Here is a 56,101-nt window from a genome sequence, read left to right on the forward strand (position 1 = left end):
GCCAGTTGCCGCACCGGCGCCGCCGCCCGCCGCCCCTGTGCCCGCAGCCGCGGCCGCCCCGGCGGCATCGGGCGCCCCGATCAGTTCCGCCCGCGCCGCCATCAATGCGGCGCTGGAAGCGGCCCGCGCCGCCTCGAAAGGCCGTCCGGGCAGCGCGCCGTCGGCGCCATCGTCGGCACCCAAGCCGGCCGCTCTGGCACCGGCCGCTGCCGCTGCCGTAGTGGCGCCCGCCCCGGTAGCGCCCGTCCAGGCTGCACCGCCACCGCCTGCCGCCGCGCAAGCGCCGGCGCCGTGGGACGATGCGCCGCCCGTGGCCGTGATGGAAGCGCCCGTGCAGCAGGCGCGTCCTGCCGCCCCGCCGCCGCAAGCGCAGCAGCAAGACGACGACTTGCCGCCGTGGGTTACCGAATTTTCCGACGATAGCGCGTCCGCCGCCGTGTCGGCGCCCGCCGCGCCAAGCAGCGAGCAGCCCGCCGTCGTCATGCCCCAGCGTGCCGCCAAGCAAGCCGCGCCCAGCGGGCCGTATGTGATTACGCCCGTGCCGGGCCTGGACTGGGACGGCAACTGGCCAGCCGTCGCCGCCGTGCTGCCCTTGCGCGGCGTGGCCCAGCAGCTGGCCGTGCAGGCCGAGCTGATCGAATGCCTGCACGACGGCCACAGCACCACGTTCCGCCTGCGCGTGCCGATCGACACGTGGCGCAGCCCGGCCAACGTGGAAAAACTGGCGGCCGCGCTGAGCGAGCGCTTCGGTCGCAAGGTTTCGGTCGATACGGAACTGGGCGCCGTCTGGTACACGGCCAGCGCGGAAGCGCAGGCCCACCGCGAGGCGTGCCAGCTTGCCGCGGAAGCCACCATCGCCAGCGATCCCTTTGTGCTCGACATGAAGCGGGCATTCGACGCTTTTGTCGTGCCGGGAACGATTACCCCTGCACCGGCCGGCTCCGCCGCGCCGACCCTGCATTGATGATTAACACACTCACAAACTGAATTAACGGAGCATTCTTATGATGAAAAATCAACTGGCTGGCCTGATGAAGCAGGCGCAAGCAATGCAAGACAACATGAAAAAGGCCCAGGAACAACTGGCGCTGGTGGAAGTGGAAGGCCAGTCCGGCGCCGGCCTGGTGAAAATCGTCATGACGTGCAAGAACGACGTCAAGCGCGTCTCCATCGACCCGTCCTTGCTGGCCGACGACAAGGACATGCTGGAAGACCTGGTGGCTGCCGCCTTCAACGACGCCGTGCGCAAGGCGGAAGCGACGTCCGCGGAAAAAATGGCAGGCTTGACTGGCGGCATGAACTTGCCAGCCGGCTTCAAAATGCCATTCTGATGCAACGCCGCATGCGCTCGATCCATGGCACGGGACAGGCTTGATCCATGTCCAAGTCGCTTGAATTCCTGACCGAGGCGCTGCGGCGCCTGCCCGGCGTCGGCCCCAAGTCGGCGCAGCGGATGGCGTTTCATTTGTTGCAGCACGATAGGGAAGGCGCGGCCATGCTGTCGCGCGCCCTGTTCCAGGCCGTCGATGCCGTGCATCACTGCGGCCTGTGCAATACCTTTACCGAACACGAAGTGTGCGAGACCTGTCTCGACGAAGAGCGCGACAAGCGCTTGCTGTGCGTGGTGGAAACGCCCGCCGACCAGCTGATGATCGAGCAGACGCTCACCTACAAGGGCTTGTATTTCGTGCTCATGGGGCGCTTGTCGCCGCTCGACGGCATCGGCCCGAAAGATATCCACCTGGAAAAATTGTTGAACCGCGCCAACGATGGCGTGGTCGGTGAAGTGGTGCTGGCCACCAACTTCACGAATGAAGGCGAAGCGACGGCCCATTACATCAGCGAAATGCTGAAGGCGCGGGGCTTGCGCGTGAGCCGCCTGGCCCGCGGCGTGCCCGTGGGCGGCGAACTGGAATACGTCGACGCGGGCACGATTGCCCGCGCGATGCTCGACCGCAGGGCAACCTAAATCATGCAAGAGAAAACGTCGGCAGGGCCTTTGGCGGGCATCAAAGTCCTGGAACTGGGCACCCTGATCGCGGGGCCGTTCTGCGCCCGCATGCTGGCCGAATTCGGCGCCGACGTGATCAAGATCGAGTCGCCCGATGGCGGCGACCCCATCCGTACCTGGCGCGTGCTGAAGGATGGCACCTCGCTGTGGTGGTCGGTGCAGGCGCGCAACAAGAAAAGTATCACGCTGAACCTGAAGGCGCCGGAAGGCCGGGCGATCGCCCGCCAGCTGGCCCTGGAAGCGGACATCATCATCGAGAACTACCGTCCCGGCGTGCTGGAAAAGTGGGACCTCGGCTACGAGCAGCTGAAAAAGGAAAAACCATCCCTCATCATGGTGCGCCTGTCCGGCTTTGGCCAGACGGGCCCGATGAAGGACTTGCCCGGCTTCGGCGCCATCGGCGAAGCGATGGGCGGCCTGCGCTATGTGTCCGGCTTTGCCGACCGCCCGCCCGTGCGCGTGGGCGTGTCCATCGGTGACTCCGTGGCGGCCCTGCACGGCGTGATCGGCGCCATGATGGCCCTGCGCCACCGCGACGTGACGGGCGGCGCGGCTGCCGGCGAAGGGCAGATGGTCGACGTGGCCCTGTATGAATCCGTGTTCAACCTGATGGAGTCGCTGGTGCCCGAATACGACCAGGCGGGCGTGGTGCGCGAGCGCACGGGCGGCTCGCTGCCCGGCATCGTGCCCTCGAATACCTACACGACGGGCGACGGCGAAAACATCGTCATCGCGGGCAATGGCGACGCCATCTTCAAGCGCTTGATGCTGGCCATGGGCCGCATCGACATGGCGGGCGACCCGCAACTGGCGCGCAACGACGGCAGGGTGGCGCGCACGCAGGAAATCGACGACGCCATCGGCGCCTGGTGCGCCACGCACACCATCGACAGCGCGCTGGCCGTCTTGACGGCGGCGGACGTCCCCGCCGGGAAGATTTATTCCGTGCGCGACATGATGAGCGACCCGCAGTTTCTCGCCCGCGACATGTTTGAGCAGCACCAGTTTGCCGACGGCACGCCCGTGAAATTACCCGCCATCAGCCCGAAACTGTCCGCCACGCCGGGCAAGACCCAGTGGCTGGGCCCCACGCTGGGCCAGCACAACGACGAGGTGCTGGCGTCGCTGGGATTTGACGCGGCCGCCATCGCGCGGCTCAAGACCGATGGGGTAGTGTAATCCGACGCTACCGGCCGGGCCAACAATGTTGTCGGATTACGCTACGCTAATCCGACCTACGCAACTCACTGATACCTGTCATGCATCGATTTTTCCGTACCGCGCTTGCCCTGGCGTCCGCCGCCATCCTTGTCTCCGCCTGCAATATCCCGCCCGCCTCGCATTACGCCGATGCGCCTGGCGTGGGCGGCCTGCGCCTGATCGGCGAACAGCGCATCGCCTTGAAACAGCCGTTCGAGGGCACCACGGTGGGCGGCCTGTCCGGCATCGATTACGATGCGGCCAGCGGCACCTGGGTGATGGAAAGCGATGACCGCTCGGAAATCAATCCGGCCCGCTTCTACCGCGCCGCGCTCGATTACAACAGTGAGAAATTCTCCGGCGTGACCTTAAAAAGCGTGCATTTCTTCACGCAGCCCGACGGCACCCGCTACCCGAACCTGGCGCATGCCAAACTGGAGCGGGGCGACCAGGTGCCCGACATCGAAACCATCCGCGTCGATCCGCAGGACGGCAGCCTGTGGTACGGCAGCGAAGGCAACCGCAAGGTGGGCTTGCACCCGTTCGTGCGCCAAGCGGACCGCGATGGGCGTTATCTGGCTACCTTGCCCACGCCCGCCATGTTCAATGTATCGAAGAAAGAGGTCGGCTCGCGCAACAACATGAGCTTCGAGGCACTGTCTTTCTCGTCGGATGGCAAGAGCTTGTGGCTGGGCATGGAAGCGGCCCTGTACCAGGATGGCCCGCTGGCCACGCCCGATAACGGCTCCGTGGTGCGCATCACGCGCCTGGACCGCGCCGGCAAGGTGCTGGGCCAGTATGCGTATCCGATCGAGCCGGTGGCGTCGCGGCCCGCGCCGGGGCGCGAGGCGGACAATGGCGTGTCGGAAATCCTCGCCGTCAACGACCACCAGGTGCTGGTGGTGGAGCGGGCCGGCGTGGCGAACGCGGACGGCCTTTACACGAATCACGTGCGCATCTACGAAATGGAGACGGATGGCGCCACCGATATCCAGGCTATCCCCGCCCTGGCGGGTGCGACTTATGTGCCGGCGCGCAAGCGATTGCTGCTGGACCTGGAAAAGACGGGTTTGTCCCGCGTCGACAATATCGAAGGCATCAGCTGGGGGCCGCGCCTGGAAAACGGCCGCCGCAGCCTGGTGATGATTTCCGACGATAATTTTAATCCGCAGCAAGTCACGCAAATCCTTGCCTTCGAAGTGCTCTAGTTTCCAGGCTGGCCAGCTGGCCCGCCTGCCTGGCCAGCATGGCGGTGATCGTGTCGTGCGGCGACGGGTGGCCTAGAAAGTATCCCTGCGCCATGTCGCAGCCGTATTCTTCCAGCATCAGCAGCTGCTCGTCCGTTTCCACGCCCTCGGCCACCACCACCATTTTCAAGCCGTGCGCCATGGCGATGATGGCGCGCGTGATGGCCGCGTTTTCCGTATCCTGCGGCAAGCCGGCGATAAAACTCTTGTCGATCTTCAGGGCCCGCACGTCGAAGCGTTTCAGGTAATTCATTGAAGAATAGCCCGTGCCGAAGTCGTCGATGGACAGGTACACGCCGATGCCGCGCAATTGCTCCAGGGTCACCATGGTGGCGCGCGCATCGTCCATCAAGGTGCCTTCCGTCAATTCCAGTTCCAGCAGGCGCGCATCGAGGCCCGTATCGGCCAGGGCCGAGAGCACGATCTGCATCAGGTTTTCATCCTTGAACTGCTTGGCCGACAGGTTCACGGCCATGCGGATGGCGCGCCCGCCATCGTTTTGCCAGGCCTTAGCCTGGTTGCACGCGGTGCGCAGCACCCATTCGCCGATGGGCACGATCAGTCCCGTCTCTTCGGCCAGCGGGATGAATTCCGTGGGCGAGATGATGCCCCGCTCGGGATGGCGCCACCGGACCAGCGCTTCCACGCCCACGATCTGCGTGCTGGGCACGTCGATCTGCGGCTGGTACAGCAGGTACAGCTCGTTGTTCTGCAAGGCTTTGCGCAAGCCCACTTCCATCTTGACTTGGCTCATGATTTCCATCGTCAGCGAGGAACTATAGAGCTTGGCGTTGTTCTTGCCGCAGTTCTTCGCGTGATACATGGCCGTGTCCGCATATTTGAGCAGCGAGTTGCAATCCTCGCCATCTTCCGGATACAGCGAGATGCCGATGCTGGCCGTGACGAAAATCTCGTGTCCCTCGATCATGAAGGGCCGGCGCATGGCTTCCTTGACCCGGTGCGCCACGTTCAGCGCGTCTTCCACCCGTTCCAGGTCGGGTATCAAAATCGTGAATTCGTCGCCGCCCAGGCGCGCCAGGTTGCTGCCGCCGGAGACGCCATCGAGCTCGTATTCGGCGCGCAGCACCAGGTCGCTGGGGCGGATCGTTTCGCGCAGGCGCTCGGACACCACCTTGAGCAAATGGTCGCCCACGTCGTGGCCCAGGGTGTCGTTGATGCGCTTGAAGGCATCGAGGTCCATGAACAGCACGGCGAATTTCTTGTCGTGCTCTTTCGAACGCACCAGTTCCCGCTCCAGCGTTTCCAGGAAGGCCTGGCGGTTGGGGATGCCCGTCAGGCTGTCGCAGTAGGCGAGGCGGCGGATCTGTTCTTCGGTACGCTTGCGTTCGCTGATGTCGCGCACCAGGCCCAGCACCTCGTCGGCCCCCGTCGCCACCAGGCGCGCCTCGAAATGGCGCGTGCTGTCCTCGTGCGTGAGCGTGTAGTCGACCGAGCCGATGTGCTGCGTGGTCAGCACGGCGTGCGCCTTGTCGAGCAGGCGCGCGGCGATTTCGGGCGGCAGCACGTCGCGGATATGGCTGCCCACGCAGTCGCTGAGGGAAAAGCCCGCGCTGGCGTCGTGGCCCTGTTCGTAGTCGAGATAAAAGCCTTCGCGATTCAGGCGAAAGAAGGTGTCGGGGATGGCGGCCAGCACGGCGCGGTTGTGCGCGTCGGCGATGCGCAGGCGGGCGATGGCGTCGCTGGCGCGCAGCACGTACAGCACGCGGTGTCCGAGGATGGGCCAGTTGATGGGCTTGGAAATGAAATCGGTGGCTCCCACCTCGTAGGCGTGCGTGACGGCTTCCAGTTCGTCGCCGCCCGTGACCATGATGATGGGCACCGTGCCGCCCACTTCCTGGTGGCGGATTTCGCGGCACACGGCAAAGCCGTCCATGGCCGGCATGTCGACGTCGAGCATGACGAGATCCGGCCCGCTGTGCTTGTAGCTGGCCAGCGCCTGCACGCCATCTTCGGCCTCGATCACGTCCAGGCCCACCTGCGTGAGCATTTGCCGCATCAGCAAGCGCATCACGGGATCGTCGTCGGCCACCAGCACCAGGCCGCGGGGAGGGGAGAGGGGCGCTGTCATGTCAGTGTTCCTTCACGAGGATGGCCTTCAGCGATTCGCGTACGGCCAGGAAGGCTTGCTGCATCTGCTGCAGCAGGGCAGCCGCGCCCTCGGTGCTGCCGGCGCGGCCCAGTTTTTCCATCTCCTTGCACAGCTGCGCCAGGCCGTCGGCGCCCACGTTGGCGCTGCCCGATTTGAGGCTGTGCGCCACCTTGCGCAGCGCTTCCGCATCCGCGCCGGCGATCGCTTCGCGCATGGCGATCAACTGGCGCGGCGTCTCGCCGACAAAGGCCTCGATGACCCGTTCGAGCAGCGCATCGCCGTCGGCGCGCGACAGGGCGCGGATGTTTTCCAGCGCCTGGCGGTTCAGCGGCTGGCCCGACATCGTGGCGGCGGATGGCGGCGTTGCCTCGGGCGGCGGTTCGGGCGGCACCTCCGGCAGCGCTTGCGGTTCTTCGCTGTGGTGCACGGTGGCCGCGCGCGGCAGGGTGATCCAGCGCGCAATCGTGTGGCCCAGATCCTGCTGCGTGAACGGTTTGCTCAGGTAATCGTCCATGCCGGCCGCCAGGCAGGCTTCGCGGTCGCCCTGCAGCGCATTGGCCGTGATGGCGACGATGGGCAGCACGCGCGCGTGGCCGCACTGCTGTTCATGGCGGCGGATCTCCGCCGTGGCGGCAAAGCCGTCCATCACGGGCATCTGGCAATCCATCAGGATCAGATCGAAATCCTCGGCCTGCGCCGCCTGCAGGGCTTCTTCGCCGTTGCGCGCGCAGACCACGTCCAGGCCCAGGCTGTCGAGCATGGCCAGCGCCACTTCCACGTTGACGGGATTGTCCTCGGCCAGCAGCACGCGGCGGCGCTGGCGCCGGCCGGGGTGGCGTAGGGCATGGCGCCCCGTGTGCGGCGGAACGATGCGCAGGCTGTCGCTGGCGCGCGGCGGCGTGACGATGCAGTCGAACAGGTCGCATTCGCGGGCCGGCTTGATCAGCTGGAAGGCCACGCCCGCCTCGCGCCGCTGCACGGGGTCGGCCGCCGCCTGTTCCGTGCTCAGCAGCAGTAATTTGAGGTCGGCCAGCAGCGGGTCGCTCTTGATGGTGGCGGCCAGGGCCAGGCCGCTGGTGCGCGGCAATTCCATGTCGAGCAGGGCCACGCCGTACGGCGTGCCCGCCTGCGCGGCCGCGCGCAGCTTGGCCAGGCAGTCGCTGGCTGTGCCGGCGCTGTCGCTGACGATGTGCCAGCTGGCCAGTTGCCGCTCCAGCACGGCGCGCGTGGCGGGTGTGTGGTCGACGATCAAGGCGCGTAACCCTCGCGTGGTTTTCAGGTTGAAGGACGGGTCGTCGCTGTCGACTCTCCGCTTATCGAAATTTACTTCGAACCAGAAGATCGATCCTTGCGTTAAAGCATTATTAACGCCGATAGTGCCGCCCATCAGCTCCACCAGCTGTTTCGAGATCGTCAATCCCAGGCCCGTGCCGCCGTGCTTGCGCGTGGTCGAGCCGTCCGCCTGCGAGAACGATTCGAAGATGCGCGTCTGCGCCTCGTTCGATACGCCGATGCCCGTGTCGTGCACCTCGAAGCGCAAGCCCACGCTGGGCGCGTCTTCGCTGCACACGGTCACTTTCACGGTGACCTTGCCCGTTTCCGTAAACTTGATGGCGTTGCCCAGCAGGTTGACGATGATCTGGCGCAAACGGTTCGGGTCGCCGCAGATGGCGATGGGAATGTCAAACGCGATGTCGAATTCCAGGCTGATGTTTTTCGCTTCCGCCTGCGGCGCGAACACGTGTTCTATGTCGTCGAGCAATTCGCGGAAATTGAAGCGGATGTATTCCACGCTCAGCTTGCCCGCCTCGATCTTGGAAAAGTCGAGGATGTCGTTGATGATCACCAGCAGATTCTGCCCCGAGCGCTGCACCATGCTCGTGTAGTGGCGCTGCTGCGGGCTCAAAGGGCTGGCCAGCAGCAATTCCGTCATGCCCAGCACGCCGTTCATCGGCGTGCGGATCTCATGGCTCATGGTGGCGAGAAACGCGCTCTTCGCCTGGCTGGCCGCCTCGGCCGCATCCTTGGCCTTTTCCAGCTGCGCCGTGCGCACTCCCACCTGGCGCTCGAGCTGGTCGCGGTAATTGGCCAGGGTGCTGTCGCGGCTGTCGATCTGCGCCAGCATGTCGTTGAAACTGTCGATCAGCACGCCCAGCTCGTCGCTGCGCTGGTGCGCGATGCGGTGGCTGTAGGTCTGGCTGCTCGATACTTTTTGCGCCGTATCGATCAGCTTGGTGATCGGCTCGGCGATCACGCTCTTGAAGCGCCGCGCGAGGAACACGGCGATCAGGAAGGACAGCACGGTGGCGCCGCCGATGGCCCCCACGTGGCGGCCGATGTCGCGCCACATGTGGTTCAGGTCCGCCTCGATCAGCACGGCGCCGATGATCTGTTGCGGCTCGCCGGGCCGGTAGACGGGATGGTACAAGCGCATGGCGGGCGCCAGGGTCGTGCCCGAACCTTGCGTGACGGGCTGCACGGCCATGTCGGCCAGCAGGGCCGGGTCCATGTCTTCCGGCGCCGCCAGGCCCGCGAACTCCGTTTCGTGCTGCGGCGCGCGGTACAGGGCGAACAGGCGGCCCCCCTTGTCGAACAGGGCCGCCTGGGCGATTTCATCGCGCGCGGCCAGCGCGGCCAGCACCTGTTCCGCCTGCGGCTGTGCCGATTTCCCCGCCAGCAACGGCGCCGCGCTGGCCGCGCCGATCACGCCCGCCAGCGACAGCAATTGCTTGCCTTCATCGTTCTTGTGGCTGAGCACGGACGTCAGCGCGAACGCCACGAACACCAGCAGCAGCGCGCAGCCCGACGACAGTACCGAGATCATGGTCAGCTTCTGGCTGATGCTGGAGCGTTGGAAATTGAACATGCGTCGCTGCTTCCCCGGTCGCCCGTTGACTGTTATTTAATTCCTATTGGAAAAATATAGACGCGAAGACACACCCTGATATTGATGTGGGTCTAAGGGACGAGAGGGGAGGGGAACTTATACGAGAGGAAATGAATGGGGCGGTCTCACAAGACCGCCCTCAAATTATTGCTGAGCAACAACACCTGACTCAGCCGTAGCGAGCGGAAGGGAGAGGTGGCCGAGAAGCGCAACCGTACTTTGTACGGGGCCGCCGAGGCGGTGAGCATCGCAAGCCGCCTATACCGACGCGCAGTAGGCTGGGTCAGGTGTCCGCTAACAGCAACCGCCACGCTTGCCCGCGCCGCCGTAACGGGCTTCCTGCCGTTCGCGGAAGAACTCTTCATACGTCATCATCGGCTCGCCGGGATGGGTGACTTCCCGGTGCGCCACGTAGGTGTCGTACTCGGGCAAGCCGCACATGAGCCGCATGCTTTGCCCCAGATAGCGACCCGCCTTGATGATTTCATCGATCATCATTGCACCGTGGGCATGGCCTGGAACGGCGTTTCCTTGGTGCTTGGACGGCTGTCGGCGCGCGCCTTCATGATGGTGCGGATGCCGAAGAACAGCACGCTGACGACGACCACCACGAAGAAGGCGGCCAGGCCGGCATCGAGGTAGTCGTTGAAGATGATCTGCTGCATCTGCGCCACGGACTTGGCCGGCGCCAGCAGGGTGCCTTCATCCAATGCCGCCGAGTATTTCTTCGCATGCGCGAGGAAGCCGACGCGCGGGTTGGCGTCGAAAATCTTTTGCCAGCCCGCCGTCAGGGTGCACAGCAGCAGCCAGATGGTCGGCGTGATGGTCACCCACGCATACTGGCCACGTTTCATCTTGAACAGCACGCAGGTGCCGAGGATCAGCGCGATGGCCGCCAGCATCTGGTTGGCGATGCCGAACAGCGGCCACAGGGTATTGATGCCGCCCAATGGATCGACCACGCCCTGGTACAGGAAGTAGCCCCAGGCCGCCACGCACAGGCCCGTGGCCAGCAGGTTGGCGATGACGTTTTCCGTCTGTTTCAAGGCGGGCACGAAGCTGCCCAGCAAATCCTGCAGCATGAAGCGGCCGGCACGCGTGCCCGCATCGACGGCCGTCAGGATGAACAGCGCCTCGAACAGGATGGCGAAGTGGTACCAGAAAGCCATCATGGCCTTGCCGCCGATGGCGCCGGAAAGAATCTGCGCCATGCCGACGGCCAGGGTCGGTGCGCCGCCGGCGCGCGAGATGATGCTGTGCTCGCCAACATCCTTGGCCGTCTGCGTCAGCATTTCCGGCGTCACATAGAAGCCCCACTGCGAGATGGCCTGTGCGGCCGATTCAGCCGTGGTGCCGATCAGGGCGGCCGGGCTGTTCATGGCGAAATAGATGCCGGGCTCGATGGTCGAGGCGGCCACCAGGGCCATGATGGCCACGAACGATTCCATCAGCATGGCGCCATAGCCGATGAAGCGGGCGTGGCTTTCGTTTTCTATCATCTTCGGCGTGGTGCCCGAGGAAATCAGCGCGTGGAAGCCGGAAACGGCGCCGCAGGCGATCGTGATGAACAGGAAGGGGAACAGATTGCCCGACCAGACGGGGCCGGAGCCGTCGATGAACTTGGTCATGGCCGGCATTTTCAGGTAAGGCGCAACGACGATGATGCCGATGGCCAGGCCCAGAATCGTGCCGATTTTAAGAAAAGTAGACAGGTAGTCGCGCGGCGCCAGCAGCAGCCACACGGGCAGGACCGAGGCGATGAAGCCGTAGCCGATCAGCATCCACGTCAGTTCCGTGCCCGTGAACGTAAACATCGGGCCCAGCACCGCGTGTTCCTGCACGTACTGGCCGCCGATGATGGCCAGCATCAGCAGCACAAAACCGATGATGGAAATCTCGCCGATGCGGCCCACGCGGATGAAGCGCGAATATACGCCCATGAACAGGGCGATGGGAATCGTCGCCATCACGGTGAAGCTGCCCCAAGGCGAGCCCGTCAGCGCCTTGACGACGATCAGTGCCAGCACGGCCAGGATGATGACCATGATCATGAAGCAGCCCAGGAGCGCAATCATGCCGGGGATTTCGCCCAGTTCAGCCTTGATCAGGTCGCCCAGCGAGCGGCCGTCGCGGCGCATGGAAATGAACAGCACGATGAAATCCTGCACGGCGCCGGCGAACACGACGCCCGCCAAAATCCACAGCATGCCGGGCAGATAGCCCATCTGCGCGGCCAGCACGGGGCCGACCAGGGGGCCGGCGCCGGCGATCGCCGCGAAATGGTGGCCGAACAGCACATATTTGTTGGTCGGCACATGGTCGAGGCCATCGTTGTGCTTGAACGCCGGCGTCATGCGGCGCGCATCGAGGCCCAGCACCTTGTCGGCGATGAACAGGCTGTAGAAGCGGTAGGCGATCAGGTAGACGCAGACGGCGGCGATGACGATCCAGATCGCGCTGATCGGTTCGCCACGTTGCAGGGCGACGACGCCCAGGGACCCGGCGCCTGCCAGCGCAAGCGCTGCCCAGCCGAGCTGTTTGAAAATGCGGTTCATGCTTCCTCCAGAGATTGACGGGCGCTGTGCCGTGCGATGATGTGTGCTGCAGAGCCTGGTCGTCGCCAGTTTGGATGTTACTTTTGGTGTATCTGCAGCTTATGCCGAGTATTCAGGAATCGTATAATTGCCGCAAGCGCAGCACTACGCAGTAACGCTCAGTATTACTACGCAGGCCGATCGCCGCGCCGCGACGTAAAATCACCCATTCCCACCAGCATCGACGCCGCCGGAGCGCGCCAGGCCATGAAACTCAGACAGAAAGTCATCTTCCTGGCCCTCACGCCGCTCATCCTCGCCCTGTGCGCCATTGCGTTTGCCGTGCGGCACCAGGCGATTACCCTGGCAGAGCAGCAGCGCGCCACCATCCAGCAAGCGTATCTGGCCAGCAAGGAAGCCGAGCTCAAGCATTACGTGACCCTGGCCAGCCATTCCATCGCTTCCCTGTACCAGTCCGGGCGCAAGGATGCCGCCACGCAAGAGGAAGCCAAGCGCATCCTGTCCGCCCTCAGCTATGGCGACGATGGCTATTTCTTTATCTACGATTCGCAGGGCAAGTCGCTGATGCATCCGCGCCAGCCCGAGCTGGTGGGGCAGAATCTGTGGGAGCTGCGCGACGCCGAGGGCAATCTGACCATCCAGCGCCTGATGCAGCGGGCGAAGAGCGGCGGCGGTTTCGAGCGCTACAACTGGATCAAGCCGTCGACCAACAAGTCCGCGCCCAAGCTCGGCTATGTGATCCTGATGCCGGAATGGGGCTGGATGATGGGGACCGGTATTTATATGGACGACGTGGACCAGGCGCTGGCCAAGGTCGACGCCCAGCAGTCGCGCAATATCCGCTCGACCATGGAGTTGATCGCCGCCATCGCCATCCTCGGCTCACTGCTGGTGGCTGCCTGCGGCCTCGTGCTGAACCTGCGCGAACTGCGCGTGGCCGATGCCAAGCTGAAAGTGCTGGCGCAGCGGGTGGTCGAATCGCAGGAGGAGGAGCGGGCGCGGCTGTCGCGCGACTTGCATGATGGCATCAGCCAGTGGCTGGTGTCGATCAAGCTGCAGATCGAGGCGGGCATCGCGCGTCTGGCCGGCAATGCCGAACAGAAAGAAAAGGCGCCGGCCACCTTCGAGCGGGCCGCCGAGCAGCTGAACAAGGTGCTGGGCGAGGTGCGGCGCATTTCGCACAACCTGCGCCCGGCCATCCTCGACGACCTGGGCCTGGCCGCCGCGCTCGACCATCTCGTGCATGAATTTAACGACAGCAGCAGCGCGCAAGCCAGTTTCACGGCCAGTCCGGCGGCGGCGGGCGAGGGCTTGCCCGACATGGTCAATACCGTGCTGTTCCGCATCGCCCAGGAAGCGCTGACCAATTGCGAGCGCCATGCCCACGCCTGCGGCGTGGAAGTGAGCCTGCGCGAGGCGGGCAAGGCCGTGGAACTCCGCATCCAGGATAACGGCGGCGGCTTCGACTTTGACGGCATCGCCCTGCATCCGCAGCGTGGCATCGGCCTGCGCAACATGACGGAACGCATGGAAGCCATCGGCGGCAGCCTGCACATCACCTCGTCCCCGGCCGGCACCGTGGTGCTGGCGCGGCTCGCCCTTTCATCCCCACACTAAATAATAGATACTCAACCATGACCGAGAAGATCAACATCCTGCTGGTGGACGACCACCCCCTCGTGCGCGACGGCTTGCGCGCGCGCCTGGAGGCGGTGGCGCATTTCGACGTGGTGGCCGAGGCGGGCGGCGCCGACGAAGCGCTGGCCCAGGCGCGCGCGCACCAGGTGGATTTGGTGTTGATGGATATCAATATGCGCGGCACGAACGGCATCGAGGCGACGGCGCTGTTCAAGCAGGCGTTCCCGCGGATTGCCGTGCTGATCCTGTCCATGCACGACAAGCTCGAATACGTGTCGCAAGCGATCGCCGCCGGCGCGCGCGGCTATGTGCTCAAGGATGCTCCAGGGAAAGATATCGTGTTTGCCATCGAGACGGTGATGTCCGGCGGCATTTATTACAGTGCAGCGCTGGCGCGGCAGCTGTCGCGCCCGCAAGTCCACGATTCCTTCCTCACCACGCGCGAGCAGCAAGTGCTGCAGCACATCGCGGCGGGCCAGTCGAACAAGCAGATCGCCCGCGCGCTGGACCTGAGCGTGCGCACGGTGGAGACGCACCGGCTGAACATCAAGCGCAAGCTCGGCATCGAAGGGCAGGCCGAATTGATCAAGTATGCGGTCGAGCATGCACAGGGCGGCAGCGCCTGAACAGGCGCGCGCGGCGCCGTGCTGTTGTCGCCCCCGCATGACAGGCGGGTCTCGCGGGGGAATGTTCTTTTTGAATATTTATTGCCAAAATTAAACTGTTTCATGGGTGAGATTCGGATAGAATGAATCTCGCTGTCGAAATGGCATCCCTGTCGGGCCAGGGTTGCCAATGCTGGTCAGTTTATTTACTATGGCGCCCTACCCACACTGAGATACCGATGTCAGCGTCTGAATCAAACCTGTTTCCGTTGGTGGGATTACAAGCAGTAGCCAATGCTCATAACGAGTGGGTCGCTGTCACCCTGCATGTACCGCAGGCCTCGACGGCGTCGCTGCTGGCGGCGCTGGCCGCTGCCGATGCGTATGCCTTCCTGGCGCCGCTCGACTGCATTATTCCCCTGGCCGACCCGCAAGGCGTGGACGAGGCCGTGCTGGCGCAACTGGCGCCGCAACGCACCATCTTCCGTTTGCCGGCCCATCTTGCCGGCGACAAGCACATCCAGAAAAAATGCCTGCAATGGCGCGAGGCCGGCTACCGCATCCTGCTCGATGGCGCCCAGGCTAGTCCCGTGGCGGCGGCGCAGGTCGAGGCGCGCGCGCTGAGTTTTGATGCGGCCGGCGCCCGCCCAGCCCTGCATCAGCTGCTGCCTTTGCCGGGGCCGCACCTGGCCTACAACATCGCCGACGCGGCGCAGATTGCCGAATTGCAAGAACTCGGCGTGAGCTGGTTTGCCGGCGATTACGCCTTGCGGCATGCGCGCCAGCAAAGCGAGCCGGAAGACGCCACCTCGCGGCGCCGGCTGATGACGCTGCTGGGCCTGCTGGCCCGTGATGCCGACGCCCATGAGCTGGAAGTGCCGCTCAAGCAAGACCCATCGCTCAGCTATCATTTATTGAAACTGGTCAATTCAGCCGCCTTCGGTTTCACGGCGCCGATTAGCAGCTTCAGCCAGGCCATCACCCTGCTGGGCCGGCGCCAGTTGCAGCGCTGGCTGCAACTGCTGCTGTATGCGCGGCAACAGGACGATGGCAAGATCCACGCCTTGCTGCCGCTGGCGGCCGTGCGCGCGGCGCAGATGGAAGCGCTGTGTCAGCTGCGCGGCGGCGACCGCGATGCGCAAGACCTGGCCTTCATGGCAGGCGTATTTTCCCTGCTCGACGTCCTGCTGGGCATGCCGATGGAAGAAATCATCGCCACCCTGAACCTGGCGCCCGAGGTGAGCACGGCTTTGCTCGAACGTAATGGCGAGCTGGGCGCCTTGCTGGCGCTGGTCGAAAGCGCCACGCCGCCGCCCGACGGCTTGCGCCGTGCCGGCATCGATGGAGAAACCTATTGGCGCAGCCTGCTGCAGGCCTACCAATGGGCCATCCAGGTCAGCCGGAACCTCTAGCATGACCCTGTTTCCGGTGTCGGATTTCCTCGCTGACAGCGCCGCCCTGTGCGACGCCGTCGTGCGTTTGCGCGGCTCCGCGCTGGTAGCTGAGCTGGGCCGTATCGCCAGCACCGTGATGGCCAGCCCGTATGGCCAGTTCCTGCCTGCGGCCAGTACGGGCGCCGCTAAGCCAGCCGTGCCGTATCCCCGCGATACGCCCGCCTTGTTGCAGGAAGTCAGCTTCGACGGCCATTGCTTCGGCCACTACAGCGTGGCCGGCCGCCCGCTGTATAACGACGCCGACCGCCGCCACCTGGCCAGCCTGGCATCGTTGACGGCCGGCGTCTTGCAGGTGCATTCGCTGGCGCAACGCTCGACCCATGCCTACGCGCAAGTCGAAGCCTTGCTGGCGCAGCAGACGCAAATCCTCGACCAGTTGCACGAATCCGTGCTGACGATGGACTTGACGGGCTACATCACCAGCTGGAACAAGGGCGCCGAGCGCCTGTTCGGCTACACCTCGGTGGAAGCCGTGGGGCGCAACATCTTGTTCCTGTACGACGACGAAGACACGGGTTTCCACGACGCCTTCCTGGAGCAGGGAGGGCGCCTGATGGAGGTGCGCCGGCGAAAGAAGTCGGGCGAGATCTTCTGGGCCAGTCTGTCGCTGTCGCCGCTGCAGGACATGGACGACAAGCCTATCGGACTCATCGCCTACCTGACGGACATTACGGAACGCAAGCTGGCCGAAGAGCGGCTGCACCACCTGGCCTACTATGACCCGCTGACCAGCCTGCCCAACCGTACCTTGCTGGCCAAACTGGTCGACCAGGCTCTCAGCGTGGCGCAGCGCAGCAAGATGCTCGGTTGCGTGCTGTTCATCGACCTGAACCGTTTTAAGCTGATCAACGACACCCTGGGCCGGCGCATCGGCGACGAACTGCTGCGCCAGGTCTCCTTGCGTTTTCGCCAGGTATTGCGCGACCAGGACCTGGTGGCGCGCCTGGGCGGCGACGAGTTCGCCGTCGGCCTGTTCGACATCGGCCAGCATTTCGAAGCGAGCATGGTGGCGCAAAAGCTCCTCGCCTCGCTGGTGGAGCCGTTCCTGATCGAAGACCACGACCTGCGCGTGGGCGCCAGCATCGGCATCAGCGTGTATCCGCAGGACGGGCAGGATGCGGAAACCCTGCTGCGCCTGGCCGACATCGCCATGTACCGCGCCAAGCAGGACAGCGGCGGCGAAGCGGAAAGCGTGGCTTTTTACAGCCAGGACATGAACCAGGGCATGCAGGCGCGCATGCGTCTGGAAACTGGCTTGCGCCAGGCCCTGTCGGAGCAGCAACTGCTGCTGCACTACCAGCCGAAGTACGCGCTCGGCAGCGGGCGCATCATCGGCGCCGAAGCGCTGGTGCGCTGGCACCACCCGCAGCACGGCATGATCCCGCCCGCCGAATTCATCCCCCTGGCCGAATCGACGGGCCTGGTGGTGCAGGTGGGCGAATGGGTGCTGGAAGCGGCCTGTGCCCAGGCGCAGGCATGGAAGCTGGCGGGCCTGCCGCCGATCCGCCTGGCCGTCAACGTCTCCGCGCGCGAATTTACGGCAGCCTTGCCCGCCAGGGTAGCGGCGACCCTGGCCCGCTACGGCCTGGAAGCGGCCTGGCTGGAGCTGGAAATCACGGAAAGCACCCTGATGCACAACATCGAGCGCGTGATCGCCATCATGGACCGCATCACGGCCCTGGGCGTGGCCCTGTCGCTGGACGACTTCGGCACCGGCTATTCGAGTCTGTCCTATTTGAAACGCTTTCCCATCGACACCCTGAAAATCGACCGTTCGTTCACCACCGGCATCCCCACCGACGCCAGCGACTGCGCCATCGCCAGCACCATCATCAGCATCGCCCAGCAACTGCACCACAAGGTGATCGCCGAAGGCGTGGAGACGGCCGAGCAGCTTGCCTTCCTGAAGAGTTCAGGCTGCGACGAAGTACAAGGCTACCTGTTCTCGCGCCCGCTGCCGGCGAGGGAGTTCGAGCGGGCGCTGCGGGAAAACTGGGGCGTGTAAGACAGGCGTGCCAGCGCTTTCCTGTCCGTGGAAAGCGCTGTGACAGCGCTAGCCATTGGTAAGCGGGGAACCTTTATGTATAATGCTGCCATCTGGAAGCGTGGCCGAGTGGTTGAAGGCACTAGTCTTGAAAACTAGCGACGGGTTACACTGTTCGTGAGTTCGAATCTCACCGCTTCCGCCAATAAAAACAATACGTTAGCGCAGTTTCTGCTTTATGCAAATGCGGTAACAAAAGCCCCTGTAACTGATTACATACAGGGCGAAATCAGTGCCAGCGCACCGTTAGGCCAAAGCAAGCGGTACGCAGATAGTAAACGGCGCAGCAAAGCGGTAAGCGCCTCGGTAAGTGCGCCGCACCCTTCCCGCAACATCAGCTGAGGCAAGCGTTACTGCATACCGCAGCGCAGGCACACAGCACCGCTACAGGCCACACCTCACCCGCGCCAATACCCTTGGCACCCTCGCACCGATCGCGGCCCTAGCCGCCCACTGTGCAGCCCATTTCCGCTAGTTCGCATAGGCGACGTTCGATGCGTCCTCAATGTAAGCAGGTTGATGTCGTTCTAGTCGGCTTACACGGCCTATTTGCCGTGTTGCTGCCGGACAGTGTTTGGCAGTAACGTTTCCCTCTGCGCTGCTGACAAGTTATCATCTACTTTTTAAAGCGATGAAAAGTGTCGCTATACGAGCGGAAAATTTGAAACGAACCTTTGCCGAAAAACAAATCATCTGGTTTTTTGCGTGGTTGGCGGGCAATCGAACAATTAAGGAAAAAAATTGAAAGACGAAAAAGAAATATTCTCCCTGACTGGACTGCGTTTTGTTGCAGCCTTTTATGTCTTTCTGTTCCATATCCACATTCGCTGGCCTATCTCAAGTCATTCTCTTGCGAAGAATGTTCTAGATCAAGGAGCCATTGGGATGAGCTTGTTTTTTATGCTTTCTGGCTTTGTGCTTGCGTATCGTTACGCTGATGGGCGCAGCACCTTAAAGGATTATTTGATTAATCGGTTTGCCAGAATATATCCAATATACGCAGTAGCTGCGCTAGTCACGTTGCCATGGATTGGAATTAATTTTGTGAACAGCTCACTAGCCGATACATTAAAGTGGATCGGACAACTTGCACTTCTTGTCTTTTCAAATATTTTTCTTATTCAGGCATGGTTTCTCCAGTATTTTAGTCACTGGAATGATGGCGGTAGCTGGTCAATCTCCGTTGAGGCGTTTTGTTATATCTTGCTTCCTTTCTTTCTGCCTAGCCTTTTGCAAGCCTCAATGAAGCGTTTATTCGTCATCGCTGCTGTCTGCTGGTTGTTGGCGGTGTTGCCAGGTCTGTCTGCCGCACTTTTTAATAGCCCGTCTAATGGCGTCTTTTATTCGATGCCAATCTTTCGTTTGCCTGAGTTTTTGATTGGAGTATGTACATACTTGGCCATCCGTCTCGGATTTAAATATCGATTTGGAGCGGTGATTCAATTAGCTGTGCTTGTGACTTTTTTTCTTTATTTGGGAATTGCCGGGCCGGAAATGCCACTTTATGTCGGCCACAACTGGATTGCTCTGCCTGTTATTGCTTTTATGATTTTTTCCTTGTCGAATGACAGGGGGCTAGTTGCCTCGATTCTTGCCTCCCGTGTTTTTGTCTGGCTGGGAAAAATAAGTTACTGTTTTTATTCTTTTCAAGCCCTAATTATTTTGTTGCTTATTGGCTATCACGACAAGTTGATTCAGGTAGCCCCCGCTCTGTCCAACAACAAATTGTTGGCGATAGCATCGTTGGCAGTACTGGTGGCGCTGTCCGCATCGGGCTACTACCTGATTGAGGAGCCTGCACGACGTTGGATTAGGCGATACCACAAGGAAAGGGCGATCCGCAGAGTTGAACCTGCCAGCCACGTCTCTAGCTAGTTCGACCCCGTCCCCCTCAACAACTACAGAGCCGACGTCCAGAGTGCGACGAGCCAGTCAAAACAAACCCGCCACAGTCGGCGGGTCCGGGTTCATATTGTTGGAGTTGCTGACCGTGCTACCGCCAACGCTAGGCCCGGCAGCAGCGTAATCAAGCGGGCCGGAAGCGGCTAGGGCATTGGCGCCCATGCCCGCGCCGCCTGTGCCGGCCCCTGTCGCCCGCTGCCCTGTGCTGTAGCGGCAACCTTTACCATACCCATGCCAGCAACCTTGGCGTAGTTAATGAGCGCCCGCAGGACCGAGAAGCCCTGATTGGCTTGGGCTGGTGCTGGCCCGTCACCGCGCAGACCGTGATTCTTAATCTTGTTGAACCGCTTTGTGACCGCCTCGCGGCTGATGCTCGCTCGCGGGCTTGGTCAATGGCGAACACGCCATGCGCCCCCGATGGATGCGTGCCTCCTTGGCGTTGCTTGCGGAACGAAATCTTTTTGTAAGTGATTGATATAAATGTAAAATTTTGAAGACTTGAAAACTAGCGACGGGTTAACCGTTCGTGAGTTCGAATCTGGCACGCAGGTATTCTGCGCGCCCTGTATGTGAGATCGAAGGGCTGGGGCTACCGGCCCAGCCCGCTCCGAATCCTTCAGATGCTGCCGCTGCGCGGCAGCCCCGCGCCGCAGCCGCGTGTTCGTGGTTCCAATCAATTTTTCGCTGAGCCAGCTTTCACCGCATCCACGCCTAAGCCCGTGTCTGAATGGCAGACCAGACTCTAGTGTATTTTATGGCAATTCCAACAATACCAACCCGCCAGCGTGGTATATAACTAATACATGTCACGGCATGTGTGACGCACAGCACCGGCGAGCGTTGTGCTCACCCGGAAACCTCAAAGGAGACAGCTATGCCAAAGTACGTTATTGAGCGTGATATTCCCGGGGCCGGGAAGTTGTCAGAGCAGGAACTTCAAGCTATTTCGCGGAAGTCCTGCAGTGTCTTAAACAAAATGGGGCCACAAATTCAATGGCTGCAAAGCTATGTTACTGGCGATAAAATCTATTGTGTTTACATCGCTGAAAATGAAGCGCAGGTTCGCGAACATGCCCAGCAAGGTGGCTTTCCTGCAAACCGCGTGTCGGAAGTCATCTCAGTCATTGACCCGACTACGGCAGAGTAGTGCCGCCGCCGATGTCCTTGAGTCTCATTCCTGGCGGAGCTTGACTCGGGCAGGGACGAGTTGTGCGATACATGACCGTATGGGAAGAGATTGACCGAGGGGTGACTGAGCAACTTTGGGCGAGAGTAGCCATCCGTCCGCATCATCGCCGTATCGACCTTCTGACGAGTCGGCCGGCGTGGCTTTTGCGCCGAGCCGGGTTTTACGACGCCCAACGCATAGGTTCGTGTCCAAATGACGGAACTGGCCGTCGTGTTCGGGGCTCTCAGGAGTTTGCCGGACTACCTGCGGCGCGTTGCGGCCTCTTGTCGACCGGCACAAATACGTCCCATTTATGTTGTGGCGCGGGCTTTACGGTCTTGGTACAACTTACGGCAACATTCGCTCCAGACAGGCCATGGCTCTTCGGCACCCATGTCACACGCAAAGGTAGTGCGCATTTCGCCACCAGAATCTTCCGGTTCGGTTCCAATACCTGCCACCGGGTTCGGTTTTTGGCATTTTCTGCTGCCATGAACTTGACTGCGGCCGCCCTGATCTCAAACAAGCCATGTATGTCACCGCGGGTTCTATCCTCGTCAAGCGTGGCAGCGAGTGCCGAGGCGATACCGGCGACAAGAAAAAGAGAGCCAGCAAGGGCGGCACACATGCGTTTATTCAGTCGTGACGGTCGCTGCATATTTATAATCCTTGCCAAGGCTGTTTGATATCCCCCGCCATGACGAAGTCAAGCCACTTCATCGCGTCTGTATGCGAATTGTTGACGGCTGATGCCTTGCGTGACAAAGTCCGCATCGGGCGGGATTGTTTCCCAGAAAAAAACATGTTTAAAAATGGGGATTTTGTTGAATTTTTTCGAGCGAAATATCCACCGGTTTTTCGTGAAATCGCTGTAACGGTCGCCCTTGAACTGTTTATGTACAGTTGTAAAAGGAAGCAACTTTTCCGCAATGTCCGGGAAAGAATAATCCGGATGGTTGTCCTTGAATTTCTCAAAAATCGCAAATTGATCTCTGCAGATAACTTGAATGGCCGTTTCTGGCATGCGATAGCGCGGGGACCACAGGACGTTCCAGCCTGATTCGATTTCATTGATGAATTTTACCAGGCGCGGCGTCATGATATAGGCGTCCGATTCGATATGGATGATTTTATCCACGCCTAATTCATTGGCCACATTAACCGAGTGCAGAAAACTGCGCCACCAGCCCGGGTAGTCAGCCCCGCTTTGTCGTCCCAGGTTGTTGTCGAAGCGAATGATAAGGTTTTTATCGCCATTTTCAGCCAGCGCAGCGCTATGGGAAACCGTATTGATAATGTCGGCAGGCGGAAGAAAAGGCGACCCATCGTCAATCATTATCTTCTTTACTGCACCGATTGGAATGTTTTCATAGTAATCGAGCCACCGTTGATACCGGCTTTCCCATGATGGTGCATCTTTTATAAAGCTGGTGCAGAATATAATGGCTTTCATTTGCTAAACACATTCCTTGTGTCTGAAAAATACAGGTTATTCATGAGGCATTGAAATTTGAACTATTTTAACAGATTGGAGGCGGTTTAATCACTGAACGGGCATGCCGCTGATGGCGCCGCCTCACGCGGAGCCGCGCTGGCGTTCAAGCATTGGCGCCGGCGCCCCGTCGCTGATGCCGTATCGTCCACATGCCTCGATCATCGCTGGTTATACTAGGTGCATGGCAGAGGTTTCCCATGCGCCATCTCCTTACACCCGTGAACCAATGAAAAACATCCCTGTCGAATATCGTCATAACTTCCCCCTTGATCCGCTGGACGTTGTTCGCGTCTTCGATCAGTCCGGCATCAAGCGGCCCACCAGCAACCTCCCGCGAATCGCGCGCATGTTTGCCGCGCCTTGTCTGGTGCTGTCTGCATGGGTGGATGGCCAGCTTGTGGGGCTGGCCCGGTCGCTGACCGACCATGCGTATTGCTGTTATCTCTCGGATCTGGCGGTAGACAAGCAATACCAGGGCCTGGGTATCGGCAAAGCGCTTGTCCAGCGCACCCAGGCCGTCATCGGCGACGAAGTGTCCCTGATATTGCTTTCCGCCCCCGATGCCATGTCCTACTATCCGACGCTCGGTTTTGAACCTGCCGGCAATGCTTTTATCATTCGGCGCAAACATTAAATGAGCGCTTCCAGGAACGCTAGTGCCCTTATGAGACCCGTCTACACCCTCGCCGAAGCCCTGGCACAAGATCCCGCTCGCATCGCCAAGATCCGGGATCTTACCCTCGACAGCTCCAGGCCCCACATGGGCCTGAAAGGCAGGCACGGCCTGTTCGCCTCCGTAGAATGGTGGGAAAGCATCAAAGCCGGCCGCCTTCAGACGCAAACGTTGACGGGCTGCATTGAGCGCACGTATTTTGCGGGCCAGGATAGCCAGCGCGGCGATCAAGTCAACAGCTTCACTTTGCGTCTGGCCGATGGCTCGACAGTCGACGAGAGCATCTACACGCACCGCAGGCAGGACATCAAGCTGTTCGTGCCCGGCGCCACGGTGACGATGGTGTATGCGCTGGACGAACTCAAGGCACAGCCAGCCGCCGATGGCGGTGTCAATGTGGCGCGGACCGTGCTGGAAGTGTCTGTTTCTGCGGGATAAGCGGCGGCAGGATGATCTCCTCAAGAACATGCATCATCTGCAAGGTAGCGCAAAATCAGCTGAGAGTTCTTGAGATGAAATATAAAGGCAATGGAAAAATAATGAAGGGCATCAAGAGGAATGCTAATGATGCGGTAAGCAGTTATGAGAGGGAATGACATTCGCTGGTCTCCTGGGTGAACGTAGGTGCAAGCTGCCGCCGTAGCAATCTTCGCAAACTTGACCTAAGCAAATTCCTCACCGAAATTCGTTTGACGGTCCCCTGCGCCAGGTCTAGAGTCGTCGAAGAGACCTCAACGACCCCATCGTCCCCATGGCCAAGCCCTTCCCCCTGAACCCCAAGAACCCCGAGCGCATCTGCTGGGGCTGCGACAAATATTGTCCGCCGGACGCCATGCGCTGCGGTAATGGTTCCGAGCGTACGCAGCATCCGGTCGAGCTGTTTGGCGAAGGCTGGAATGAATGGGGGCTGGCGGCGGCGGATAAAGAAGAGGCGGAGAAAAAACCTTAGCGGTGACAGCGCCCCGATCCGCTACAATTTCCTATCGCACTCGCGCTGAGGAAATACCCATGCAAGAAACCCTGTCCCGCTGGCTGGCTAGCAGCGCCGGCGATTACCAACTGCTTGAACACCCGGCCGTGCACACCATCGATGAAGCGCTGATTCACGTGCCCGCCATGCGCGGTCTGATGGTGAAGAACCTGTTCGTGCGTGATGAAAAAGGGCGCCGGCATTTTCTCGTTATCGTGCCTTTCGACAAGCGCATCGACCTGGCGGCGCTGGGGCGGTTATTGCCGGCCAGTAAGCTGAGCATGGCTTCGCCCGAGCGCTTGCTGCAGCACCTGGGGATCATACCCGGGTCCGTCAGCCTGTTTGCGCTGATCCATGACGGCGCGCAGGCGGTGGAACTGGTGCTGGACCAGGCCGTGTGGGATGCTGGCCATGTGCAAGCGCATCCGCTGCGCAATACGGCCACGGTGGCGCTGTCGCATGCCACCCTGGTCCGTTTCCTCGCGCACACGGGACACGTGCCCCGCATCGTGACGGTGCCGGCAAAGCCATAAGACAATCTCAATGCCCGGCCACGGGCGCGCCGCCGCTGCGCCGTCCCGGCCGGAAACCGTGCGCGCGGGCCGACCAGGCGACCACGAACGCCGGCGTGAGCAAAGCCAGCATGGTCCACGGGAAAGCCTCCGCGCCCCAGGTTTCCAGCAGGGCGCCGCCCACCACGCCGGCAGCCGCAATCGCGCCATTCCACGCTACCACGTTCATCGACAAGGCCACGTCGGCGCCGCTGCCTGCTGTGTCGGCCAGCGCCGTCTGCAACAGCGTTGCCGCGCCGCCAAAGCTCAGGCCCCAGACGGCCATGCCCAGGTAGATAACAATGGGAAACTGTGATGCGACGCCCAGCACGAGGGTTGTCGCGGCGAACACGGCCAGGCTGACCAGCACGGTGGCGCGCAAGTGGCGCTCGACCAGCTTGCCCGTGATCCAGATGCCGGCCATGGCCGCGGCGCCGAAGATGAGCAGGACCAGGTCGATGCGTGCCGTCAATCCCGCCGGCGCCACGAACGGGGCGATGTAGGTGTAGAGAATATTGTGCGCCAGCATCCAGGCGATGACGACGGCCAGCACGGGACGCACGCCGGGCGTGGTGAAGACGCGGCGCAGCGGCATGCGCTCATGCGCACGCTGGCCCGGGTAGTCCGGCACCTTGGCCAGCACCCAGGCGATCAGGATCAACGTCAGGGCGGAAATGATCCAGAACGCGGCGCGCCAGCCGACCAGGGAGCCGAGCAAGGTGCCCAGCGGCACGCCCAGGGACAGGGCGACGGGCGCGCCCACCATGGCCAGCGCCAGGGCGCGGCCTTGCTGATGGGGCGACACCATGCGCCGCGCATAGCCTGCCAGCAAGCTCCACGCCAGCCCGGCCGCCATGCCGGCAAAGAAGCGGGCCGCCAGGGTCAGCCAGTAGTGCGACGACAGTGCCGTGACGGTATTGAACACGAGAAAGCCGAGGATGGTCAGCAGCAGCACGTTGCGACGGCGCCAGCCGCGCGTGGCGATGGTCAGCGGTATGGCCGCCAGCAAGGAACCCAGCGCATAGGCCGTGACCATTTGCCCGGCCAGCGCGGCGCTGATGCCGAGTCCCGCGCTGATCTGCGGCAACAGGCCGGCGGGCAGGGTTTCGGTGACGATGCAGATAAAGCCCGTCATGGCCAGGGCTAATAAACCCGAAACGGGGAGGCGGTCGGCCAGCGCAGGGCTGGCTCCGGTGGTGAGTGTGGCGTGATTCAAAGCAAAATCCTTGGAAGTGTGATGAGGCGGCCGGGCGCAGGCGTGCGCCTGACCGTTCTTGCGGTATATATGTATCGATCGGTATAAATATAGGCGATGGTGCGCCGCGTTGTCAATGACTTCTGTATCGAGTAGTATGTAAGTGGCAAATGAGTAGACGAGAAGGAGTGATGGATGGCGCAAATGGGACGGCCGCGCACGTTCGACCGGCAGGCAGCCGTCGAGCAGGCCATGTTTTTATTCTGGCAGCAAGGATATGAATCGACGTCCTTGAGCCAGCTCAAGGCGAGCCTGGGCGGCGGCATTTCCGCGCCCAGCTTTTATGCGGCGTTCGGCTCGAAGGAAGCGCTGTTCCGCGAAGCGGCGCAATGCTATCTGGACACCTTTGCACGCGTGACGGAGTGTTTGTGGGACGATGGCCTGGCGCCGCGCGTGGCCGTCGAGCTGGCCTTGCGCCAGTCGGCCCGCATGCAGTCCGAGCCGGGGCATCCGCCAGGCTGCATGGTGGCGCTCGGCTGCATGAGCGCGCCGACGCCCGAACACGCGGCCGTGGCAGCCCCGTTGACGGCTTCGCGCGCGCGCACCCGTGCCGGCTTCGTGCATTGCGTGGAACGGGGCATAGCCGGCGGCGAATTGCCAGCGGGTACGGACGCGAGCGCGCTGGCGGCCGTGTTCGACAGTTTTCTATCGGGCGTGGCCATCCAGGCCCGCGATGGCGTGGACTACGCCGTGTTTGACTCTGCTATTACGCAAATACTGCGCGTGTGGGATGCCAATCGCGTTGCAGCCTAGGCTGTAAAGCGGAACTCCAGCACATCGTCGCCATACTTGTCCGTCTCGCCCGTCGCGGTCCAGCCCAGGTAGCGGTAAAAGCCGTAGGAGCGCGAGGCGGGGTCGCTGGAGCAGCCGAGGAACAGCCGCTGATGGCCCTGCGCGCGCAATTCCGTCATGACCCGTTCCAGCATGGTCTTGCCGATGCCCCGGCCTTCGAATTCCGGCAGCAGGGCCAGTACGACGATTTCGCCCGTGTCGCGCGCGCCAAAGCAGTAGCCCACCAGCTGGCCGTCGTGATGGCAGACGTGGCCAGGCAGGTTGCCCGAGCGCATCATGTCGGCCCAGGTGTCGGCCGTGATGCCCACTTCCGCCAGGCGTTCTTTGGAAACGGCGTTTTGCCGCGTCTTGCCGCGCAAGGCGATGAAGGCCGCGGTATCTTCCGCCCTGGCGGCATGGAAAGTAATCGATGCTGGATGTGTCGTCATGTGTGCGTTAATTGAAGGATAGTATTGAAGGATTTACTCCCAGGGTTTGCGCATGGTGTGCGCGTGGCGCTGCCAGTCAATGACGCTGGTATTTTCGATGGCCTGCTGGCCTGGATTGCCGCTATCGATTTTTTCATCCTTGACGATGACCAGAGCGTTTTTATCGTTGAGGCGGTATTCCCGGTAGCGCTCGCAATCCTGTGCGCGCCGGGCGACGGTGATTAACTTGTCAGCCTGCCACTTATAGCTGTCTTCATAAAAACATTGCGCCGCGCAGCCGCAATTGGCGATACCGCCGTCGATTCTTTGCCCGGCGATGCTGATATCGAGATTCGGAATCGCCGATAAGGGTTTGTTGAAACTGTATTGTTTTGCTTGCGCATCCCACAGCCACACGTCGGAACAGCGGATGCGCCCCTGGCTATCCGTGTAGCCGGTGACCCACAGGTCGGCATGGCCGTCGAAATTCATGTCGGCCAGCAGCGCGTGCAAATTGCCCGTGCCGCTGCTGCTGCAACTGCCATGGATCCACTGCTTGCCGATTTTCAGCCGGTACGTCTGTTTTTCATCGTGAGTCGCATAACGGATATCGGCCGCTTGCCGTACTTTTCCTGTCGCTGCTTGATCCAGATGCAGCGTACCACCATAAGCGGAGGCGGAAAGCAGGGAAAAGAGCAAAGCAATCAGTTTCATGGAGATATTCTTGTGCTGGGATATTTTCGCAACGTCCAGATTGAATCGCGCGGAGAATGATCATAACGCATGGTCCTGGCAATGCGCCACACCGTTCCCTATCGTGCATTCGCGCGTAACAGTGCTGTGTACAATGCCAAAAATCCTCGGACAAGGAATCTTCATGACTGTTTCCAGTGCATCTTTTAATGAAGCGGGCATTCTCGCTTATAACGACGGCAATTACGCCGAGGCGTACGCGCAATTCGACGCGGCGGCGCGCACTGGCGATCCGGCCGGCCAGCATTTATTGGCCAGCCTGTATTACCAGGGCCATGGCGTGACGCAAGATTTGCCGAAAGCGGTCGAATTGTTCACGGCCGCGGCGCAAGCGGGTTTTCCGCCGTCGCTGGCCAACCTGGCCCTGATGTATGCGAGCGGCGATGGCGTCGCGCAAGACATGGCGCAATCCCTGGCGTACGGGCGCCGGGCGGCCGAGGCGGGCGATGGCCAGTCGCAATTCAACCTGGCGCAGGCTTACCGCAAGGGGATTGATGTGCCGCAAGACTACGCCGAGGCGGCATTCTGGTACAAGCAGGCGGCAGAAGCCGGTTCCCTGTCGGCGCAGAATGAATACGGCTTGTTGTATGCGCAAGGGCAGGGCGTGGAACTCGATTACGTGCAGGCGTATGCGTGGATCGCCATGCCGGCCGAGGCGGGCAGCGCGCAATCGATCAAGAACCGCGACCAGTTGCTGGAAATCCTCACGCCGTCACAGCAGCAGGCGGCGCGCGCGCTGGCGGCCGAATACGCGGCGCAGTATGGCGTCAATCCCCACTAGATTTCCCCGACTGTCTGGTGAGCGCGCCGGCCGCGTCGAGCTCATAGCTGTCGAAATCGCGCGCGAGGAATAGTTCACCCGAGTAATGCAGGCGCGCTTCCGCTTCCAGTTCGGCCATGCCTTCCGCATGGTGATAGCGGGCGCTGAAGTGGGTGAGGATCAGGTTCGGCAAGCGCACCGCTGCGGCGAACTGCGCCACGCGCTGCACGGAACTGTGCGTGGGGCCGGGCCCCACCTTTTGCAGCATGGCTTCGGTGTAGGTGGCTTCATGCACGAGCAATTGCGCATCGGCACAAGCGTGCGCCAGCAAGGCGGGCGTGTCGTTGTCGCCGCCGATCACCACCGTGGCGCGCTGCGTTTCCGTCTGGCGGAAAGCGGCGGCGGACAAGACCGTGCCATCGTCGAGGATCGCATCCTGGCCCGCCTGCAACAGTCCCCAGGCGGGGCCGGGCGGCGCGCCGGCCGCCTGCAGGGCCGCCTTGTCCAGCTTCCATCTGCTCGTTTCCAGCGCGAAGCGGTAGGCGACGCTCGGCGCGCGGTGCGACAGCGCATGGCGCGAAACGGTCAAGCCCGCTTCCTCGTAGACCACTGGCGCGCTGTCCACGTCGATGTGGATCAGCGGATACGTGAGGAACAGTTCCGTGTGCAGCAATGTCGCGTCGATCCAGGCCTTGATGGCGGCCGGGGCGATCAGCAGCAGGGGCTTCTTGCGCCCCGTCATCGAGGCGCTGGCCAGCAGGCCCGGCAGCCCATAGCTGTGGTCGCCATGCACGTGGGTGATGCAGATGCCCACCAGGTCGTGCACGGACAGGGGCAGGCGCTGCAGCCGGTGCTGCGTCGCTTCGCCGCAATCGATCATCCACCAGTCGCGGTTGTGCGTCGTTTGCAGGGCCAGTGACGTGACGTTGCGGTGGCGCGTGGGCACGCCGGAAGACGTGCCGAGAAAAGTCAGTTTGAACATGCCCGCATTATGCGGCAGGCGTGCCTGCTTGCCAATGCTGCTGGCTTCAGTCTGCCGGCGGCGCGTCGCCGGCCGTGTAGTCGACAAAGCCGTCGCGGCGGCAAAAGCTGGCCAGCTGCATGCCGGCCTGGCGCGCGATGCGGATGGCCAGCGAGGTGGGCGCCGAGATCGTGGCGACGAGCCCGATATGCATGCGCGCCGACTTGCGCACCAGTTCATAGCTGGCGCGGCTCGACAGGAAGACGAAGCCGTCGTGCATGGCGATGCGGTGCAGGGCCAGGTAGCCGATCAGCTTGTCCAGGCCGTTATGCCGGCCCACGTCCTCGAACACTTTGACCACCGCGCCCTCGGCCGTGCACCAGGCGGCCGCATGCACGCCGCCCGTCTTGTGCATCAATTCCTGGTACGGCAGCAGTTCGCGCGCGGCCCGGCCGAGGATGGCGCTGCTGGCGACCAGCGGCGGCAGGGGACGCGTGATCTTTTCGGGCACCAGGTCCAGCAGGGCCAGGCTTTCGATGCCGCACACGCCGCAGCCCGTGCGTCCCGTCAGCGCGCGGCGGCGGGCCTTGAGCTTGATCAAGTCCGGTTGCGCAATGGTCAGCCGCACTTCCGCGCTGTCCTCGCCGCAGCAGACATCGAGGTCATAGATGTCGCGCACGCTGCCGACGATGCCTTCGGTCAAGGTAAAGCCGACGGCGAATTCCTCGAGGTCGCGCGGTGTGGCCATCATCACGGCGTGGGCGATGCCGTTGTAGACGAGGGCGACCGGATACTCCTCGGCCACCATGTCGCGGCCCGCCGTGGCCACGCCCCCCTGGTGGCGCACCATGGGCACTGCCAGAAATCCATCGCGATCGATGGTGGTGATGTCGATATCGCATTCCATGATTTTTCCTCCGGTTAATCGATCTGATAGCGCGGGCAGGGCCGTATCGAGGGCGGCAGCGGGTCGCCATGCAATTCCAGCAGCGAGCGTTCCGTTTCGCGCGTCATGGCGTTCAGGGCCAGGCAATTGGGCGCCAGGCCGAACGGTTCGGCGATCTGCTGCGCGATGGCTTCCAGCGCGAACAGGGTATAGGCGACGAAGACGGAAATGAGGGGTGTTGCCACGCCGATGGCGTCTACCAGGCCCAGCGGCAACAGGAAGCAATACATGTAGACGGTGCGGTGCACCAGCACGCCGTACGGATACGGGATCGGCGTGTTCTTGATGCGCTCGCATCCGGCCACGGTGGCGGCCAGGTCGTTGAGCTGGGTGTCGAGCATCCACAGCAGCTGCGCCTGGCCCGGCTGGCGCTGCACGGCGTCGTGCAGCATGGCGCGCACCGCATGCAGGATGGCGACGGGCTTGAAGTTGACGCCCTGCAAGCGCTGCACGTCCTCGGCCGGCAGGTAGCGCGCCAGGTCTTCCTGCGGGTCCGTCTGGCGCAGCTGGTGCTTGAGTGCATACACGAAGGCGATCAGGCGGCGCAGCAGCAACTCGTGGTCGAGGCCGCTCGTTGCCTGCGGCAGGTAGGTGAGCGCCTGCGAGGCCAGGGCGCGCGCGGCGATCAGCAATTGCCCCCAGATATGCCGCGCCTCGACGAAGCGCGCATAGCTGGCGTTATTGCGAAAGCCGAGAAAGATCGCCAGGCTGATGCCGACCATGGGAAACGGCGCCGTATCGAGCGGAATCTTGACGCCGAAGATACGGCCGTCCGTCAGCAAGGCCAGCGAGCTGACGACCAGCATCAGCAGCAATTGCGGGATGATGGCTTGTAGCACCGAGCCATCCCAGACGAACAGCATGCGGAACCAGTTGGTGGTGGGGCGGATAATCATGATGGGATACGCATGCCGTGATGTCGGTTAATGTTTCTGGGGCACGACTTTGCCCTCGAAGACGTAGTATTGGAACAGGTTGTAGCCGACCATGATCGGCAGCATCGTGCCCATGCCGATCAGCATGAAAATCAGGGTCGGTTCATCGGACGCGGCCGCCGCGATGCTCAGCTTGCCCGGCACCAGATCCGGGAAGAAGCTGATGGCCAGGCCCGCGAACGACGCCAGGAACAGCACGATGGCGCCGCGGAAGGGGCCGCGCACGCCGTTCACGTGCACGGCCCACAGGATGTAGATGAAGGCGCTGGCGGCGATGGCGGCCAGGGCCAGCAGCACGCCGAACACGCCCGGCTGCGCCCAGCGGTCGTGGCCGATGGCGCTGAAGACCATGGTGCCGGCCGACAGCACGATGGCGGCCGCGACCGTCGCCAGCACGCTGGTGGTCGCGTAGCGGCGCGCGGCCGCTTCCAGCTGGCCGCCCGTCTTCTTGATCAGATACGTGCTGCCCAGCAGACAATAGCCGGCCACCACGCCCAGCGCCGTGCACGCCGTGAAGACCGCACTCAGCGGGCCCGGCTGCAAGCCCGTGATGACCTCGCCCAGCACCACGCCCTGCGCCACGGCGGCCAGCAGGCTGCCCACGCCAAAGACCAGGTCCCACAGGCGCTTGTTGCCGGCCGCATGGCGGAACTCGATCGAAGCGCCGCGCATGATCAGGCTGGCGATCAGCAGCATGATGGGGATATACAGCTGTTCCAGCAAGGTGGCGTAGGCGCTGGGAAAGGCGCCGAACAAGGCGCCGCCCACCACCACCAGCCAGGTTTCATTGGCGTCCCACACGTGGGCGATCGACTGGAAGATCAGGTTGCGTTCCTGCTCGCGGCGGGTGAACAGGCTGAGGATGCCCACGCCCAGGTCGAAGCCGTCCGTGACGACATAAAAGATCAGCATCAGGCCGATCAAGCCGAACCAGGCATTGCCCAGCATGGCATGCGAATTGATATCCATTACAAACTCCTTGATTGATGGGGGCACATCTCAATACCCCACGGCATGGCCGGCGTCCGGCAGCGGCAGCGTCACATCCGGGCCTTGTTGCAGCCATTTCCTGGCGAATACGAAGAACGTGAGGAACAGCACGATGTAAAACACAAAGAACATCAGCATGCTGCCGGCCACGGCATGGGCCGCCACGTCGGAGACGGCGTCGCGCGTGCGCAGCAAGCCGTAGACGACCCATGGCTGGCGGCCCACTTCGCGCACGATCCAGCCGCACTCGACGGCGATGTAGGGCAGCGGAATCGTCAGCACCCAGGCCAGCAGCAGCTTGCGGTTGCGCACGAATTCCTGCACCCGGCCGCCTACCTTGCGCCAGGCCACGAAGGTCCAGAACGCCAGCAGCACGAACCACATGCCGATGCCGGCCATGGCGCGAAACGCGTAGTACAGCAGCGGCAGCATGGGCGGCTGGTCTTCACGGGCGATGTCGGCCAGGCCCTTGATCTTGCCCGTGGCGCTATGCGTGGCGATCACGCTGAGCATGCCAGGCACTTCGAGCGACCAGTCATTCTTCTGTTCCGCCTGGTTGGGCCAGGCCAGCAAGGACCAGGCGGCCCCTTCGCCATCGCGGTTCGTATGCCAGTGGCCTTCGATGGCCGCGCCCTTGGCCGGCTGGGTCTTGAAGACGTCGACGCCGCTCGAATCGCCGAGCCACACCTGCAACGGCGCGATGACGAGCAACAGCATCAGCGCCAGCTTGAACGAGCGGGCGAAAAAGGCCGGTTCGCGGCGCTTGAACATATACCAGGCGGAAATGCCGGCGATCACGAACAGGCCCGTTTCCACGGCAGCCACCCACATATGGCCCACGGCCCAGGCCATGTCGGGATTGAAGATGGCGGCCACGTAATCGGTGACGATGATTTTGCCGTCGACTACGCGCACGCCAGCCGGCGTCTGCATCCAGGAGTTGGCGACCATGATCCAGAACGAGGAAATGCTCGATCCCAGCGCCACCATGCCGGTGGCAAACAGGTGCACGCCCTTCGGTACGCGGCCCCAGCCGAACATCATGACGCCGATGAAGCCCGCTTCCAGCATGAAGGCCATGGCGCCCTCGAAGCCGAGGATGTTGCCGATGAACTGGCCCGAATGGTGCGAGAACGGCGCCCAGTTGGTGCCGAACTGGAATTCCAGGGGGATGCCGCTGACGACGCCGACGGCAAAATTGAGCACGAGCAACTTGCTCCAGAAGCGCGCGTGGCGGTAGTAGACGGGGTCGCTGGTGCGCAGCCACAGCGCCTCGACGACGAACAGGAACAGCGACAGGCTGATCGTCAGGATGGGCCACAGGATGTGGAAGATGGCCGTCATCGCAAATTGTGCGCGCGACAGGTCCAGGGTATCGAAACCGAACATGGCGTTCTCCTGTTCAACTGGCGGCGGCCGACGGCGCCAGCAGCACGGGGATGGATTTGAAGGTCGGCGTGCGCGAACCGTGGCCCACGCTGTCGAGCGGCACCAGCGGATTGGTTTCCGGGTAGTAGGCGCCGATGCAGCCGCGCGGAATGTCGTACTCGACCAGCAGGAAACGGTCGGCGCGGCGTTCGATGCCGTCATGCCACACGCCGATCAAGTCGACCCAGTCGCCGGCCGCAAAGCCCAGCATGGCCAAGTCGTCCTTGTTGATGAAGACGACGCGGCGCTGGCCGAACACGCCACGGTAGCGGTCGTCCATGGCGTAGATCGTCGTGTTGTACTGGTCGTGCGAACGCGTCGTCATCAGCACCATCAGGCGCTCGCCATATTGCTGGCGGGCGCGGTGGATCGGCGTGTCGAGCTCGACGGCGTTGACGAGGAATTGCGCCTTGCCGCTTTCGGTCTTCCATACCCGTTCGCGCGAGGCGATTTCCAGGTGGAAGCCGCCCGGCTTGGCCACGCGCAAGTTATAGTCGAAAAAGTCGTCAAACACTTGCTCGATGGAATCGCGCAGCAGCGCATAGTTGCCGGAATAGCGCAGCCAGTCGATCTTCTCGCTGCCCAGGGTCGCTTGCGCCATGCCGGCGACGATGGCGATTTCCGAGCGCAGATTGGGCGAGGCGGGCTGGTTCATGCCGAACGAGATGTGCACCATGCTCATCGAGTCTTCCACCGTCACGCCCTGCGCCACGCCCGACTGCACGTCGATTTCCGTGCGTCCCAGGGTCGGCAGGATCAGCGCATCCTTGCCGTGCACCAGGTGGCTACGGTTGAGCTTGGTGGCGATGTGCACGGTCAGGTCGCACGAGCGCAGCGCATCCCACGTGCGCGGCGTGTCTGGCGTGGCCATCGAGAAATTGCCGCCGAGCGCGACAAACACTTTTACTTTTTTCTCCAGCATGGCCTCGATGGTGCCGACAGCGTCATAGCCGTGGTGGCGCGGCGGCTCAAAGTTGAACACGAGGCCCAGGCGGTCGAGGAATTCCTTGGTCGGCTGTTCCTCGATGCCCATGGTGCGGTCGCCCTGCACGTTCGAGTGGCCGCGCACGGGGCACAGTCCCGCGCCGCGCTTGCCGATATTGCCGCGCATCATCATCAAGTTCGACAGGATTTGCACGGTGGCCAGCGAATTCTTGTGCTGCGTCACGCCCATGCCCCAGGTGGCGATGACGGCCTTGCCCTTCACATAGATCTGCGTGAGTTCCTCGATCTTGTCGCGCGCCACGCCCGATTCGGCCAGCAGCACCTCCCAGCTTTCGGCGCGCAGGTCGGCCGCGAAGGCGTCGAAGCCGCTCGTGTGCTCGGCGATGAAATCGCAGTCGAGCACGCGCTCCTGGCCATGGGCGATGGCCTCGTCATCGAGTTCGAGGACGCGCTTGGCCATGGCCTTGATCAGCGCGAAGTCGCCGCCCAATGTCGGGCAGATGAACAGCGAGCAGATGTTCGTGCTGCCGCCCGTCAGCATTTCCAGCGGATGCTGCGGGCTCGTGAAGCGTTCCAGGCCCCGCTCGTGCAGCGGGTTGATGGAGACGATGACGGCGCCGCGGCGCGACGCTTCGCGCAATTCGCCCAGCATGCGCGGGTGGTTGGTGGCGGGGTTCTGGCCGAACAGCAGCAGCGTGTCCGCATGCTCGAAGTCGTCCAGCAGCACCGTGCCCTTGCCGATGCCGACGGTTTCCGGCAAGCCGCGGCTCGTCGCTTCGTGGCACAGGTTGGAACAGTCGGGGAAGTTATTCGTGCCGTAGGCGCGCACGAACAGTTGATACAAAAAGGCCGCTTCGTTGCTGGCGCGGCCCGACGTGTAGAAAGCAGCCTGGTTCGGGTCGTCCAGCGCGTGCAAATGGTGCGCCACGAGGGCGAATGCATCGTCCCAGGCTATCGCCTGGTATTTGTCGCTGGCCGCGTCGTACACCATGGGGTCCGTCAAGCGGCCATGTTGTTCCAGATCATAGTCCGACTGTTCCATCAATTCCGTGACCGTGTGTTCCTGGAAAAACTCGGGGCGCACGCGCTTGCTCGTCGATTCGGCGGCCACGGCCTTGACGCCGTTTTCGCAGAATTCAAACGTGGACGCGTGTTCGCGGTCGGGCCAGGCGCAGCCGGGACAGTCGAAACCGTCAGGCTGGTTTTGCTCGAACAGCGAGCGGTAATTGCCCGCGCTGACTTTTTCCTTGAACAGATTGATGGCCACGTACTTGAGTGCTCCCCAGCCGGCCGCGGCATGGGTGTAGGGCGCGATGCGCGCGTCGGACTTTGGCTTGCTCATGATGACTCTCCTGGTGATATGCGATGGGACAATCACATGGTAGGGGCGGCAGGCGGGAGCGTAGGCGCACAGTTCCGGACAAAAAAACAGAGTACAGATGGCAAGATGACGATGCCGGTCGCGCCGGCGCGGGCCGTGATTTATGATGCGGACAAGGAGAAAAAACATGCACAACAAGGAAGACGGAGTCGACGCCGCACTGATAGCGCTGCTGGCGCTGCTGTGGGAGGCGCGGCAGGAGGCGCCCGATAAACCGTGGTCGCTGGCCAAGCTGGCCAAGCGGGCAGGGGTACAGATGAGTACCTTGTTACGCCAGCTCAATGCGCTGTCCAGCGCGGGCCTGGTGAGCGTGACGACGGCGGAGAGCGGCGGCGGCAGCGCGCTACTCAGCGCGGCGGGCGCGGAATTATGCGCCAGCGTCTTTGCTCCGCCGCCATCGCCGTAGGAGCACAGTCCGCTGCGTCTGTACTCTATCGGCCGGCGCCGGACTGTACCTCTTTGCCTGCCCCCATTCGTCCTATGCTACTTCCAGACGAATGCCTATCGAGGGGAAGCACCATGAACACCATCCTGTATCCGCAGCCGGCGCTCCGGCAGCCAAGCCATATCGAACCCTGCGTGGACATGCTGGGGCGGCCCCTGACGGACTTGCGCATTTCCGTCATCGACCAGTGCAACTTCCGCTGCACCTATTGCATGCCGGCCGAGCTGTACCCCAGCGATTACCCGTTTCTGCCGTCCAGCGAGCGCCTGTCCTTCGCGCAGATCGAAACGATGGCGCGCGCTTTCGTGCGCCTCGGTGTCGACAAGATCCGCATCACGGGCGGCGAGCCGCTGCTGCGCAAGAATCTGGAGCAGCTGATCGAGCGCCTGGCGAGACTGACCGCGCCGGACGGGCGCGCCGTGAGCATCGCGCTGACGACGAATGGCAGCTTGCTGGCGGCCAAGGCGCGCTCGCTCAAGGATGCGGGCCTGGAGCGGGTCACCGTCAGTCTCGACAGTCTGGATAACGGTATTTTCCAGCGCATGAATGGCGTCGACTTTCCCGTCGAGAAAGTGTTGCACGGCATTGAGGTGGCGCAAGCCGTGGGCTTGAACCCTGTGAAGGTCAACATGGTCGTGCAGAAAGGCGTCAACGACAGCCAGATCGTGCCGCTGGCGCGCCATTTCCGCCACACGGGCGTGATCCTGCGCCTGATCGAATTCATGGACGTGGGCGGCATCGGCGCCTGGTCGCGCACGCATGTCGTCACGTCGGAGGCGGCGCGCGCGCTGATCGCCGCCGAGTTCCCCCTCGTGTCGCTGGGCGAAGGCAAGCCGATCTTGCACGAGACGGCCAGCCGCTATGGTTACCGCGACGGGGGCGGCGAGGTGGGTTTCATTTCCAGCGTGTCGCAGCCGTTCTGCGGCGACTGCAGCCGCGTGCGCGTCTCGTCGGACGGCAAGTTGTTTACTTGCCTGTTCGCCCACGACGGCCTCGACCTGCGGCCACTGCTTGATTCCGCGCAAGAGTTGGAAACCGTGCTGCGCCAGCACTGGCAACGCCGTGGCGACCGCTACTCGGAAGTGCGTGGCGCGCTGGCCCAGCTTGGCGGGCGCAAGCAGTATCCCACCGTGCGCATGTCGCTGGTGGGCGGATAACTGGTTTGCAACGCCTAGCAAAACCGTAGCGAGCGGAAGTAAGGCTCGGCGCCCCCGTTGGTTTGAGAAGCGCAACTGTACGAAGGTACAGTGAGCATCGCAGACCGCAAATTACGACGCGCAGTAGGTTTTGATCGGTGTTGTTACAAGAATTCGGTGATAAGTTTACCGAGAAGAATAATGGCTTGTTCCACGCCCACGCTCCACGGATAGCTGTAATTGAGGCGGATGCAATGCTTGTAGGCCTGGCTGACGGAAAACATGCGTCCCGGGCCCACCGTGATCTTACATTCGAGCGCGCGCCGGTACAGTTGCATGGAATCCACGTTGCCGGGCAACTCCACCCACAGCACGTAGCCGCCCTGCGGTTGCGAGACTTTGGTGCCAGCAGGGAAGAAGCGCAGCACGGCGGCCGCCATGATGCGCGCCTGCTGGGCATACGCCTTGCGGGTGCGGCGCAGATGCTGTTCGTAGCCATCGTTTTGCAGGTACTCGGCAATCGCCAGCTGCGGGAACGAGGACGTGGCCAGAGTATTGAGGAACTTGAGTTCCTCCACCTTGCCCCGGTAGCGTCCGGCCAGGGCCCATCCCACGCGCTGCGCGGAACTGAGGCTCTTGGAAAACGAGGAGCAGTGCAGCACCAGGCCCTTGCGGTCGTAGGACTTGAGCGAGGACGGATGGGCGTCGCCGTAATACAGCTCGTTGTAGACGCCGTTTTCGATGGCGGGCACGTCGTGCTGCTCCAGCAGCTGAACCAGGGCGCGCTTGCGCTGGTCCGACATCTGGAAGCCCAGGGGATTCTGGAAGTTCGGCATCACCATGACGGCCGCGATGGGCTGGCGCGCCATGATGTCGGCCAGCGCCTCGATGCTGATGCCGTCGTACGGATCGGTGGAGATTTCCACCACCTTCATGCCCAGCCGTTCGACGGCCATCAGCATGGCATAGAAGGTGGGCGACTCGACGGCGATGGTGTCGCCCGGCTTGGCCACCGCTTGCAGGCACAGGTTGATGGCTTCCGTGGCGCCCACGGTGACGATGATTTCGTCGGGATCGACGGCCAGGCCGTTTTCCAGGTAGCGGCGGGCGATTTCGCGGATCAGCTGCGGGTTGCCCGGCGGTAGATCGTCCGTCATGTTCCACGCGCGGTTGCGGCGCGCCACGGCGCCCGCATACTGGTTGATGCGTTCCCAGGGAAACAGCGACGGGTCGGGGTAGGGCGAGCCCAGAGGGACGGCGTCGTGCAAGCCGATCGAGCGCAGGGTCGACAGCACCAGGCGGCTGACATGCACTTCGGCCGGCACGGGGCTTGGGTGCGACGCCTGCATGCAGATTGACGGCGTGGCTGTGTCGCCGGCCCGCAGGCGCACGAAGTAGCCGGACTGGGGCCGGCTTTCGATCACGCCCATGCCCTCCAGCTTGACGTAGGCGCGCAGCACCGTGGTGATGCTCAGCTTGTGCTGCTGGCTCGTCTGGCGCACGGAGGGAATGCGTTCACCGGGCAAGAGCACGCCCTTGTCCACCAGTTGCTCGATGTCGCTGACGAGCTTTTCATACAATTTCATGCAATGGCATCCATTCTTTGATTCTTGCTCTACGTCATTGCATTATCGTTCAATTCATGACGACCTATAGTTACAAATATCGCATGTTGCCTAAATGAAACTGCCATCCGGCACTTCTGGTTTAATATCCATAGAGAAAACTAAAAAAGGAACATCTGTCATGGCAATTCCACAAAGCATGCTGTCTGTCGTCGCGCGCGACGAAGTGCATTTGCAGTTCAATGTGAAGGCCGGCGTCGAACCGGAGCAGCTGTTCAGGGTGCTGGGCAAGCTGTGGGAATCCGAAGTCACGGGCATTCTCGACCCCACCCTGAACCGCCACCATCAGTTGACGGGCGGCACGGCCAACGTCGTGCTGGGATTCAAGCCCGAGCTGTGGCGCGCCGCCTGCCCCGGCTGCGTGCCGGACAACATGGCATCGTTCGCGCAGGACCTCGTGGGCGCCAACGGCAAGACGGCGCCCGCCAGCCAGCACGATTTCTGGGTCTGGATCACGCAGTCGAACGCGGCCACCCTGTACGACAGCATGCGCACGACGCTCACCTTGCTGAGCCCCTTTGCCGAATTGGCCAGCGAGCAGGTGTGTTTTCCGTATCACAATAACGTGACCTTCGACGGCTTTGCCGACGGCGTCGCCAACCCGAATCCCTTCCGCGCGAATGGCGTGGCCATCATTCCCGATGGCGAGGCGGGTGAGGGCGGCTCCACCGTGCTGCTGCAGAAATGGCGCATGGATGTCGAGCGCCTGCGCGCCTTGCCCGTGCACGCGGCGGAGCAGGTCTGGGGCCGCACCAAGGCCGGCAGCCATGAATTGTCGCCGCTGCCCGTCGATTCCCACGTGGGCCGCAACCAGTTTATCCGCGATGGCGAGGAAGTCGATATCGTGCGCCGCAATGCCAATTACGCCAATGCAACTGAGGCGGGCGTCATGTTTGTCGGTTTCTGCAAGGACATCACGGTGACCATGGGCATGCTGCGGCAAATGTACGGCGTAGGCTATGATGGCGTCACTCAAACGGACCGGCTGCTGGATTTTTCCACGGCGCTGTCGTCGGCGATCTATTTCGTGCCCAGCATCGACGCCTTGCTGGCCGTGGGTATTTCGCCGGCGGATCCCGGTTAAGGACCGCCCCGGCGGTCTCCGGTCCCTATTTTTTACTTTACCAGGAGTTTTCCATGCGTATTCGTCCCGCCACACTGCTGTCCACCTTGATACTGGGCAGCGCCGTCTTCAGCGCTTCCGCTTCCGCCGTCGGCCTGGGTTTCCTGGCCGATACGCCGATGGCTTACCTCAACAAGAACGACAAGCCCGTCTTCGTGAAAGCCGTCACCGACGTGCTCAATGACAAGAAAGATGGCGAAACCGTGCAATGGAGCAATGAAGGCTTGCGCAATTCCGTGCGCATCGCCGCCGACATCACGGCCAGCGACACGGAAAAGACGGACGCGCAAACCTGCCGCAAGGTGCAGGTCGGCTTGAACGCCAAGGGCCAGGAACAGACCCTCAAGCTGAAGGTCTGCAAGGCCGGCACAGCCGCGTGGAAAGTGGCGAAGAGCTGATAGCCCGCGCCTTTCCTTGCCGGTCCTGCGCCGGCAAGGTGACGACTTTCTCATAGGTGAGTCTGGCAGCGGTTAGAATCACGTTTTACCCTCACTTTTCTCACCTGCATGCAGCAAAGTCGCCTCCTGTTCTTCCGCCTGGCCGGCCAGTTTCGCCGCTACGGCGCCATCGTTGCCGCCACTTTGCTGGCTGTGGGCGTGGCGTCCGCCACCGATGTGTTGTTAATCCGCCAGCTGCAAAACGTCGTCGACGCCATGCGCACGACGGCCATCACGCAGGTCGCGCCCGCGTCCGGCGTGATGGGCATGCTGCAGGGCTGGGTTGACCGTTTCTTGCCGTCACAGGCGGGACAGGTGGATCTGTGGGTGATTCCCGCCACCATCCTTGGCCTGGCCGTGCTGCGCATGGTGTCGAGTTTTGCCGGCGATTACGGTTCCGTCTGGCTATCGAGCCGGGTGCAGGCCGATTTGCGCGAAAAGATGTTCGCCACCATCATGCGCCTGCCCAGCCGCTTTTTCGATACCACCACCACCAGCCTGACGCAGTCGCGCGTGGCTTTCGACGCCAGCCAGGTGTCGCAGGCCGGCTTGAACGTGCTCAACGTGATGGTGCGCGATTCCGTCGCCACCGTCGGCTACCTGATTTTATTGTTCAGCATCGACGTGAAACTGGCCCTGTTCTGCATGGCCTCGATGCCCATCGTCGCCATCGTCGTGACCCTGGCGGGACGGCGCATGCGCCACCTGAGCAAGAGTTCGCAGCAGGCCGTGGGCGAGCTGACGTCCGTGCTCGATGAAAGTATCGGCGGCCAGCGCGTGGTGAAGATCTTCGGCGGGCAGGACTATGAACAGGCGCGCTTCGTCAACGTCGTCAAGCGCAACCGCCAGCTGGCCGTCAAGCATGCGGCCACCTCGGCCATGAATTCCGGCTTCATCATGATGCTCGTCGGCATCACGCTGTCGTCCGTGATCTATTTCGCCATGCTGCGCGCGCAAAGCGGCGCCATCACGCCGGGCGCTTTTGTTGCCTTCATGGGCGCGCTGATGGCCATGCAGTCGCCGATCAAGAATTTAACGAAAATCAATGAGCCGCTGCAGCGTGGCCTGGCTGCGGCCGAGTCCGTCTTCGGCCTGATCGACACGCCGCTGGAACCGGACCCGGGCACCATCGCCCCGGCAACCGTGCAGGGCAATCTGTCCCTGCAGAACGTGCACTTCCGCTACAACAGCGACGACCCCGATGCGCCCACGGCCTTGAGCGATATCACGCTCGACATCCGCGCCGGCGAAACGGTGGCCCTGGTGGGCGGTTCCGGCGGCGGCAAGACGACCTTGCTGGGCCTGCTGCCGCGCTTCTATGACGTCAGCGGCGGCCAGATCTTGCTTGACGGCGTCGACGTGCGCGATTATTCCCTGCTGGCCCTGCGGCGCCAGTTCGCCCTCGTCAGCCAGGACGTGATCCTGTTCAACGACACGATGGCGGCGAATATCGCGTATGGCGACCCGGCCCCGGACCAGGACAGGATCGAAGCGTCGGCGCGCGCCGCCTATGCCCACGATTTCATCATGCAACTGCCGCAAGGCTATGAAACGCAGGCGGGGCAGAACGGTTCGCGCCTGTCGGGCGGGCAACGCCAGCGCCTGGCGATCGCGCGCGCCCTGTACAAGGATGCGCCGATTCTGCTGCTCGACGAAGCGACCAGCGCGCTGGACACGGAGTCGGAACGCTCGGTGCAGGCAGCGCTGGAAGTACTGATGCGCAACCGCACCACCATCGTCATCGCCCACCGGTTGTCCACCATCGAAAGCGCCGACCGCATCGTCGTCATGCAGGGCGGGCGACTGGTCGAGTCGGGCAGCCATGCCGCCTTGCTGCAGCAGGGCGGCGCGTATGCGCGCCTGCATGCGAGCCAGTTGTCGCCCGTCAAGGATGGCGTGAGCTGAAGCCTGGCGCATCCTGCGCCTGCCCATGCGCCAGGCCGGAGCCGGACCAGCAGGTCCGTCCCGGCCTTTTTTCATGGGGCGGCAATCGTGCCTGTGGCGACCGGCGCTTGCCTTTATGATGGCAGCCGCAAAGCAACATGAACAATGGAGAGACATGAAGAATCAACAGACGATGCGCTGGCTGCTGGCCGCCGCGCTGGGCATGAGTACGGCCTTGCCGCTGGCGGCGCAGGAAGCTACGCCGTTGCCGGCAACGGCGTCCGATCACGCGCAAGAAGAGGACAAGACCATGTATCTGGATGAAAATTTCATGCCAAGCAACCAGCGCCGCGCCGTGTATGCGCTGCGCACGCCGCCCGTGCGCGACGAGGCGCTGGGCGCCTGGCATGTACGGCTCGAATTTCCCGACACGCCGGGCGTGCTGGCCTTTGAAACCTATGCCACGGACCTGGACCTGAGCCAGGTCCAATTCGTGAAGTTTCGTAAGTACTACCACGAGAATGGCCAGCTGCTGCGCGAAACCTATTTCAATGCCCAGGGCGAGGAGCTGCTCGGCGGCAGCGTGTACTTCGAGAGTGGCCAGGTCCAGCAGCGGGTGACCGCCTTGCCGAACGGGCGCGACAGCATTTCGGAAACGTATCACGAGAATGGCCAGCTGATGAGCCGCACGCTGTATCACGGCGACGAGATGGCCGATGGCGAGCAAGTGTCGTATGGCGCGAACGGCGCCGTCAGCAACCGCTCGTATCGACGCCATGGCCAGATGGATGGCGTGGAGGAATCGTTTTATGCGGATGGCAAGCTGTTCCGTAAGGGGCGGTACGTCGATGGCCAGCGCGAGGGCGAGTTCGTCATGTACGCGCAGGATGGCAAGGTGCTGGCCCGGACCGTCTGGGTGCACGGCCAGCCCGACGGCTGGTCGTTTGAAAGCCATGGCAACGGCGTCGTGTCGAACAAGACGCTGTACCAGAAGGGTGCCGTGCTCAGCTTGCAAACGTGGGCCCCGAATGGCCGGCCCGTGTTTGCCTGGCAGAAAGACGCGCAGGGGCGCGACCATGGCGACACGACGGATTGGCATGCCAACGGCGCGCGCGCCAGCGTGACGCCGTTTGTCGAAGGCCAGCGCCATGGCTTGCTGCAGACGTGGTACGACGACGGCAGCCTGCGGCAGATCGTGCCCTACGAACATGGCAGGAAGCAGGGCATCGAGCGCCAATGGGACAAGGCCGGCAAGCTGGTGCTGGAACAGGCGTGGCACGATGGCCAGCCGGTGGCGGCACAGTAGGGGGATCGCATGCAGCATGGACAGAGAATGCGGCTGACGCTGCTGGTCGCGCTCATGGCGGTGCTGCCGCTGGCAGCGCAGGGCAATGCGCCGGCCGGCGGCGCGTCATACTATGACAACGGCCAGCTCAAGCAAAAGGTGACCCGGCTGCCGAATGGGCGCGACAGCATTGCCGAGACGTACCATGAGAATGGCCAGCTGATGAACCGCATCACCTACCACGGCCAGCAGATGGCCGATGGCGAGTATGTGTCGTATGGGCCGAATGGCAAGGTGAGCAGCCGCGCCTTTCTGAAGGGTGGCAGGATGCATGGGCTGCAGCAAGTGTTTTATCCCGATGGCAAGCTGTTCCAGCGCAGCCATTTCATCCATGATCAATTGGACGGCGAGGCCGTCACCCTGGCGCCGGACGGCAAGGTACTCGCCAGCACGATGTGGCGCCATGGCGAGCCCGATGGCTGGTCGTTCGACAGCCATGACAATGGCCAGCTGGCGCAAAAGGCGCTGTATCGCAAGGGCAAGCTGCTGAGCATGCAGAAGTGGGGCAGCAATGGCCTGCCGACCGTTGCCTGGCAGCAGGATGCGCAAGGGCGCGAGCAGGGCGATGTGACGCAGTGGCATGACAACGGGGCGCGCGCCCAGGTCACTCCCATGCTTGACGGCCAGCGCCATGGCTTGCTGCAGACCTGGTATGCCGACGGCAGCCTGCGCCAGATCGTGCCGTACGAACACGGCAAGCAGCACGGCATCGAGCGCCACTGGGACCCGGCCGGCAAGCGGGTGCTGGAGCAGGCTTGGCGCGATGGGCTGCCAGTAACAGGCAGTGAGTAGCGGACCGCCATTGCAGGTATCATGCAGGAATTCCGGCCCGCCAGCAGGCGCGAAGCCGGTACGATAACGGAGGCAATGGTGGTGGAAGCGGACATTTCGGCGGTGGCCAGGGCGCAGGGCATGGCCTTGCAAAACATGCGCGTGGTCATGCGCGCGGCGCAGCGGCACTCGGCGCAGATCGAGAAGCAATGCGGCGTGTCTGGCGCGCAACTGTGGGTGATGCAGGAATTGCTGGAGCGCCCGGGCCTGCGCATGGGCGAGCTGGCCGGCAAGATGTCCATCCACCAGACGACGGCCAGCAACCTGGTCGACGCGCTGGTGAAAAAAGCCTATGTGCGCAAGGCGCGCGACCAGCCCGACCAGCGCGTGGTCACCCTGACCCTGACGGCGGAAGGGCAGGCCGTCATCGCCGGCGCGCCGCAGCCGGCGCGCGGCTTGCTGCCCAGTGCGCTGAGCCAGCTCGATGCGGACAGCCTGGCGCACCTGAACCAGGGCTTGAGCGCCTTGCTGGCCGTCGTCGCCCCCGATGACAGGCAGGCGGGCATGCAGCCGTTTCCGTTTACGATGTAAGGTCCCGGCTCCCTTGCGGCAGCCGTTGCAGCTGCAGTTGCGCCAGCGCCCCGTACAGCGGTTCGCTGAGCACGCGCGAGACGGTGCTGGCGACGACTGCGCAGGCCATCAGGCTCAGCACCATGCCGTGGCCGTCGACCATTTCCATGACAATAATAAACGCCGTCAGCGGCGCCTGCGTGGCGGCGGCCAGGAAGCCCACCATGCCCAGCGCGATCAGTGCGGGTGCGTGCGGGTAGTGCAGCAGCACGGCGATATCGTGGCCGATGCCGGCGCCGATGGCGAGCGACGGTGCGAAGATGCCAGCTGGCACGCCCGACCACACGGTCAGCCACGTCGCCACATATTTGAAGGCCACGAAAGCGGGCGCCACGTCGCTCGCGCCATCGAGCATGGCGCGCGTGGCCACGGTGCCGCTGCCGAACGTGGCGCCATGGCTGGCGATGCCGATGGCCGCCACCAGCAAGCCGCAGACGGCGGCGAACAGCACGGGACGGCCTGTTCTCCACGCGGACAGTTTACCCAGCGGATTGCCCCTGCTTGACGCCAGCAGCAGGCGCGCGAACAGGCCACCGGCCACGCCCGCGATCAAGGTCACGAGTAAGCCGGGCAGGGCCAGCGCCAGGCCGATGGGGCCGGGGTGGATGATGCCAAAGTGCGTGGCGTTGCCGTGGATCGACACGGCCATCATGCCGGCCAGCACGATGCCCGCGACGATGAGGCCGCTGTTGCGCTGCTCGGGCGAGCGCGACAGTTCCTCGATGGCGAACATGACGCCCGCCAGCGGCGTGTTGAAGGCGGCCGCGATGCCGGCCGCGCCACCGGCCACCAGCAGCGAATGGGCGCTCACCTGGGAATGGCGCGGCAGCCAGCGTCGCGCGGCCAGCATCACGCCGGCGGCGATCTGCACGGACGGCCCTTCGCGCCCCAGCGACAGTCCGCCCAGCAAGCCGCCCGCCGTCAGGCCGATCTTCGCGGCGCTGAGTTTCAGCGAGACAAACAGCGAACGCTGTTCCGGCGCCACGGCCGGGTCCAGTGCCGCCATCACTTGCGGGATGCCGGAGCCGGCCGCGCCCATGGCGTAGCGGCGCGTCAGCCAGACGAGCAGGGCGGCGCAAGCCGGTGTCCACAGCAGGGCGAACCACCAGGCCTTGCCGTTAAAAAAGAGAAAACAATCGAGCGCTGTTTCCGCCAGCCACGTAAAGCCCACGACGACGAGGCCCGCGATGGCGGCCATGCCGACGACGACGGCGCGCGACCACCACAGGCGCGGGTTGGCAAATTCATGCTTGAAGGCAGAGGGGATGTCGTGCAAGTGCTTCATTGCGGCAAGTCCAGGAAGGGGCGCGCAGGGCGTCGGGGAGGAGTGCTATTATAAAGATATATTTGTTCAAATGTATTTCGCCTGACTTCTCTGTGGACGGCTGGCAACAGAAGCTCCCGCCGGCACCTCGACCAGGTTGCCGCCATCGCGTGCCGAGCGCACATGAAAGTCGGGCAGTCGGACAAGATCGTTGTGGGCGCCGTGTAGCGCCTAGACGAACAGCTCGCGCCGCGCGCTCTGGCTGATGGCGACGGTGGCCGGGTGGCTCAGGCGGCGTTCCGTGGTGATCGCATACACCTGCTCGACGAGGCTGTCGACCCGGCCCAGCGCCACCACGCCATGCTGTTCGCAGACCTGGGGCGCGATGACGGTGGGGGCGAAGAACAGGCCCGCGCCGGACTGGCCGAAGGCCTGCATCATGGCGCTGTCGTCGAACTCGCCCACGATGCGCGGGTGCAGGTGGTTGTCGCCCAGCCATTGCAGCAGGCGGCCATAGATGGCGAAGTCCTCGCCCGGCAGCAGCAGCGGGGCGCCGTTCAGGCATAGCGGAAAGCCGCCTTTCAGGGTGGCGGCCAGTGCCGGCGTGCCGAACAGGGTCATGCCGCTTTCGCCCAGAAGGTGGTTGTAGCCGCGCACGCTCAAGTGCGACGGCATCGGGCGGTCGGCGATGATCAGGTCCAGCCGGTGCACGGCCAGGTCCGCCAGCAGGCTGGCCAGCCGGCCTTCGCGGCAGATCATGCGCAGCGGTTCGGCCAGTCCCAGCGCCGGTTCGACCAGGCGGCAGGCGATCAGCTTGGACACGGAATCGGCGCAGCCCACGCGAAACGTGGTCGTCGCCGTGCGCGACTGGTCGCGCACGATTTCCAGCAATTCGTCGCCCGTGCTGAAGATGCTTTCGGCATGGCTGAGGATGCGCCTGCCCGTGTCCGTCAATTCCAGCTTGCGCCCGCTGCGGCGGAACAATTCCACGCCCAGGCTGTCGGCAAAGTCGCTGAGCTGGCCGGAGATCGATTGCGGCGTCAGGTGCAGCTGCTCTGCCGCGCGGGCGATGCTGCCCGTCTTGGCCACCATCCAGAAATAGCGCAAGTGCTTGAAATTGAGTGTGGACATGGTGCTTCCTGGTAAATTAATATATCGAATTTTTCGATGTATTTGTAAATTATATTCGATTTGTTCGATGTTTATATTCAGCCTATGATGACTGCTCAATTCATGCAAGGAGAATGCCATGGGCATCAGGATAGACAGAGACAGTTGCGGAGGCCGCCGATGAACGGCCTGGAAAGTATTGCAACGGCACCCATGTGGGCCGGCTTCATCGTATTCGTCCTGTTCATGCTGGCGCTGGACCTGTTCGTCTTCGGCGGCAACAAGGCGCACAAGGTAGGCGTCAAGGAAGCGGCGACGTGGTCGCTCGTGTGGGTCAGCCTGGCCCTGCTGTTCAACGGCGGACTGTGGTGGTACCTGAACGGCACAGCCGGTCCCGAGATCGCCAACCAGAAGGCGCTGGAGTTTTTCTCCGGCTACCTGATCGAGAAAGCCCTGTCGGTCGATAACGTGTTCGTCTTCCTGCTGATCTTCAGCGCCTTCCAGGTGCCGGTCCAGTACCAGCGCCGCGTGCTGATTTATGGCGTGCTGGGCGCGATCGTCATGCGCGCCGTGATGATCATGGCCGGCGCGTGGGTGGTGAGCGAGTTCAGCTGGGTGCTGTACCTGTTCGGCGCCTTCCTGCTGGTGACGGGCATGCGCATGCTGGTGGCGGCCGATGCGGAGCCGGACGTGGCGAACAACCCGGTGCTGCGCTTTGCACGCCGCCACTTGCGGGTGGCCGACGGCGACCACGGCGAACGTTTCTTCGTGGCCAAGGGTGGCTTGCGCTATGTCACGCCGCTGTTCCTCGTGCTGATCCTGATCGAGGTGACGGACCTGGTGTTTGCGGTCGATTCGATCCCGGCGATCTTCGCCATCACGACGGACCCGTTCATCGTCTTCACGTCGAACCTGTTCGCCATCATGGGCTTGCGGGCACTGTACTTCCTGCTGGTGGATGTGGCCGACCGCTTCCACATGCTCAAGTATGGCCTGGCGATGGTGCTGGTGTTCATCGGCGCCAAGATGCTGATCATGCCGTGGTACCACGTGCCGGTGGAAGCGTCCTTGCTGGTGGTGGCGGTCCTGATCGTGTCGAGCTGCGTGGCCAGCGTGTTCATCACCCGCAGCGAGAAGAAATAAACAGCAGTAAGGCGCGCCCCGCAGGGCGGTGGCGCGCTCTTTCATTAACTGAGAAAGTGGAAAATCATGCGTACCTATGAAACGAACAGTCCCCAGGCAGCGGGACGTATTCTGGCCCTGATGATGGTGGTCGACGGCAACCTGGCCAGCGCCGAGCTGCAAGCCATGCACCGCAGCAAGATCCTCGAGCATATCGACCTGGCCCCGGCCGCTTTTCAACAGCTGCTGCAAGACCTGTGCGACGACATGCTGACCTCGACCGTGCATGGCGCGGTGCAGCTGGCCCATGGCGTGATCGACAGCCTGCTCGATGAAATCACGGACCCGGACTTGCGCCGCAAGCTGCTGCAAGCCATGTGGAAGATCGCCGATGCGGACGACTGGCTGGCCGATGGCGAAGCCGTGTTGCTGGCCCGCGCCAGCGCGGCGTGGTCGGCGGAAACAAACTTCCGCCAGCATGCGGCGTAATTATGCCGCCTTGTGCCCCATGGCGATGACGGCGGCGCCGGCCAGGGCAAGGCCCACGCCGGCGATGTCGGTCCAGGCGGGCGTGACGCCGTCCACCAGCCACAGCCATCCCAGCGCCGTGGCGATATAGATGGCGCCATACGTGGCATATACCCTGCCGCTGGCGGCCGGATGCAGGGTCAGCAGCCACACGAAGACCAGCAGGCTGAGGGCGGCCGGCAACAGCAGCCAGGCGCTGCCCTTGTTGCTCAGCCATAGCATGGGCAGGTAGCAGCCCAGCAGTTCGGCCACGGCCGTGACGGTAAACAGCCCGAAAGTGCGGGCAAGACTGGTCCATTCGATGGCGTCGTTCATTGCATTCCTGTTCGTGATCAAGCCGCCATTGTAGTCTCCGGACGGCGCCGTCCCTGCTATGATCGGGCTCGGATACCGGAGGAAACACCATGACGACCACCCCAGCGCCGCGCGCCTTGCTGCAAGCCATGTTCCACGCCGCCGTCGAGGCGGCGCAGCCGTCGCACTGCATACCGCCCCACCTGCCGCCCGCGCCCAAGGGACGGCTGATCGTCATCGGCGCCGGCAAGGCGTCGGCCGCCATGGCGCAAGCCGTGGAACGGCACTGGCCGGGGCCGCTGTCGGGCCTCGTCGTCACGCGCTACGGCTATGCCGTGCCGTGTGAGCGCATCGAGATCGTCGAAGCGTCGCACCCGGTGCCGGACCAGGCCGGCATGGAGGCGGCCCGGCGCATGCTGGACCTCGTGGGCAACTTGCAGGCCGACGATACGGTGCTGTGTCTGATTTCGGGCGGCGGCTCGTCGCTGCTGGCCTTGCCCCTCGATGGCATCACTTTGGCCGACAAGCAAGCCTTGAACCGCGCGCTGCTGGCGTCGGGTGCCACCATCGGCGAAATGAATTGCGTGCGCCGCCATTTGTCCGCCATCAAGGGCGGGCGCCTGGCGGCCGCCTGCCATCCGGCGCAAGTGGTGACGTTGGCGATTTCCGACGTGCCCGGCGACAAGCTGGGCGACATCGCGTCCGGTCCCACGGTGGGCGACGCGACGACCTGCAACGATGCGCTGGCCATCGTGCGCCGCTATGGAATCGCCTTGCCGGATAGCCTGCGCATCGCGCTGGAAAGCGGGCGCGGCGAATCCGTGAAACCCGGTGACCCGCGCCTGGCGCGCACGCGCACGACCCTGGTCGCCACGCCGCAGATGGCGCTCGAGGCGGCCGCCGCCGTGGCGCGCGCGGCCGGCGTCACGCCGTATATCTTGGGGGACAGCCTGGAAGGCGAGGCGCGCGACGTGGGCAAAGTCATGGCCGGCATCGCGCTGCAGACGGCGCAGCGGGGCCAGCCGTTTCCTGCTCCGTGCGTGCTGCTGTCGGGCGGCGAAACGACGGTGACCGTGCGCGGCAACGGCCGCGGCGGGCGCAACGTGGAATTCCTGCTGGCGCTGGGCATCGCGCTGGACGGGCAAGCGGGCATCCACGCGCTGGCCGGCGACACGGATGGCGTCGACGGCCAGGAAGACATCGCCGGCGCTTATCTCGCGCCCGACACTGTGCAGCGTGCCTGGGCGCAGGGCATCAAACCGCGCGACAGCCTCGACAACAACGATGGCCACGGCTTTTTCCAGGCACTGGGGGACAGCGTGGTCACGGGCCCGACATTGACGAATGTCAATGATTTCCGGGCCATCCTGATTACCTGAATTTAGAACCCTTCCAGCACGATCTTCCCTTTTGCCGTATTGCTTTCCAGCAGGGCATGCGCGCGCTTCAAATTCGCCGCGTTGATCGTGCCGAAGCGCTCGGCCACGGTGGTCTTGATGACGCCTGCGTCCACCAGCTGCGCCAGTTCCTCGAGCAAGGCATGCTGCTGGATCATGTCCGGTGTCTGGAACAGCGAGCGGGTAAACATCAGTTCCCAGTGCAGCGACACGCTCTTGCCCTTGAACTTGCGCACGTCGATCTGCTCGGGGTCGTCGATCAGGGCGAACTTGCCCTGCGGCGCGATGAGTTCCACGATCTGCTCGAAATGCCGGTCCGTCTGGTTCAGGCTGATGACGTAATCGACGGGCGGCAAGCCCAGGCGCGTGATTTCCTGCGCCAGCGGCAGGCTGTGGTCGATCACGTGGTGGGCGCCCAGTTCCTTCACCCAGTCGGCCGTTTCCGCGCGCGAAGCCGTGCCGATGATGGTGACGCCCGTCAATTGCCGCGCCAGCTGCACCAGCACGGAACCGACGCCGCCGGCCGCGCCGATCACCAGCAGCGACTTGCCGGTCAGATTCTTGTCGCGGCTGATCTGCAGGCGGTCGAACAGCAATTCCCAGGCCGTGATCGCCGTGAGCGGCAGGGCGGCGGCCGGCGCAAAGTCGAGGCTGGCTGGCATGTGGCCGACGATGCGCTCGTCGACCAGCTGGAATTCGCTATTGCTGCCGGGGCGGTTGATGGCGCCCGCGTACCAGACCTGGTCGCCCACCTGGAACAGGGTGACGTCGGGGCCGACGGCGGTGACGACGCCGGCCGCATCCCAGCCCAGCACTTCCGGCTGGCCATCCTTCGGCGCGCGGTTCTTGCGCACCTTGGTGTCGACAGGGTTGACGGAGACGGCCTTGACGGCGACGAGCAGGTCGCGTCCCGTGGCGACGGGCACGGGCAGCTCGATGTCGAGCAGGGCGTCGGCATCGGTGATGGGCAGGCTGTGGTGGTAGGCGATGGCTTTCATATGCTTCCTTTGATAAAACAGTGATGGAGTCGGCGTAGGTCGGATTAGCGCGGCTGTACCGCGCGTCATCCGACACCACCATCGGCCACGCCGACAATGTTGTCGGATCAAGGTCCTTCGGACCTGATCCAACCTGCGCCATACAGGCTTGATGACGTATCATGGCCATTTTCACGCCACGGTAAAAGCGGGTGCGTACCGAAACACTTTCAAAGGAATGCTGAAAATTGCTGCGACTCGATGACTTGCAGGTGTTTGTCCGCACGGCTGACCGGGGCAGTTTGTCGGCCGCCGCGCGCGAGATCGGCATCTCGCCCGCGCTGGCCAGCGCCGCCGTCAAGCGCCTGGAAGGGGAACTGGGCTTGCGCCTGCTGGCCCGCACGACCCGTTCGCTGAGCTTGACGGCGGAAGGCACGCAATACCTGGAGCATGCGCGCGAAGCCTTGCGCCTGCTGCGCGCAGGCCACGATGCGCTGCTGGCCGGCAAGGACAGTTTCGGCGGAACCTTGAAAATTGCCATGCCCTCCGACCTGGGCCGCAACCTGATGCTGGGCTGGCTGGACGAGTTTCAGTCGCGCCACCCGAAGCTGCACTACCAGCTCAGCGTCAGCGACCGGGTGGCCGACATGGTGCGCCAGCAAGTGGACATTGCCCTACGTTACGGCCAGCAGGACGATTCGAGCATGGTTGCCATGCCGATCGCGCCCGCCAACGACAGAGTGCTGGTGGCCTCGCCCGCTTACCTGCGCGAGCATGGGCCCTTGCTGGCGCTGCAAGACTTGTCGCAGCGCAATTGCCTGCGCTTCGCGCTGGAAGACGGCTTGCACGACCGCTGGACCTTTTACCGCCTGCCCCAGCGCGAGCAAGTCACCGTGCAGGTGAGCGGCAACCGCAGCGCCGACGACGCTGACCTGGTGCGGCGCTGGGCCGTAGCGGGCCTGGGCATCGCCTACAAATCGCGGCTCGACGTGGCCGGCGATCTGGCCGCCGGCCGCCTGCAAGCACTGTTGCCCGACGTGGCGGGCGAGGCGACGCCCCTGCACCTGCTCTGCACCCACCGGGCGCAAGTGACGCCGCTGGTACTGCAATTGCGCGATTTCCTGCGAGATAAGTGCGTGGAATTATTCAAACAGGATGATTGAGCGCGGCTTATTCCTGCGCGAGGTCACCACCATTGCTCTCAAGATTATCGAATCTTGAAAATCACATCGCTCATGTATTGATTCAAATCGCGAAAATCCTGCACTCGCCAGGCGTATGGCGCGATCTTGACGCCATTCTCTTTTAATGTCTTTGGAATCAGATCGCCATTGGGGCGCAGTATGACCGACGATACGATCACGCCCGGATAATCCTTCAGGCGTTTTTTGAATGCGGCGGTGGTCAGATCCGGTGTAGGGGGATTGCTTTTATTCGCCAATGGCCCAGTTCCCTTGATCTCTGCCCCGTGGCACACGGCACATCGCTGCACATACAGGTTTTTTCCATTCAGATTCTCCGCAAAGGATAATGGCGTTTGCATGAGCGATAAGATTCCTGATGCAGCGATAAATAATATTTTCATTTCTTTTTAATGTGGACGTATTGTATGGATAATGTCTGGTTCGAGAGAAAATACGGAACTGCCATTGCAATACGCAATTCTCTCGATAACATTTTATCCGAGATTGTTCATTGCTGACGTGCCCGCGCCCGCGCGATCGGCTGGCGAACCAGCCCGCTTGATTACAACTCGTTGCAAATGGCAATCATGCGCGGGTCAACCTGGGCGTACCCTCAGGCATTCTGGTTGAAACCGCTTGAAAGATTGCCATGAGCCCGAACCGATTATTGCCGACGACCTTGATATCCCTGCTGTTGCTGGCTGGCTGTGCCGCGACGGCGCCGCCGGCCGCGCAGCATGCCGTCGCCGCGCCCGACAATGCCGCGCAAGGCATCGCGATGCTCGAGCGCGTCAGTTGGGGCGTGAACGGCGGCAGCGTGCGCCAGATGCAGGAGAAAGGCTGGAACGCCTGGCTGCAGGCGCAGTTGCACCCAGGTAAAACCAGCCTGCCGCCCGCCGTGCAGGCGCAGATCGACGCGATGACCATCAGCCAGGTGCCGCTCGATCAGCTCGTCATGTCCGTGGAGCAAAAGCGCAAGGAGTCGGCCGACGTCATGGACGATATGGCGAAGCAGCAGGCGCAAAAGGAGTACCAGCAGGAACTCAATCGCCTGGCGCGCGAGGCGGCCACGCGCTCCTTGCTGCTCGACGTGTATTCGCCGAACCAGCTGCAGCAGCAGCTGAGCTGGTTTTGGCTCAACCATTTCAGCGTGCACCAGGGCAAGCACAACTTGCGTGCCATGGTGGGCGATTATGAGGCGAACGCCATCGCGCCGCATGCGCTGGGAAAATTTCGCGACTTGCTGGGCGCCACCGTCCACCATCCGGCCATGCTGCGCTACCTGGACAATGAAGCCAATGCCGCCAAGCGCATCAATGAAAACTATGCGCGCGAACTGATGGAACTGCACACCCTGGGCGTGAACGGCGGTTATAGCCAGATGGACGTGCAGGAACTGGCGCGCATCCTGACCGGGGTGGGCGTGAACCTGGGCGCGGATACGCCGAAGGTGAAACCGGCGCTGCAGCCGCAATACGTGCGCCGCGGCCTGTTCGAGTTCAACCCGAACCGCCACGATTACGGCGACAAGCAATTTCTCGGGCAAACGGTGAAGGGCAGGGGACTGGCCGAGCTCGATGAAGCGCTGGATCGCCTGAGCCGCAGCCCCGCCACCGCGCGCTTTATCAGCGGCAAGCTGGCTCAGTATTTCGTCGGCGACAATCCGCCCGCGCCGCTGGTGGCGCGCATGGCGGCCACCTTCCAGAGCAGCGACGGCATGATCGCCGACGTGCTGCAGACCATGTTCGCCAGCCCGGAGTTCCGGCAATCGCTGGGCAAGAAATTCAAGGATCCCATGCATTATGTGGTGTCGGCCGTGCGTCTCAGCTATGACGACAAGCCCATCCTCAACGCCGGTCCCATGCTGAGCTGGCTCGCGCGCATGGGGCAGCCCCTGTACGGGCGCCAGACGCCGGACGGCTATCCCTTGACGGATGCGTCCTGGGCCAGCCCCGGCCAGATGACGACGCGTTTCGATATCGCCCGCACCATCGGTTCGGGCAGCGCCGGCCTGTTCAAGACGGATGGCCCGCAGCCGCAGGAAAAGGTCGCGTTTCCCCAGCTGGCCAGCGCCCTGTATTACCAGTCGCTGCAGCCAGTGTTGAGTCCCGCGACGCGCCAGGCCCTGGATCAGGCCGCCTCGCCGCAGGAGTGGAATACATTTCTGCTGTCTTCGCCGGAAATGATGCACCGCTAGATTGAAAGGATAGCCATGAACCGTCGTGACCTGTTGAAAGCCCTGGCCGCCGCGCCCCTGTTGTCGCACGCGGGCAGTTTGCTGGCCGCGCCCGCCACGAATGCGAAGCTGCTGTTCGTCTTTTTGCGCGGCGGCTATGACGCGAACAACCTGCTGGTGCCCGTCGGCAGCGATTTTTACTATGCATCGCGGCCGAATATCGCCATCGCGAAACCGGGTGCGGATAACGGCGCGCTGGCCTTGACCGCCGACTGGGCCCTGCATCCCGCCTTGCGCGAGACCATCTACCCGATGTTCAATGGCGGCGAGGCGGCCTTCATTCCGTTTGCGGGCACGACGGACTTGACGCGCAGCCATTTCGAGACGCAGGACAGCATCGAACTGGGACAGGAACTGGGCGGGCGCCGCGATTTCCGTTCGGGCTTTTTGAACCGGCTGACGCAAAGCCTCAATAGCGGCAAGCACGCCATTTCCTTCACGGACCAGCTGCCCCTGATCTTCCAGGGTGGCGTGCAGGTGCCGAACATGGGACTGCGCTCCGTGGGCAAGTCCGGTATCGATGCGCGTCA

50 protein-coding genes, 1 tRNA gene and 1 pseudogene (1 of these 52 cut by a window edge) are annotated in these 56,101 nt (G+C 62.9%); 32 read left to right on the forward strand and 20 right to left on the reverse strand.

Annotated features, from left to right (window positions below):
- The 5 genes and pseudogenes from ACQ4W4_RS10880 to ACQ4W4_RS10900 all read left to right on the forward strand — a co-directional run.
- Positions 1-964, forward strand: a pseudogene (locus ACQ4W4_RS10880) (DNA polymerase III subunit gamma/tau); the annotation flags it as partial.
- A gap of 40 nt (positions 965-1,004) precedes the next feature.
- The gene (locus ACQ4W4_RS10885; protein WP_034759121.1) at positions 1,005-1,331 is read left to right on the forward strand and encodes a YbaB/EbfC family nucleoid-associated protein; all 327 of its coding nucleotides are present in this window, start codon (positions 1,005-1,007) and stop codon (positions 1,329-1,331) included.
- Between the two features lie 47 nt (positions 1,332-1,378).
- Positions 1,379-1,969 (forward strand): recombination mediator RecR, encoded by a 591-nt coding sequence (gene recR, locus ACQ4W4_RS10890; protein ID WP_034786598.1) that lies wholly within the window; start codon positions 1,379-1,381, stop codon positions 1,967-1,969.
- A 3-nt stretch (positions 1,970-1,972) separates the two neighbouring features.
- Positions 1,973-3,190: a CaiB/BaiF CoA transferase family protein gene (locus tag ACQ4W4_RS10895; RefSeq protein ID WP_436542028.1), complete on the forward strand. Its 1,218-nt coding sequence runs from the start codon at positions 1,973-1,975 to the stop codon at positions 3,188-3,190.
- Between the two features lie 80 nt (positions 3,191-3,270).
- Positions 3,271-4,419, forward strand: coding sequence for an esterase-like activity of phytase family protein (locus ACQ4W4_RS10900; RefSeq protein ID WP_436542029.1), 1,149 nt, complete (start codon positions 3,271-3,273; stop codon positions 4,417-4,419).
- Here the strand turns inward: ACQ4W4_RS10900 and ACQ4W4_RS10905 are convergent.
- The 4 genes from ACQ4W4_RS10905 to ACQ4W4_RS10920 all read right to left on the reverse strand — a co-directional run bounded on the left by ACQ4W4_RS10905 (position 4,388) and on the right by ACQ4W4_RS10920 (position 12,010).
- A complete protein-coding gene (locus tag ACQ4W4_RS10905) occupies positions 4,388-6,547 on the reverse strand; it encodes a putative bifunctional diguanylate cyclase/phosphodiesterase (protein ID WP_436542030.1) in 2,160 nt (719 codons plus the stop codon). The two genes, ACQ4W4_RS10900 and ACQ4W4_RS10905, sit on opposite strands and share 32 nt — an antisense overlap.
- Position 6,548: 1 nt before the next feature.
- The gene (locus ACQ4W4_RS10910) at positions 6,549-9,434 is read right to left on the reverse strand and encodes a hybrid sensor histidine kinase/response regulator (RefSeq protein ID WP_436542031.1); all 2,886 of its coding nucleotides are present in this window, start codon (positions 9,432-9,434) and stop codon (positions 6,549-6,551) included.
- 315 nt (positions 9,435-9,749) lie between these two features.
- A complete protein-coding gene (locus ACQ4W4_RS10915; protein WP_010396213.1) occupies positions 9,750-9,950 on the reverse strand; it encodes a YbdD/YjiX family protein in 201 nt (66 codons plus the stop codon).
- Entirely contained in the window at positions 9,950-12,010 is a 2,061-nt protein-coding gene (locus ACQ4W4_RS10920) for a carbon starvation CstA family protein (RefSeq protein WP_099409947.1), read from the reverse strand. Before ACQ4W4_RS10920 ends, ACQ4W4_RS10915 begins: the two co-directional genes overlap by 1 nt.
- 246 nt (positions 12,011-12,256) lie before the next feature.
- Between ACQ4W4_RS10920 and ACQ4W4_RS10925 the strand changes: the two genes are divergently transcribed.
- From ACQ4W4_RS10925 to ACQ4W4_RS10955, 7 genes are all read left to right on the forward strand, one after another.
- A complete protein-coding gene (locus ACQ4W4_RS10925) occupies positions 12,257-13,627 on the forward strand; it encodes a cache domain-containing protein (protein WP_436542032.1) in 1,371 nt (456 codons plus the stop codon).
- A gap of 17 nt (positions 13,628-13,644) precedes the next feature.
- Positions 13,645-14,274: a response regulator transcription factor gene (locus ACQ4W4_RS10930; protein WP_436542033.1), complete on the forward strand. Its 630-nt coding sequence runs from the start codon at positions 13,645-13,647 to the stop codon at positions 14,272-14,274.
- 218 nt (positions 14,275-14,492) lie between these two features.
- Complete coding sequence (locus ACQ4W4_RS10935) at positions 14,493-15,665, forward strand: EAL and HDOD domain-containing protein (RefSeq protein WP_436542034.1); 1,173 nt, start codon at positions 14,493-14,495, stop codon at positions 15,663-15,665.
- A gap of 1 nt (position 15,666) precedes the next feature.
- Positions 15,667-17,712: a putative bifunctional diguanylate cyclase/phosphodiesterase gene (locus ACQ4W4_RS10940; RefSeq protein WP_436542035.1), complete on the forward strand. Its 2,046-nt coding sequence runs from the start codon at positions 15,667-15,669 to the stop codon at positions 17,710-17,712.
- 94 nt (positions 17,713-17,806) lie between these two features.
- A tRNA-Ser gene (locus ACQ4W4_RS10945) sits at positions 17,807-17,896 on the forward strand.
- Between the two features lie 596 nt (positions 17,897-18,492).
- Positions 18,493-19,626, forward strand: a complete 1,134-nt coding sequence (locus tag ACQ4W4_RS10950; RefSeq protein WP_436542036.1) for an acyltransferase family protein — start codon at positions 18,493-18,495, stop codon at positions 19,624-19,626.
- Between the two features lie 901 nt (positions 19,627-20,527).
- A complete protein-coding gene (locus ACQ4W4_RS10955) occupies positions 20,528-20,800 on the forward strand; it encodes a DUF4242 domain-containing protein (RefSeq protein ID WP_070224858.1) in 273 nt (90 codons plus the stop codon).
- 727 nt (positions 20,801-21,527) lie between these two features.
- On the opposite strand, the gene ACQ4W4_RS10960 is transcribed toward ACQ4W4_RS10955, so the two are convergent.
- On the reverse strand, positions 21,528-22,274 hold the full coding sequence (locus ACQ4W4_RS10960) for a hypothetical protein (protein WP_436542037.1): 747 nt from the start codon (positions 22,272-22,274) through the stop codon (positions 21,528-21,530).
- A 103-nt stretch (positions 22,275-22,377) separates the two neighbouring features.
- Here ACQ4W4_RS10960 and ACQ4W4_RS10965 point away from each other — a divergent pair, with 103 nt between their 5' ends.
- The 4 genes from ACQ4W4_RS10965 (at position 22,378) to ACQ4W4_RS10980 (ending at position 24,492) form a co-directional block, all read left to right on the forward strand.
- The gene (locus ACQ4W4_RS10965; protein ID WP_436542038.1) at positions 22,378-22,950 is read left to right on the forward strand and encodes a GNAT family N-acetyltransferase; all 573 of its coding nucleotides are present in this window, start codon (positions 22,378-22,380) and stop codon (positions 22,948-22,950) included.
- A 30-nt stretch (positions 22,951-22,980) separates the two neighbouring features.
- Positions 22,981-23,427 (forward strand): immunity protein RhsI2 family protein, encoded by a 447-nt coding sequence (locus ACQ4W4_RS10970; protein ID WP_436542039.1) that lies wholly within the window; start codon positions 22,981-22,983, stop codon positions 23,425-23,427.
- A gap of 313 nt (positions 23,428-23,740) precedes the next feature.
- Entirely contained in the window at positions 23,741-23,938 is a 198-nt protein-coding gene (locus ACQ4W4_RS10975; RefSeq protein ID WP_436542040.1) for a DUF3079 domain-containing protein, read from the forward strand.
- A 59-nt stretch (positions 23,939-23,997) separates the two neighbouring features.
- Entirely contained in the window at positions 23,998-24,492 is a 495-nt protein-coding gene (locus ACQ4W4_RS10980; RefSeq protein ID WP_436542041.1) for a prolyl-tRNA synthetase associated domain-containing protein, read from the forward strand.
- Between the two features lie 7 nt (positions 24,493-24,499).
- Here ACQ4W4_RS10980 and ACQ4W4_RS10985 read toward each other — a convergent pair whose 3' ends face one another.
- Positions 24,500-25,645, reverse strand: coding sequence for an MFS transporter (locus ACQ4W4_RS10985; RefSeq protein ID WP_436542341.1), 1,146 nt, complete (start codon positions 25,643-25,645; stop codon positions 24,500-24,502).
- 255 nt (positions 25,646-25,900) lie between these two features.
- Between ACQ4W4_RS10985 and ACQ4W4_RS10990 the strand changes: the two genes are divergently transcribed.
- A complete protein-coding gene (locus ACQ4W4_RS10990; RefSeq protein ID WP_436542042.1) occupies positions 25,901-26,518 on the forward strand; it encodes a TetR/AcrR family transcriptional regulator in 618 nt (205 codons plus the stop codon).
- Here ACQ4W4_RS10990 and ACQ4W4_RS10995 read toward each other — a convergent pair.
- Together ACQ4W4_RS10995 and ACQ4W4_RS11000 are read right to left on the reverse strand one after the other, a co-directional pair.
- Positions 26,515-26,985, reverse strand: a complete 471-nt coding sequence (locus tag ACQ4W4_RS10995) for a GNAT family N-acetyltransferase (RefSeq protein WP_436542043.1) — start codon at positions 26,983-26,985, stop codon at positions 26,515-26,517. The genes ACQ4W4_RS10990 and ACQ4W4_RS10995 overlap by 4 nt on opposite strands.
- Before the next feature lie 33 nt (positions 26,986-27,018).
- Positions 27,019-27,678 (reverse strand): XAC2610-related protein, encoded by a 660-nt coding sequence (locus ACQ4W4_RS11000; protein ID WP_436542044.1) that lies wholly within the window; start codon positions 27,676-27,678, stop codon positions 27,019-27,021.
- Between the two features lie 163 nt (positions 27,679-27,841).
- Between ACQ4W4_RS11000 and ACQ4W4_RS11005 the strand changes: the two genes are divergently transcribed.
- Complete coding sequence (locus ACQ4W4_RS11005; protein WP_436542045.1) at positions 27,842-28,498, forward strand: tetratricopeptide repeat protein; 657 nt, start codon at positions 27,842-27,844, stop codon at positions 28,496-28,498.
- Here the strand turns inward: ACQ4W4_RS11005 and ACQ4W4_RS11010 are convergent.
- The 6 genes from ACQ4W4_RS11010 to ACQ4W4_RS11035 are packed head-to-tail and all read right to left on the reverse strand — an operon-like array spanning position 28,485 to position 36,024.
- A complete protein-coding gene (locus ACQ4W4_RS11010; RefSeq protein WP_436542046.1) occupies positions 28,485-29,459 on the reverse strand; it encodes a ribonuclease Z in 975 nt (324 codons plus the stop codon). The genes ACQ4W4_RS11005 and ACQ4W4_RS11010 overlap by 14 nt on opposite strands.
- Before the next feature lie 46 nt (positions 29,460-29,505).
- The gene (gene fdhD, locus ACQ4W4_RS11015) at positions 29,506-30,345 is read right to left on the reverse strand and encodes a formate dehydrogenase accessory sulfurtransferase FdhD (RefSeq protein ID WP_436542047.1); all 840 of its coding nucleotides are present in this window, start codon (positions 30,343-30,345) and stop codon (positions 29,506-29,508) included.
- Between the two features lie 14 nt (positions 30,346-30,359).
- On the reverse strand, positions 30,360-31,280 hold the full coding sequence (locus ACQ4W4_RS11020; RefSeq protein WP_436542048.1) for a bestrophin family protein: 921 nt from the start codon (positions 31,278-31,280) through the stop codon (positions 30,360-30,362).
- A 27-nt stretch (positions 31,281-31,307) separates the two neighbouring features.
- A complete protein-coding gene (locus tag ACQ4W4_RS11025; RefSeq protein ID WP_436542049.1) occupies positions 31,308-32,288 on the reverse strand; it encodes a cytochrome d ubiquinol oxidase subunit II in 981 nt (326 codons plus the stop codon).
- A 30-nt stretch (positions 32,289-32,318) separates the two neighbouring features.
- The gene (locus tag ACQ4W4_RS11030) at positions 32,319-33,698 is read right to left on the reverse strand and encodes a cytochrome ubiquinol oxidase subunit I (RefSeq protein ID WP_436542050.1); all 1,380 of its coding nucleotides are present in this window, start codon (positions 33,696-33,698) and stop codon (positions 32,319-32,321) included.
- 13 nt (positions 33,699-33,711) lie between these two features.
- Positions 33,712-36,024: an FdhF/YdeP family oxidoreductase gene (locus ACQ4W4_RS11035; RefSeq protein ID WP_436542051.1), complete on the reverse strand. Its 2,313-nt coding sequence runs from the start codon at positions 36,022-36,024 to the stop codon at positions 33,712-33,714.
- Positions 36,025-36,190: 166 nt separating this feature from the next.
- On the opposite strand from ACQ4W4_RS11035, the gene ACQ4W4_RS11040 reads away from it, so the two are divergent.
- Positions 36,191-36,469, forward strand: coding sequence for a helix-turn-helix domain-containing protein (locus ACQ4W4_RS11040; RefSeq protein WP_436542052.1), 279 nt, complete (start codon positions 36,191-36,193; stop codon positions 36,467-36,469).
- Between the two features lie 113 nt (positions 36,470-36,582).
- On the forward strand, positions 36,583-37,665 hold the full coding sequence (gene moaA, locus ACQ4W4_RS11045) for a GTP 3',8-cyclase MoaA (RefSeq protein WP_436542053.1): 1,083 nt from the start codon (positions 36,583-36,585) through the stop codon (positions 37,663-37,665).
- 143 nt (positions 37,666-37,808) lie between these two features.
- Here moaA and ACQ4W4_RS11050 read toward each other — a convergent pair whose 3' ends face one another.
- A complete protein-coding gene (locus ACQ4W4_RS11050; RefSeq protein WP_436542054.1) occupies positions 37,809-39,230 on the reverse strand; it encodes an aminotransferase-like domain-containing protein in 1,422 nt (473 codons plus the stop codon).
- A 160-nt stretch (positions 39,231-39,390) separates the two neighbouring features.
- On the opposite strand from ACQ4W4_RS11050, the gene ACQ4W4_RS11055 reads away from it, so the two are divergent.
- From ACQ4W4_RS11055 to ACQ4W4_RS11080, 6 genes are all read left to right on the forward strand, one after another.
- Positions 39,391-40,353 carry a Dyp-type peroxidase gene (locus ACQ4W4_RS11055; protein ID WP_436542055.1) on the forward strand — a complete coding sequence of 321 codons (963 nt, stop codon included), beginning with the start codon at positions 39,391-39,393 and terminating at the stop codon, positions 40,351-40,353.
- 53 nt (positions 40,354-40,406) lie between these two features.
- Positions 40,407-40,790, forward strand: coding sequence for a hypothetical protein (locus ACQ4W4_RS11060; protein ID WP_070224881.1), 384 nt, complete (start codon positions 40,407-40,409; stop codon positions 40,788-40,790).
- A 108-nt stretch (positions 40,791-40,898) separates the two neighbouring features.
- On the forward strand, positions 40,899-42,734 hold the full coding sequence (gene msbA / locus ACQ4W4_RS11065) for a lipid A export permease/ATP-binding protein MsbA (RefSeq protein WP_436542056.1): 1,836 nt from the start codon (positions 40,899-40,901) through the stop codon (positions 42,732-42,734).
- A 154-nt stretch (positions 42,735-42,888) separates the two neighbouring features.
- Complete coding sequence (locus ACQ4W4_RS11070) at positions 42,889-44,019, forward strand: toxin-antitoxin system YwqK family antitoxin (RefSeq protein ID WP_436542057.1); 1,131 nt, start codon at positions 42,889-42,891, stop codon at positions 44,017-44,019.
- Positions 44,020-44,046: 27 nt separating this feature from the next.
- A complete protein-coding gene (locus ACQ4W4_RS11075; protein ID WP_436542058.1) occupies positions 44,047-44,850 on the forward strand; it encodes a toxin-antitoxin system YwqK family antitoxin in 804 nt (267 codons plus the stop codon).
- A gap of 21 nt (positions 44,851-44,871) precedes the next feature.
- Positions 44,872-45,420, forward strand: coding sequence for a MarR family winged helix-turn-helix transcriptional regulator (locus ACQ4W4_RS11080; protein ID WP_436542059.1), 549 nt, complete (start codon positions 44,872-44,874; stop codon positions 45,418-45,420).
- On the opposite strand, the gene ACQ4W4_RS11085 is transcribed toward ACQ4W4_RS11080, so the two are convergent.
- Together ACQ4W4_RS11085 and nhaR are read right to left on the reverse strand one after the other, a co-directional pair.
- Complete coding sequence (locus ACQ4W4_RS11085) at positions 45,410-46,744, reverse strand: chloride channel protein (RefSeq protein ID WP_436542060.1); 1,335 nt, start codon at positions 46,742-46,744, stop codon at positions 45,410-45,412. The two genes, ACQ4W4_RS11080 and ACQ4W4_RS11085, sit on opposite strands and share 11 nt — an antisense overlap.
- Before the next feature lie 210 nt (positions 46,745-46,954).
- Positions 46,955-47,854, reverse strand: a complete 900-nt coding sequence (gene nhaR, locus ACQ4W4_RS11090; protein ID WP_436542061.1) for a transcriptional activator NhaR — start codon at positions 47,852-47,854, stop codon at positions 46,955-46,957.
- A gap of 159 nt (positions 47,855-48,013) precedes the next feature.
- On the opposite strand from nhaR, the gene ACQ4W4_RS11095 reads away from it, so the two are divergent.
- Positions 48,014-48,976: a TerC family protein gene (locus tag ACQ4W4_RS11095; protein ID WP_436542062.1), complete on the forward strand. Its 963-nt coding sequence runs from the start codon at positions 48,014-48,016 to the stop codon at positions 48,974-48,976.
- Between the two features lie 66 nt (positions 48,977-49,042).
- Complete coding sequence (locus tag ACQ4W4_RS11100; protein WP_121668895.1) at positions 49,043-49,444, forward strand: TerB family tellurite resistance protein; 402 nt, start codon at positions 49,043-49,045, stop codon at positions 49,442-49,444.
- On the opposite strand, the gene ACQ4W4_RS11105 is transcribed toward ACQ4W4_RS11100, so the two are convergent.
- The gene (locus ACQ4W4_RS11105) at positions 49,445-49,798 is read right to left on the reverse strand and encodes a YnfA family protein (protein WP_436542063.1); all 354 of its coding nucleotides are present in this window, start codon (positions 49,796-49,798) and stop codon (positions 49,445-49,447) included.
- Between the two features lie 89 nt (positions 49,799-49,887).
- Here ACQ4W4_RS11105 and ACQ4W4_RS11110 point away from each other — a divergent pair, with 89 nt between their 5' ends.
- Positions 49,888-51,156, forward strand: a complete 1,269-nt coding sequence (locus ACQ4W4_RS11110; protein WP_436542064.1) for a glycerate kinase type-2 family protein — start codon at positions 49,888-49,890, stop codon at positions 51,154-51,156.
- A gap of 2 nt (positions 51,157-51,158) precedes the next feature.
- Here ACQ4W4_RS11110 and ACQ4W4_RS11115 read toward each other — a convergent pair whose 3' ends face one another.
- Positions 51,159-52,172 carry a zinc-binding alcohol dehydrogenase family protein gene (locus ACQ4W4_RS11115; RefSeq protein ID WP_436542065.1) on the reverse strand — a complete coding sequence of 338 codons (1,014 nt, stop codon included), beginning with the start codon at positions 52,170-52,172 and terminating at the stop codon, positions 51,159-51,161.
- 227 nt (positions 52,173-52,399) lie between these two features.
- Here ACQ4W4_RS11115 and ACQ4W4_RS11120 point away from each other — a divergent pair, with 227 nt between their 5' ends.
- Entirely contained in the window at positions 52,400-53,314 is a 915-nt protein-coding gene (locus ACQ4W4_RS11120) for a LysR family transcriptional regulator (protein WP_436542066.1), read from the forward strand.
- 44 nt (positions 53,315-53,358) lie between these two features.
- Here the strand turns inward: ACQ4W4_RS11120 and ACQ4W4_RS11125 are convergent, their stop codons facing one another.
- Entirely contained in the window at positions 53,359-53,736 is a 378-nt protein-coding gene (locus ACQ4W4_RS11125) for a c-type cytochrome (protein WP_436542067.1), read from the reverse strand.
- A gap of 248 nt (positions 53,737-53,984) precedes the next feature.
- Here ACQ4W4_RS11125 and ACQ4W4_RS11130 point away from each other — a divergent pair, with 248 nt between their 5' ends.
- On the forward strand, positions 53,985-55,532 hold the full coding sequence (locus ACQ4W4_RS11130; protein ID WP_436542068.1) for a DUF1800 domain-containing protein: 1,548 nt from the start codon (positions 53,985-53,987) through the stop codon (positions 55,530-55,532).
- A gap of 15 nt (positions 55,533-55,547) precedes the next feature.
- Positions 55,548-56,101 carry the 5' end (the start) of a DUF1501 domain-containing protein gene (locus tag ACQ4W4_RS11135; RefSeq protein ID WP_436542069.1) on the forward strand. The gene runs 631 nt beyond the window's last position, so the window shows 554 of its 1,185 coding nt (coding positions 1-554); the start codon lies at positions 55,548-55,550; the stop codon falls past the right edge of the window.

This window comes from Janthinobacterium glycogeni, from assembly GCF_051380725.1.
Taxonomy (GTDB): Bacteria; Pseudomonadota; Gammaproteobacteria; order Burkholderiales; family Burkholderiaceae_D; genus Janthinobacterium.

Coding starts and splice junctions, on each gene's coding strand:
- ACQ4W4_RS11035 (WP_436542051.1), bottom strand. CDS start 36,024: ATGAGCAAGCCAAAGTCCGACGCGCGCATCGCGCCCTACACCCATGCC.
- ACQ4W4_RS11000 (WP_436542044.1), bottom strand. CDS start 27,678: ATGAAACTGATTGCTTTGCTCTTTTCCCTGCTTTCCGCCTCCGCTTAT.
- ACQ4W4_RS10905 (WP_436542030.1), bottom strand. CDS start 6,547: ATGACAGCGCCCCTCTCCCCTCCCCGCGGCCTGGTGCTGGTGGCCGAC.
- ACQ4W4_RS11100 (WP_121668895.1), top strand. CDS start 49,043: ATGCGTACCTATGAAACGAACAGTCCCCAGGCAGCGGGACGTATTCTG.
- ACQ4W4_RS10970 (WP_436542039.1), top strand. CDS start 22,981: ATGAGACCCGTCTACACCCTCGCCGAAGCCCTGGCACAAGATCCCGCT.
- ACQ4W4_RS10960 (WP_436542037.1), bottom strand. CDS start 22,274: ATGAAAGCCATTATATTCTGCACCAGCTTTATAAAAGATGCACCATCA.
- nhaR (WP_436542061.1), bottom strand. CDS start 47,854: ATGTCCACACTCAATTTCAAGCACTTGCGCTATTTCTGGATGGTGGCC.
- msbA (WP_436542056.1), top strand. CDS start 40,899: ATGCAGCAAAGTCGCCTCCTGTTCTTCCGCCTGGCCGGCCAGTTTCGC.
- ACQ4W4_RS11115 (WP_436542065.1), bottom strand. CDS start 52,172: ATGAAAGCCATCGCCTACCACCACAGCCTGCCCATCACCGATGCCGAC.
- ACQ4W4_RS10895 (WP_436542028.1), top strand. CDS start 1,973: ATGCAAGAGAAAACGTCGGCAGGGCCTTTGGCGGGCATCAAAGTCCTG.
- ACQ4W4_RS10925 (WP_436542032.1), top strand. CDS start 12,257: ATGAAACTCAGACAGAAAGTCATCTTCCTGGCCCTCACGCCGCTCATC.
- recR (WP_034786598.1), top strand. CDS start 1,379: ATGTCCAAGTCGCTTGAATTCCTGACCGAGGCGCTGCGGCGCCTGCCC.
- ACQ4W4_RS10975 (WP_436542040.1), top strand. CDS start 23,741: ATGGCCAAGCCCTTCCCCCTGAACCCCAAGAACCCCGAGCGCATCTGC.
- ACQ4W4_RS11070 (WP_436542057.1), top strand. CDS start 42,889: ATGAAGAATCAACAGACGATGCGCTGGCTGCTGGCCGCCGCGCTGGGC.
- ACQ4W4_RS11095 (WP_436542062.1), top strand. CDS start 48,014: ATGAACGGCCTGGAAAGTATTGCAACGGCACCCATGTGGGCCGGCTTC.
- ACQ4W4_RS10985 (WP_436542341.1), bottom strand. CDS start 25,645: ATGACGGGCTTTATCTGCATCGTCACCGAAACCCTGCCCGCCGGCCTG.
- ACQ4W4_RS10940 (WP_436542035.1), top strand. CDS start 15,667: ATGACCCTGTTTCCGGTGTCGGATTTCCTCGCTGACAGCGCCGCCCTG.
- ACQ4W4_RS11020 (WP_436542048.1), bottom strand. CDS start 31,280: ATGATTATCCGCCCCACCACCAACTGGTTCCGCATGCTGTTCGTCTGG.
- ACQ4W4_RS11005 (WP_436542045.1), top strand. CDS start 27,842: ATGACTGTTTCCAGTGCATCTTTTAATGAAGCGGGCATTCTCGCTTAT.
- ACQ4W4_RS10885 (WP_034759121.1), top strand. CDS start 1,005: ATGATGAAAAATCAACTGGCTGGCCTGATGAAGCAGGCGCAAGCAATG.
- ACQ4W4_RS11080 (WP_436542059.1), top strand. CDS start 44,872: ATGCAGGAATTCCGGCCCGCCAGCAGGCGCGAAGCCGGTACGATAACG.
- ACQ4W4_RS11055 (WP_436542055.1), top strand. CDS start 39,391: ATGGCAATTCCACAAAGCATGCTGTCTGTCGTCGCGCGCGACGAAGTG.
- ACQ4W4_RS10980 (WP_436542041.1), top strand. CDS start 23,998: ATGCAAGAAACCCTGTCCCGCTGGCTGGCTAGCAGCGCCGGCGATTAC.
- ACQ4W4_RS11075 (WP_436542058.1), top strand. CDS start 44,047: ATGCGGCTGACGCTGCTGGTCGCGCTCATGGCGGTGCTGCCGCTGGCA.
- ACQ4W4_RS10955 (WP_070224858.1), top strand. CDS start 20,528: ATGCCAAAGTACGTTATTGAGCGTGATATTCCCGGGGCCGGGAAGTTG.
- ACQ4W4_RS10910 (WP_436542031.1), bottom strand. CDS start 9,434: ATGTTCAATTTCCAACGCTCCAGCATCAGCCAGAAGCTGACCATGATC.
- ACQ4W4_RS11105 (WP_436542063.1), bottom strand. CDS start 49,798: ATGAACGACGCCATCGAATGGACCAGTCTTGCCCGCACTTTCGGGCTG.
- ACQ4W4_RS10930 (WP_436542033.1), top strand. CDS start 13,645: ATGACCGAGAAGATCAACATCCTGCTGGTGGACGACCACCCCCTCGTG.
- ACQ4W4_RS11010 (WP_436542046.1), bottom strand. CDS start 29,459: ATGTTCAAACTGACTTTTCTCGGCACGTCTTCCGGCGTGCCCACGCGC.
- ACQ4W4_RS11085 (WP_436542060.1), bottom strand. CDS start 46,744: ATGAAGCACTTGCACGACATCCCCTCTGCCTTCAAGCATGAATTTGCC.
- ACQ4W4_RS11060 (WP_070224881.1), top strand. CDS start 40,407: ATGCGTATTCGTCCCGCCACACTGCTGTCCACCTTGATACTGGGCAGC.
- ACQ4W4_RS10990 (WP_436542042.1), top strand. CDS start 25,901: ATGGCGCAAATGGGACGGCCGCGCACGTTCGACCGGCAGGCAGCCGTC.
- ACQ4W4_RS11050 (WP_436542054.1), bottom strand. CDS start 39,230: ATGAAATTGTATGAAAAGCTCGTCAGCGACATCGAGCAACTGGTGGAC.
- ACQ4W4_RS10965 (WP_436542038.1), top strand. CDS start 22,378: ATGCCGCTGATGGCGCCGCCTCACGCGGAGCCGCGCTGGCGTTCAAGC.
- moaA (WP_436542053.1), top strand. CDS start 36,583: ATGAACACCATCCTGTATCCGCAGCCGGCGCTCCGGCAGCCAAGCCAT.
- ACQ4W4_RS10920 (WP_099409947.1), bottom strand. CDS start 12,010: ATGAACCGCATTTTCAAACAGCTCGGCTGGGCAGCGCTTGCGCTGGCA.
- ACQ4W4_RS10995 (WP_436542043.1), bottom strand. CDS start 26,985: ATGACGACACATCCAGCATCGATTACTTTCCATGCCGCCAGGGCGGAA.
- ACQ4W4_RS11130 (WP_436542068.1), top strand. CDS start 53,985: ATGAGCCCGAACCGATTATTGCCGACGACCTTGATATCCCTGCTGTTG.
- ACQ4W4_RS11025 (WP_436542049.1), bottom strand. CDS start 32,288: ATGGATATCAATTCGCATGCCATGCTGGGCAATGCCTGGTTCGGCTTG.
- ACQ4W4_RS10935 (WP_436542034.1), top strand. CDS start 14,493: ATGTCAGCGTCTGAATCAAACCTGTTTCCGTTGGTGGGATTACAAGCA.
- ACQ4W4_RS11110 (WP_436542064.1), top strand. CDS start 49,888: ATGACGACCACCCCAGCGCCGCGCGCCTTGCTGCAAGCCATGTTCCAC.
- ACQ4W4_RS11040 (WP_436542052.1), top strand. CDS start 36,191: ATGCACAACAAGGAAGACGGAGTCGACGCCGCACTGATAGCGCTGCTG.
- fdhD (WP_436542047.1), bottom strand. CDS start 30,345: ATGGAATGCGATATCGACATCACCACCATCGATCGCGATGGATTTCTG.
- ACQ4W4_RS10915 (WP_010396213.1), bottom strand. CDS start 9,950: ATGATCGATGAAATCATCAAGGCGGGTCGCTATCTGGGGCAAAGCATG.
- ACQ4W4_RS11030 (WP_436542050.1), bottom strand. CDS start 33,698: ATGTTCGGTTTCGATACCCTGGACCTGTCGCGCGCACAATTTGCGATG.
- ACQ4W4_RS11125 (WP_436542067.1), bottom strand. CDS start 53,736: ATGAAAATATTATTTATCGCTGCATCAGGAATCTTATCGCTCATGCAA.
- ACQ4W4_RS10900 (WP_436542029.1), top strand. CDS start 3,271: ATGCATCGATTTTTCCGTACCGCGCTTGCCCTGGCGTCCGCCGCCATC.